This is a genomic window from Spirilliplanes yamanashiensis, from assembly GCF_016863475.1.
Classification (GTDB): Bacteria; Actinomycetota; Actinomycetes; order Mycobacteriales; family Micromonosporaceae; genus Spirilliplanes; species Spirilliplanes yamanashiensis.
This window is the reverse complement of sequence record NZ_BOOY01000006.1, coordinates 55799-111664: the sequence shown is the minus strand read 5'-3', so window position 1 is coordinate 111664 and position 55866 is coordinate 55799. Positions and strand designations below refer to the sequence as shown.

General features: G+C 74.9%; 52 protein-coding genes (2 of these 52 only partly in view). 32 read left to right on the top strand and 20 right to left on the bottom strand.

Features of this window, described 5'->3' with window-relative positions:
• Positions 1 to 855, bottom strand: partial view of a response regulator gene (locus Sya03_RS05955; protein ID WP_203937153.1) — the 5' portion only. It extends 312 nt beyond the left edge of the window; only the first 855 of its 1167 coding nucleotides appear in the window; the start codon lies at positions 853 to 855; its stop codon lies off the left edge, out of view.
• A 123-nt stretch (positions 856 to 978) separates the two neighbouring features.
• On the opposite strand from Sya03_RS05955, the gene Sya03_RS05950 reads away from it, so the two are divergent.
• A complete protein-coding gene (locus Sya03_RS05950; protein WP_203937152.1) occupies positions 979 to 1140 on the top strand; it encodes a hypothetical protein in 162 nt (53 codons plus the stop codon).
• A gap of 30 nt (positions 1141 to 1170) precedes the next feature.
• Here Sya03_RS05950 and Sya03_RS05945 read toward each other — a convergent pair whose 3' ends face one another.
• Positions 1171 to 1947 (bottom strand): class I SAM-dependent methyltransferase, encoded by a 777-nt coding sequence (locus tag Sya03_RS05945; protein WP_239107142.1) that lies wholly within the window; start codon positions 1945 to 1947, stop codon positions 1171 to 1173.
• Positions 1948 to 2037: 90 nt separating this feature from the next.
• Here Sya03_RS05945 and Sya03_RS05940 point away from each other — a divergent pair, with 90 nt between their 5' ends.
• The 5 genes from Sya03_RS05940 (at position 2038) to Sya03_RS05920 (ending at position 8338) form a co-directional block, all read left to right on the top strand.
• Entirely contained in the window at positions 2038 to 2847 is an 810-nt protein-coding gene (locus tag Sya03_RS05940; RefSeq protein ID WP_203937151.1) for an alpha/beta fold hydrolase, read from the top strand.
• Positions 2848 to 2904: 57 nt separating this feature from the next.
• Positions 2905 to 3288, top strand: coding sequence for a hypothetical protein (locus tag Sya03_RS05935; protein WP_203937150.1), 384 nt, complete (start codon positions 2905 to 2907; stop codon positions 3286 to 3288).
• Positions 3289 to 3369: 81 nt separating this feature from the next.
• Positions 3370 to 6171 (top strand): AfsR/SARP family transcriptional regulator, encoded by a 2802-nt coding sequence (locus Sya03_RS05930; RefSeq protein WP_203937149.1) that lies wholly within the window; start codon positions 3370 to 3372, stop codon positions 6169 to 6171.
• A 46-nt stretch (positions 6172 to 6217) separates the two neighbouring features.
• Positions 6218 to 7306 (top strand): class I SAM-dependent methyltransferase, encoded by a 1089-nt coding sequence (locus Sya03_RS05925; protein WP_203937148.1) that lies wholly within the window; start codon positions 6218 to 6220, stop codon positions 7304 to 7306.
• 15 nt (positions 7307 to 7321) lie between these two features.
• Positions 7322 to 8338, top strand: a complete 1017-nt coding sequence (locus tag Sya03_RS05920; RefSeq protein WP_203937147.1) for an aldose epimerase family protein — start codon at positions 7322 to 7324, stop codon at positions 8336 to 8338.
• On the opposite strand, the gene Sya03_RS05915 is transcribed toward Sya03_RS05920, so the two are convergent.
• Positions 8335 to 9198 (bottom strand): NmrA family NAD(P)-binding protein, encoded by an 864-nt coding sequence (locus Sya03_RS05915; RefSeq protein ID WP_203937146.1) that lies wholly within the window; start codon positions 9196 to 9198, stop codon positions 8335 to 8337. The two genes, Sya03_RS05920 and Sya03_RS05915, sit on opposite strands and share 4 nt — an antisense overlap.
• 35 nt (positions 9199 to 9233) lie before the next feature.
• Between Sya03_RS05915 and Sya03_RS05910 the strand changes: the two genes are divergently transcribed.
• The 3 genes from Sya03_RS05910 (at position 9234) to Sya03_RS05900 (ending at position 12014) form a co-directional block, all read left to right on the top strand.
• Positions 9234 to 9743, top strand: coding sequence for an NUDIX hydrolase (locus Sya03_RS05910; RefSeq protein ID WP_203937145.1), 510 nt, complete (start codon positions 9234 to 9236; stop codon positions 9741 to 9743).
• A gap of 150 nt (positions 9744 to 9893) precedes the next feature.
• Positions 9894 to 11015: a M48 family metallopeptidase gene (locus Sya03_RS05905; RefSeq protein ID WP_203937144.1), complete on the top strand. Its 1122-nt coding sequence runs from the start codon at positions 9894 to 9896 to the stop codon at positions 11013 to 11015.
• A gap of 216 nt (positions 11016 to 11231) precedes the next feature.
• Entirely contained in the window at positions 11232 to 12014 is a 783-nt protein-coding gene (locus tag Sya03_RS05900) for a DUF6082 family protein (RefSeq protein ID WP_203937143.1), read from the top strand.
• Positions 12015 to 12021: 7 nt separating this feature from the next.
• Here the strand turns inward: Sya03_RS05900 and Sya03_RS30800 are convergent, their stop codons facing one another.
• Entirely contained in the window at positions 12022 to 12321 is a 300-nt protein-coding gene (locus tag Sya03_RS30800; RefSeq protein ID WP_239107141.1) for a hypothetical protein, read from the bottom strand.
• A gap of 153 nt (positions 12322 to 12474) precedes the next feature.
• Here Sya03_RS30800 and Sya03_RS30795 point away from each other — a divergent pair, with 153 nt between their 5' ends.
• Together Sya03_RS30795 and Sya03_RS05885 are read left to right on the top strand one after the other, a co-directional pair.
• Positions 12475 to 12657, top strand: a complete 183-nt coding sequence (locus Sya03_RS30795; protein WP_239107140.1) for a YiaA/YiaB family inner membrane protein — start codon at positions 12475 to 12477, stop codon at positions 12655 to 12657.
• A 128-nt stretch (positions 12658 to 12785) separates the two neighbouring features.
• The gene (locus Sya03_RS05885; RefSeq protein ID WP_239107139.1) at positions 12786 to 13952 is read left to right on the top strand and encodes a geranylgeranyl reductase family protein; all 1167 of its coding nucleotides are present in this window, start codon (positions 12786 to 12788) and stop codon (positions 13950 to 13952) included.
• Between the two features lie 7 nt (positions 13953 to 13959).
• Here the strand turns inward: Sya03_RS05885 and Sya03_RS05880 are convergent, their stop codons facing one another.
• Genes Sya03_RS05880 through Sya03_RS05870 form a run of 3 tightly spaced genes read right to left on the bottom strand, consistent with a single transcriptional unit; the run spans position 13960 to position 18333 of the window.
• Positions 13960 to 14253 (bottom strand): STAS domain-containing protein, encoded by a 294-nt coding sequence (locus Sya03_RS05880; protein WP_203937142.1) that lies wholly within the window; start codon positions 14251 to 14253, stop codon positions 13960 to 13962.
• Positions 14243 to 14494, bottom strand: a complete 252-nt coding sequence (locus Sya03_RS05875; RefSeq protein ID WP_239107158.1) for an ATP-binding protein — start codon at positions 14492 to 14494, stop codon at positions 14243 to 14245. The genes Sya03_RS05880 and Sya03_RS05875 overlap by 11 nt, the downstream gene beginning before the upstream one ends.
• Positions 14449 to 18333, bottom strand: a complete 3885-nt coding sequence (locus tag Sya03_RS05870; RefSeq protein ID WP_203937141.1) for a SpoIIE family protein phosphatase — start codon at positions 18331 to 18333, stop codon at positions 14449 to 14451. Before Sya03_RS05870 ends, Sya03_RS05875 begins: the two co-directional genes overlap by 46 nt.
• A 104-nt stretch (positions 18334 to 18437) precedes the next feature.
• On the opposite strand from Sya03_RS05870, the gene Sya03_RS05865 reads away from it, so the two are divergent.
• A complete protein-coding gene (locus Sya03_RS05865) occupies positions 18438 to 19457 on the top strand; it encodes a DNA topoisomerase IB (protein ID WP_203937140.1) in 1020 nt (339 codons plus the stop codon).
• Here Sya03_RS05865 and Sya03_RS05860 read toward each other — a convergent pair.
• Positions 19454 to 20197, bottom strand: a complete 744-nt coding sequence (locus Sya03_RS05860; protein WP_203937139.1) for a glycoside hydrolase family 16 protein — start codon at positions 20195 to 20197, stop codon at positions 19454 to 19456. The genes Sya03_RS05865 and Sya03_RS05860 overlap by 4 nt on opposite strands.
• Before the next feature lie 116 nt (positions 20198 to 20313).
• Here Sya03_RS05860 and Sya03_RS05855 point away from each other — a divergent pair, with 116 nt between their 5' ends.
• The 3 genes from Sya03_RS05855 (at position 20314) to Sya03_RS05845 (ending at position 23027) form a co-directional block, all read left to right on the top strand.
• Complete coding sequence (locus Sya03_RS05855) at positions 20314 to 21441, top strand: glycoside hydrolase family 6 protein (protein ID WP_203937138.1); 1128 nt, start codon at positions 20314 to 20316, stop codon at positions 21439 to 21441.
• An 82-nt stretch (positions 21442 to 21523) separates the two neighbouring features.
• On the top strand, positions 21524 to 22153 hold the full coding sequence (locus Sya03_RS05850) for a hypothetical protein (RefSeq protein WP_203937137.1): 630 nt from the start codon (positions 21524 to 21526) through the stop codon (positions 22151 to 22153).
• A 40-nt stretch (positions 22154 to 22193) separates the two neighbouring features.
• Positions 22194 to 23027: an alpha/beta hydrolase-fold protein gene (locus Sya03_RS05845; protein WP_203937136.1), complete on the top strand. Its 834-nt coding sequence runs from the start codon at positions 22194 to 22196 to the stop codon at positions 23025 to 23027.
• A 6-nt stretch (positions 23028 to 23033) separates the two neighbouring features.
• Here Sya03_RS05845 and Sya03_RS05840 read toward each other — a convergent pair whose 3' ends face one another.
• From Sya03_RS05840 to Sya03_RS05830, 3 genes are read right to left on the bottom strand one after another with little or no spacing between them, the layout of a single operon-like run.
• Positions 23034 to 23774 (bottom strand): succinate dehydrogenase/fumarate reductase iron-sulfur subunit, encoded by a 741-nt coding sequence (locus Sya03_RS05840; protein WP_203937135.1) that lies wholly within the window; start codon positions 23772 to 23774, stop codon positions 23034 to 23036.
• Positions 23774 to 25705, bottom strand: a complete 1932-nt coding sequence (locus tag Sya03_RS05835; protein ID WP_203937134.1) for a fumarate reductase/succinate dehydrogenase flavoprotein subunit — start codon at positions 25703 to 25705, stop codon at positions 23774 to 23776. The genes Sya03_RS05840 and Sya03_RS05835 overlap by 1 nt, the downstream gene beginning before the upstream one ends.
• Positions 25705 to 26355, bottom strand: a complete 651-nt coding sequence (locus Sya03_RS05830) for a succinate dehydrogenase cytochrome b subunit (RefSeq protein WP_275411432.1) — start codon at positions 26353 to 26355, stop codon at positions 25705 to 25707. The genes Sya03_RS05835 and Sya03_RS05830 overlap by 1 nt, the downstream gene beginning before the upstream one ends.
• Before the next feature lie 148 nt (positions 26356 to 26503).
• Here Sya03_RS05830 and Sya03_RS05825 point away from each other — a divergent pair, with 148 nt between their 5' ends.
• The 5 genes from Sya03_RS05825 to Sya03_RS05805 all read left to right on the top strand — a co-directional run bounded on the left by Sya03_RS05825 (position 26504) and on the right by Sya03_RS05805 (position 33105).
• Positions 26504 to 27445, top strand: a complete 942-nt coding sequence (locus Sya03_RS05825) for a LysR family transcriptional regulator (RefSeq protein ID WP_203937132.1) — start codon at positions 26504 to 26506, stop codon at positions 27443 to 27445.
• 267 nt (positions 27446 to 27712) lie between these two features.
• Positions 27713 to 29260: a multiple monosaccharide ABC transporter ATP-binding protein gene (gene mmsA, locus Sya03_RS05820; protein WP_203937131.1), complete on the top strand. Its 1548-nt coding sequence runs from the start codon at positions 27713 to 27715 to the stop codon at positions 29258 to 29260.
• Positions 29257 to 30555 (top strand): multiple monosaccharide ABC transporter permease, encoded by a 1299-nt coding sequence (mmsB, locus tag Sya03_RS05815; RefSeq protein WP_203937130.1) that lies wholly within the window; start codon positions 29257 to 29259, stop codon positions 30553 to 30555. The genes mmsA and mmsB overlap by 4 nt, the downstream gene beginning before the upstream one ends.
• 66 nt (positions 30556 to 30621) lie before the next feature.
• Positions 30622 to 31740, top strand: coding sequence for a substrate-binding domain-containing protein (locus Sya03_RS05810; protein ID WP_203937129.1), 1119 nt, complete (start codon positions 30622 to 30624; stop codon positions 31738 to 31740).
• A gap of 87 nt (positions 31741 to 31827) precedes the next feature.
• Positions 31828 to 33105, top strand: a complete 1278-nt coding sequence (locus tag Sya03_RS05805; RefSeq protein ID WP_203937128.1) for an ROK family protein — start codon at positions 31828 to 31830, stop codon at positions 33103 to 33105.
• A 6-nt stretch (positions 33106 to 33111) separates the two neighbouring features.
• Here the strand turns inward: Sya03_RS05805 and Sya03_RS05800 are convergent, their stop codons facing one another.
• The gene (locus Sya03_RS05800; protein ID WP_203937127.1) at positions 33112 to 35727 is read right to left on the bottom strand and encodes a LamG-like jellyroll fold domain-containing protein; all 2616 of its coding nucleotides are present in this window, start codon (positions 35725 to 35727) and stop codon (positions 33112 to 33114) included.
• Between the two features lie 169 nt (positions 35728 to 35896).
• On the opposite strand from Sya03_RS05800, the gene Sya03_RS05795 reads away from it, so the two are divergent.
• On the top strand, positions 35897 to 39295 hold the full coding sequence (locus Sya03_RS05795; RefSeq protein WP_203937126.1) for a LamG domain-containing protein: 3399 nt from the start codon (positions 35897 to 35899) through the stop codon (positions 39293 to 39295).
• 15 nt (positions 39296 to 39310) lie between these two features.
• Here Sya03_RS05795 and Sya03_RS05790 read toward each other — a convergent pair whose 3' ends face one another.
• Positions 39311 to 40207, bottom strand: a complete 897-nt coding sequence (locus Sya03_RS05790) for a M15 family metallopeptidase (RefSeq protein ID WP_203937125.1) — start codon at positions 40205 to 40207, stop codon at positions 39311 to 39313.
• Between the two features lie 312 nt (positions 40208 to 40519).
• Here Sya03_RS05790 and Sya03_RS05785 point away from each other — a divergent pair, with 312 nt between their 5' ends.
• Positions 40520 to 41806, top strand: coding sequence for a hypothetical protein (locus Sya03_RS05785; RefSeq protein WP_203937124.1), 1287 nt, complete (start codon positions 40520 to 40522; stop codon positions 41804 to 41806).
• Between the two features lie 42 nt (positions 41807 to 41848).
• On the opposite strand, the gene Sya03_RS05780 is transcribed toward Sya03_RS05785, so the two are convergent.
• Positions 41849 to 44332 carry a LamG-like jellyroll fold domain-containing protein gene (locus Sya03_RS05780; protein ID WP_203937123.1) on the bottom strand — a complete coding sequence of 828 codons (2484 nt, stop codon included), beginning with the start codon at positions 44330 to 44332 and terminating at the stop codon, positions 41849 to 41851.
• A gap of 164 nt (positions 44333 to 44496) precedes the next feature.
• On the opposite strand from Sya03_RS05780, the gene Sya03_RS05775 reads away from it, so the two are divergent.
• The 6 genes from Sya03_RS05775 (at position 44497) to Sya03_RS05750 (ending at position 48516) form a co-directional block, all read left to right on the top strand.
• Entirely contained in the window at positions 44497 to 44985 is a 489-nt protein-coding gene (locus Sya03_RS05775) for a hypothetical protein (protein WP_203937122.1), read from the top strand.
• A gap of 133 nt (positions 44986 to 45118) precedes the next feature.
• Entirely contained in the window at positions 45119 to 45451 is a 333-nt protein-coding gene (locus tag Sya03_RS05770) for an STAS domain-containing protein (RefSeq protein WP_203937121.1), read from the top strand.
• 36 nt (positions 45452 to 45487) lie between these two features.
• Entirely contained in the window at positions 45488 to 46888 is a 1401-nt protein-coding gene (locus Sya03_RS31470) for a CobW family GTP-binding protein (RefSeq protein WP_275411431.1), read from the top strand.
• A 47-nt stretch (positions 46889 to 46935) separates the two neighbouring features.
• Entirely contained in the window at positions 46936 to 47535 is a 600-nt protein-coding gene (locus tag Sya03_RS05760; protein WP_203937120.1) for a hypothetical protein, read from the top strand.
• Positions 47532 to 47852, top strand: a complete 321-nt coding sequence (locus Sya03_RS05755) for a DUF2087 domain-containing protein (protein WP_203937234.1) — start codon at positions 47532 to 47534, stop codon at positions 47850 to 47852. Before Sya03_RS05760 ends, Sya03_RS05755 begins: the two co-directional genes overlap by 4 nt.
• A 94-nt stretch (positions 47853 to 47946) precedes the next feature.
• A complete protein-coding gene (locus Sya03_RS05750) occupies positions 47947 to 48516 on the top strand; it encodes an Rv1352/Rv1906c domain-containing protein (protein ID WP_203937119.1) in 570 nt (189 codons plus the stop codon).
• 15 nt (positions 48517 to 48531) lie between these two features.
• On the opposite strand, the gene Sya03_RS05745 is transcribed toward Sya03_RS05750, so the two are convergent.
• The 3 genes from Sya03_RS05745 to Sya03_RS05735 all read right to left on the bottom strand — a co-directional run bounded on the left by Sya03_RS05745 (position 48532) and on the right by Sya03_RS05735 (position 50247).
• The gene (locus Sya03_RS05745; RefSeq protein WP_203937118.1) at positions 48532 to 49248 is read right to left on the bottom strand and encodes a glycosyltransferase family 2 protein; all 717 of its coding nucleotides are present in this window, start codon (positions 49246 to 49248) and stop codon (positions 48532 to 48534) included.
• Between the two features lie 9 nt (positions 49249 to 49257).
• On the bottom strand, positions 49258 to 49890 hold the full coding sequence (locus Sya03_RS05740; protein ID WP_203937117.1) for an ElyC/SanA/YdcF family protein: 633 nt from the start codon (positions 49888 to 49890) through the stop codon (positions 49258 to 49260).
• Positions 49891 to 49986: 96 nt separating this feature from the next.
• The gene (locus tag Sya03_RS05735; RefSeq protein WP_203937116.1) at positions 49987 to 50247 is read right to left on the bottom strand and encodes a hypothetical protein; all 261 of its coding nucleotides are present in this window, start codon (positions 50245 to 50247) and stop codon (positions 49987 to 49989) included.
• A gap of 124 nt (positions 50248 to 50371) precedes the next feature.
• Between Sya03_RS05735 and Sya03_RS05730 the strand changes: the two genes are divergently transcribed.
• From Sya03_RS05730 to Sya03_RS05720, 3 genes are all read left to right on the top strand, one after another.
• Positions 50372 to 50707, top strand: a complete 336-nt coding sequence (locus tag Sya03_RS05730) for an effector-associated constant component EACC1 (RefSeq protein WP_203937115.1) — start codon at positions 50372 to 50374, stop codon at positions 50705 to 50707.
• On the top strand, positions 50707 to 51966 hold the full coding sequence (locus tag Sya03_RS05725) for a caspase family protein (RefSeq protein ID WP_203937114.1): 1260 nt from the start codon (positions 50707 to 50709) through the stop codon (positions 51964 to 51966). Before Sya03_RS05730 ends, Sya03_RS05725 begins: the two co-directional genes overlap by 1 nt.
• 90 nt (positions 51967 to 52056) lie before the next feature.
• Entirely contained in the window at positions 52057 to 52680 is a 624-nt protein-coding gene (locus tag Sya03_RS05720) for a hypothetical protein (RefSeq protein WP_203937113.1), read from the top strand.
• A gap of 16 nt (positions 52681 to 52696) precedes the next feature.
• Here the strand turns inward: Sya03_RS05720 and Sya03_RS05715 are convergent, their stop codons facing one another.
• The 3 genes from Sya03_RS05715 to Sya03_RS05705 form a co-directional block, all read right to left on the bottom strand.
• Positions 52697 to 53500, bottom strand: a complete 804-nt coding sequence (locus tag Sya03_RS05715) for a hypothetical protein (protein WP_203937112.1) — start codon at positions 53498 to 53500, stop codon at positions 52697 to 52699.
• Positions 53497 to 54417, bottom strand: coding sequence for an ABC transporter ATP-binding protein (locus Sya03_RS05710; RefSeq protein ID WP_203937111.1), 921 nt, complete (start codon positions 54415 to 54417; stop codon positions 53497 to 53499). The genes Sya03_RS05715 and Sya03_RS05710 overlap by 4 nt, the downstream gene beginning before the upstream one ends.
• A 75-nt stretch (positions 54418 to 54492) precedes the next feature.
• Positions 54493 to 55584: an NAD(P)/FAD-dependent oxidoreductase gene (locus Sya03_RS05705; protein WP_203937110.1), complete on the bottom strand. Its 1092-nt coding sequence runs from the start codon at positions 55582 to 55584 to the stop codon at positions 54493 to 54495.
• Between the two features lie 200 nt (positions 55585 to 55784).
• On the opposite strand from Sya03_RS05705, the gene Sya03_RS05700 reads away from it, so the two are divergent.
• On the top strand, positions 55785 to 55866 hold the 5' portion of the coding sequence (locus Sya03_RS05700) for a S8 family serine peptidase (RefSeq protein ID WP_203937109.1). Its footprint extends 1430 nt past the window's final position; only the first 82 of its 1512 coding nucleotides appear in the window; it begins with the start codon at positions 55785 to 55787; its stop codon lies beyond the right edge, outside the window.

Here is a 55866-nt window from a genome sequence, read left to right as displayed (position 1 = left end):
CGTCTCCACGTCCACGGCCGCGCGCAGCACGTCCACGCCGACGGCGACCCGCGGCGCCGCCCCGTGCGGGGCCCGCCCGGAGCCGAGCCCGCGGACGATGGCGAGCACGTCCTCCAGCATCGGCACGTCGCCCAGCAGCCGCACCGCGACGCCCGGCATGCCGTCGATCATGCGCTGCTCGTCGCCGGTGAGCGGCAGCCCCCGGTCGAGCTTCTGCAGCAGGCCCTGCGGCAGCGTCACCGTGCCGAGCTGCGACGCCATCGCGGCGACCTCGATCTCCCACGCGTCGCCCAGGCCCAGCTCGGCGACGACCGCGGCGACCAGGCCGCGGATGCGACCGGCCCGGGCGAACGCCTGCGGGCTGGCCAGCTCCAGGCAGCCGAAGATCGCCTGCAGGCTGGCCTTCAGCGTCTTGTCGAGCACCTCGCGCTGGACGACCGCCTGCTGGTGCCGCTCGACGGCCTGACGCACGATGCTGCGCAGCTGGGCGGTCGGCGACGGCTTGCGGACGAACCGGAACACCTGGCCGTCGTTGATGGCGGCGATCGCGGCGGCCACGTCGGCCTGGGCGGTGTGCAGCACCCGGACGGTGTCCGGCCAGCGCAGGCTCATCTCGCCGAGCAGCTCGATGCCGTCCATGTGCGGCATCCGCATGTCGCAGACGACCGCGGCGAACGGGCCCTCGCGCTCCAGCACCCGCAGCGCGTCGACGCCGTCGACGGCGGGCACGGTGCGGAACTCGCGCAGCTGGTGCGCCAGCGTCTCCAGCACCTCCGGCTCGTCGTCCACGACGAGCACGGCGGGCGCGTCCGGGGCGGGGCCGCCGGCCCGGCGGAACAGTTCGTTGTCAGCCATCGCCCCCCTGTTCGACGGCGGACGCCGCCCGCTGAGGGCACCCGGCAAGCGGGCTGCAAGCGGGCGGCAAGGGCCGGGGCGCAGTGTCGGACCGTCCGCACCACCCGACCCAGGAGGCACCCCATGCACCCCATCCTCGTCCAGGAGCAGCTCCGGCTGCGGCACGACGACCTGCTGCGCGAGGCCGCGGCGTACCGGGCCGGCGTCCACGCGGGCGCGCCCGCCGGCCGGCACCGGCGCCCGCGCCGCGCGGCCCGGACCCCGAGACCCGGGCGCGGCAGCTGACGCGCGGGGTGCGCCCGGCTCTGGACCGGCTCAGGACGGGCGCACCCCGCGCACCACCCACGCCCGGGCGGTCAGGGCGATCGAGCCGTCCGCCGCCACCGGCAGCCGGGCCGCCACCCGGTCGCGCAGGGCGGCCCGGCCGGCCGGGCTCAGCCCCGCCACGTAGGCGGGCGCCGGGCCCTGGCCGCCGAGGAACGGCCGCCAGTAGTCGGCCACGTCCGCGAACGGCGTCGGCGCCACGATCTCGCCGGTGGTGACGCCGGTCAGGCCCGCCCCCGTGAACAGCGCGTGCAGCGGCTCCGGGCGGCACAGCGGGAACCGGCGCACCTCGTCGCGGTCGGCGACGCCCGGGTCCAGCTCGACCGCCGCCGCCCAGAAGTGCGCCAGCATCTGCATCCCGCCGGCGTAGTCCCACAGGTACGCGGCGACCGTGCCGCCCGGCGCGACCACCCGGGCCAGCTCGGCCGCGGCCCGCTCGGGCTCCGGCACGAAGTTCAGCGCCAGCCCGCTGACCACCGCGTCGAACCGGGCGGCCGGGAACGGCAGGGCGCGCGCGTCGGCCGCCACCCGCAGCGCGCGGGCGTCGGCGTCGCGCAGGAAGGCCGCCGACGGGTCCACGCCGGCCACCCGGCCGGGCCGGGCGAGCCCGAGCACCGCCGCGGTGAGCGCGCCGGTGCCGCACCCCACGTCCAGCCACGCCGCGCCCGGCGGCACCCGCAGACCCCGCACGAACGGCGCCGCGACCACCCGGCTCCAGCGCCCGATGTACGCCTCGTAGGCGGCGCCCCGCGCCCACATCTCCACCATGGTGGTGACGCTACGGCCCGCGGCGCGTTAGCCCGCCGCCCGCCCGGGCATCGCAGTGTCCTCACCGTCGTCGACCGGGGAGGCGATCTCATGCAGGGGCGGGTGCCGGTGCGCGCCGGGGAGCTGCACTACGCGGACGCCGGCTCCGGGCCGCCCGTGGTGCTGCTGCACGGCGGGCTGCTCGACCTGACGATGTGGGACGAGCTGGCCGAGGAGCTGGCCCCCGCGTACCGGGTGATCCGCTACGACGCCCGGTCGCAGGGCCGGTCCAGCACCGCCACCGGCGACTACCGCCACGACGACGACCTCGCCGACCTGCTCGCCGCGCTCGGGGTGCGCCGGGCCGCGCTCGTCGGGCTGTCGCTGGGCGCGCGGATCGCCCTGGACCTGGCGGTGCGCCGGCCCGGTCTGGTGTGGGCGCTGGTGGCGTCGGCGCCGGGCATCAGCGGGATGGAGTTCCGCGACCCGTACATCGCGCGGTGCTCGCGCCGGCAGGCCGCGGCGGCCGCGGCCGGCGACGCCGACGGGTTCGTGGAGGCCTTCCTGCGCGCCTGGGTGGACGGGCCGCGGCGGGCGCCCCACGAGGTCGCCCCGGCGGTGCGGGACCGCTGCCGGGCGATGGCGGCGGCGAACGTCGCCCGGCACGCGGGCGCGACCGGGCAGTGGCTGCAGCGGCACGCCATCGACAAGCTGGAGGCCGTGCGGGCGCCCACCCTGGCGATCGCCGGCGACGCGGACTCCCCCGACATCCTCGGCGCCGCCACGCTCGTCGGCGCCGAGGTGCCGGGCGCGCGCCGCCTGGAGCTGCCCGGCGCCGGGCACATGCTCAACCTGGAGGCGCCGGCGGCGTTCCGCGACGCGGTCCTCGACCACCTGGACCGGGCCGCCGGCCGGGCCTGAGTTGCAGTTCCCGGCTTCGGCCGCTGACCGCCCGATCCGCGTTCTAGCGTGACTCCCATGACCGAAGACACCTGGGCGCCGCTCGCGCTGACCACCAACGTCTCCCTGCCGCCGGACGCCGACCCGGGCGAGGTCGCGCAGGCCCTGGCCGACGCCCTCCCCGACACGTCGTGGGAGATGTGGGCCGAGATCGCCGCCATCGAGGAGGCGCAGCAGACCATCGTGCCGGCGCCGACGACGTACGTCGCGCAGCTGCACGTGGGCCGCAGCCTCCAGCACCCCGACGTCGAGTCGCTCGTGTCGATCATCGCCCGGTCCTGGGAGGACCAGATGCACGACATGTTCGGCGACGACGCGATGATCGGCGTCGTCGAGGCCATGGCCGTCGAGGACGCCCCTGAGATGGCGGGCGCGGGCATCCGGCGCACCTCCGGCCACTGACGGGACACCGGCGCCGGCGCGCGCCGGCGCCCACCGAAAACGCGATAGGTTCCGCCCACGGCGATCGACGACAATGACGCCGTGGGCGAAACCGTCGAGGTGGGGCTGCTCGGACCCGTCGAACTGCGCCGGTCCGGCGCCGCCGTGCCGCTGACCGGCGTGCCGCAGCGCGTCGTCCTGGCCCGGCTCGCGCTCGCCCGCGGCCGGGTCGTGCCGGTCGCCGACCTCGTCGACGCCCTGTGGGGCGACGACCCGCCGGACAACGCCGTCGGCAACCTGCACAGCTACGTGTCCCGCCTGCGGCGCGCCGCCGGGCCGGACGCGATCCGCCGCGAGCCCGCCGGGTACCGGCTCGACCTGCCCGCCGACGCCGTCGACGTGGCCCGCGCCGAGGAGCTGGCCGCCGCCGCCCGCGAGCAGGAGCCGGCCGCCGCCGCCCGCACCCTCGGCGCCGCCCTGGCGCTGTGGCGCGGGGCGCCGCTGGCCGACGTGGCCGACCGGCTCACCTTCGCGCCCGACGTCGCCCGCCTCACCGAGTGGCGGGCGCAGCTGAGCGAGGAGTGCCACGAGGCGCGCCTGGCCGCCGGCGACGCCGCCGGGGTGCTGCCCGAGCTGGAGGAGGCGGCCGCCGCGGCGCCGCTGCGCGAGGCCCCGCACCTGCTGCTCATGCGCGCCCTGCACGGCACCGGCCGCACCGCGCAGGCGCTGGCGGTCGCGCGGGCGTACCGGGAGCGGGTCGTCGAGGGCCACGGCGTCGACCCCGGGCCCGCGTTCGAGGACCTGCACCGGCGCATCCTGGCCGACGACGCCTCGCTGCGGCCCGCCCGCACCGCGCACCGGCGCACTCCGGCCAACCGGTTCGTCGGCCGCGCCGCCGAGCTGGCCGCCCTGCGCGACGCCGTGCGGGCCGGCCCGGTGGTGACCGTCGTGGGGCCGGGCGGGGTCGGCAAGACCCGGCTGACCTGGGAGCTGCTCGACGAGCAGGCCGCCGCCGGCGGCGAGCCCGCCCTCGTCGTGGAGCTGGCCGAACTGTCGGTGCCCGGGGACGTGGCCGTCGCCGTCGCCGCCGCGCTGGGCCTGCGGGCCGCGCCGCGCGGCGGGGCGGCCGCCGTGACCGAGCGCCTCGGCACCGACGACGCCCTGCTCGTGCTGGACAACTGCGAGCACCTGCTGGACGCGGTCGCCGACCTGGTCGCCGCCGTCCTCGCCCGGTGCCCGCGGGTGCGGGTGCTGTGCACGTCCCGGCAGCCGCTGGGGGTGCCCGGCGAGCGGGTGCTGCGCCTGGGCCCGCTGCCCGAGGCCGAGCGCGTCGAGCTGTTCTGCGACCGGGCCGCGCTGCTGCGCGCCGACTTCGCCGCCACCGACCCGGTTCTCGGCCTGGCCGGCGACGTCTGCCGCCTGCTCGACGGTCTGCCGCTCGCCGTCGAGCTGGCGGCCCGCCGGGAGGCCGTGTTCGGGCTGCCGCAGCTGCGCGACCGGCTGTCCGCCGGGCTGGCCGTGCTCGACCCGGCGCGCGGCGGCACCCGCACCAACGCGGTGTCGGCCACCGTCGAGTGGTCGTACCGGCTGCTGGACCCGGCGGCGCAGGCGCTGCTGGACCGGCTCGCGGTCTGCCGGGGCGGCTTCGGCCTGGACGGGCTCGCCCACCTGGCCGACGACGGCGACGGCGCCGCCCTGCTCGCCGAGCTGGTGGACGCGTCGCTGGTGCTGCGCGACCCGCGGGCCGACCCGCCGCGCTACCGGCTGCTGGAGACCGTGCGCCACGTCGGGCTGGCGCACCTCGGCGCCGCCGGCGAGGAGGCCGCCCGGGAGGCGCACGCGGGGTGGCTGCTCGCCCACGTCACCGGCCTGGTCGAGCACAAGGTGCGGCGCGACGCCGACGTCAGCGCCGCCCTGCGCCGCGAGATGGCCAACCTGCAGGAGGCGCTGGGCTGGCTGACCGCGGCCGGCCGGCGGGCGGAGACGGCGCGGCTCGCCGCCCTGACGGCTGTCCTGGTCGGCGACGACCCGCACCCCGGGCTGGTGGCCCAGCTGCGCCGCCTGCCCGAGCCCGCCGGGCCGGGCGAGACGGAGGGGCTGCTGGCGCTCGCCGCCGGCGCCGGGCACTTCATCGGCGGCGGCATGGCCGAGGCCGACCGGCTGCTCACCGTCGCGCTCGACACCCTGGCCGACGACCACCCGCTGCGCTGGGCGGTGCTGCTCAACCGCTGCTCCAACGCCATGTTCACCGGCCGCGTCGAGGCCGTGCAGGCCGACGGCCGGGCCGTGGCGGAGCTGCGGCGGGCGCCGTCGTGGGCCGCCGCGATGGGGGTGTGCTGCGCGGCGCTGACGGACGCCTACGCCGGGCGGCCCGACGCCGCGCAGGCGTGGCTGACCCGGTACGCCCCGCAGATCGCCGCCGCCGAGCACGTCGACGGCTTCGTGCCGTTCACCCGGGCCGAGCTGGCGGCCGCCACCGACCCGGCGCGGGCCCTCGCCGAGTACGACCGGGCGCTGGCCGACAGCGCGCGCATCGGGCAGACGTACTTCCAGATCATCACCGGCATCGGCCGGGCCGCCGTGCTGATCCGGCTCGGCCGGCACCCGGAGGCCGTGGCGGCCTGCCGCGAGCTGATCGCCGGGCTGCGCCGCACCGGCATGACCGCGCAGACGTGGACCACCCTGCGGCTGACCGCCGAGCTGCTCGGCGGCCTCGGCGATGCGGGCGCCGCGGCGGCCGTGCTGGCGGCGGGCGAGGCCGACCCGCTGGCCCCGGCCGTGTACGGCCCCGACGCCGAGCGGCACGCCCGGCTGCGCGCCGCCGCGCTCGTGCCCGCCGACGCCCCGGCCGGGCTGGCGCAGACCGTCGCGTACGCGCTTGCCGCCCTCGACCGGCACGGGTAAGCGGCGGGCAAGGGACCGGCAAGCGGCCGGGCGCACCGTCGTGGGCATGACGAACACCACCGCAGTGCAGAACCCGATCGACGAGGCCCGCGTGGAGGCCTTCGCCGGTCAGCTGATCACCGACCTCGCCGGTGCCGCCACGACGCTGATGACCGTCCTCGGCGACCGGCTCGGGCTGTTCGCCGCGATGACCGGCGCCGGCCCGCTCACCCCCGAGGCCCTGTCCTGGGGCACCGGCCTCAACCCGCGCCTGGTCACCGAGTGGCTGGCCGCGCAGACCGTCAACGGCCACGTCGTGCACGACCCGGCCCGCGGCACCTACGAGCTGCCCATGGAGCACGCCCTGGCGCTGTCCGTGGTGGACTCGCCGGCCTACGTGGTGGGCGCGGCGGAGATCATCACCGGGCAGTTCCAGACGCTCGACCGGCTGGAGCGCGCGTTCCGCGGCGACGGCGGCGTCGAGTACGGCGACTACCCGGCCGGGCTGTTCCACGGCATCGAGCGGTTCTTCCGCACCGCCTACGTCAACGAGCTGGCCAAGACCTGGTTCCCCGCCGTGCCCGGCCTGGTCGGCAAGCTGGAGGCGGGCGCCCGCGTCGCCGACGTCGGCTGCGGCCACGGCGTCGCCACCCGGCTCGTCGGCGAGCTGTGGCCGGCGTCCACGGTGGTCGGCTTCGACCGGCACGAGGCGTCCGTGGCGGTCGCCCGGGCCAAGGCCGTCGAGGCGGGCGCGGGCGGCAACGTGTCGTTCCGCGTCGCCGACGCCACCGCGTTCGGGCCCGGGCCGTTCGACGTGGTCGTCTTCTTCGACGCCCTGCACGACCTCGGCGACCCGCCGGCGGCGCTGCGCCGGGCGTACGAGACGCTCACCCCCGGCGGCATCGTCGTCGCCGTCGAGCCCGGCTCGACCGACAACCTCACCGACGGCATCGGCGACCCCGTCGCCCGCCTCAACTGGGCGGCCTCCACCGCCCTGTGCACGCCGGGCTCGCTGAGCCAGCCCGGCGCGTACGGCCTCGGCACCCAGGGCGGCCCCGCCAAGCGGATCGACCTGCTGACCGCGGCCGGCTTCACCGACGCCCGGCTCGCCGCCGACACCGGGTTCAACCTCGTCCTGACGGCCGTCAAGGCGTAGGCGACAATCGATCGCATGACCATCACCCGGGAAGACCTGGGCACGACGGCCGCGGGCGCCGTCGAGCGGTACACGCTCGACGACGGCCGCGGCCTCGCCGTGCGCGTGCTCACCTACGGGGCGATCGTGCAGTCGCTCACCGTCGGCGACGGCACCGACGTCGTGCTCGGCTTCGACACCGCCGACGAGTACGCCGCCAACCCCGGCCCGTACTTCGGCGCGGTCGTCGGCCGGTACGCCAACCGCATCGCCCGCGGCCGGTTCACCCTCGACGGCACCCCGTACGAGGTGCCCGTCAACAACGGCCCGAACAGCCTGCACGGCGGCGAGACCGGCTTCGACAAGGCGGTGTGGACGGCCACCACGGACGGCGACACCCTCGAACTGCGCCACGTCAGCCCCGACGGCGACCAGGGCTACCCCGGCGAGCTGACGGCCACGGTCCGCTACACCGTCGCCGGCGGCGCCGTGCGCATCGACTACCACGCCGTCACCACCGCCCCGACGGTGTGCAACCTGACCAACCACACGTACTTCAACCTGGCCGGCGGCGGGTCGATCATGGACCACACGCTGCGGCTGGCCGCGTCGGCGTTCACGCCCGTCGACGACACGGCCATCCCCACCGGCGAGCTCGCGCCCGTGGCCGGCACGCCGTTCGACTTCCGCGCGGCCACCGCCGTCGGCGCGCGCATCCGCACCGGCACCACCCAGGTGCTGCGCGGCCAGGGCTACGACCACAACTGGGTGCTCGACGGCACCGGCCTGCGCCCCGTCGCCTGGGTGACCGACCCGGCCAGCGGCCGCTCCCTGACCGTGCACACCACCGAGCCGGGCGTGCAGTTCTACTCCGGCAACTTCCTCGACGGCACGTTCGCCGGCAAGGGCGGCCGGGTGTACCGGCAGGGCGACGGCCTGGCCCTGGAGACCCAGCACTTCCCCGACTCCCCGAACCACCCGCGGTTCCCGTCCACGGTGCTGCGCCCCGGCGAGGAGTACCGCTCCACGACGGTGTGGGAGTTCGGCGTCTAGCGCAGGTTCGCGTACGCCCACGCCGCCAGCGTCGTCGGCGTGGTCGTCAGCGCGGTGCGCGGCTGCTCCGGCACGAAGCCGTCGCGCAGCCCCCGCGTCATGGCGGTGACGGCGTCGGCGGCGCCCGCCGGAAATCCGGCGGCGATCATGCCCGCGCGGGCCTCCTCGTCGCTGATCCGGCGCACCGCCACCGGCCGGCCCAGCACGCCCGTCAGCACCTCGGCGACCTCGTGCCAGGTCAGGTCGGCCGGGCCGTGCACGGCCTGCACCACCCGCCCGGACCAGCCGGCCGCGAGCAGCCGGGCCGCGGCGACGTCGCCGATGTCGCGCGGGTCCACCCACGGCGCCGGGGCGGCCGGGTCGGCGGCGGTCACCAGCTCGCCCGCGGCGATGCCCGGCGCGTCCAGCAGCAGGTTCGTGAAGAAGTAGCCGCAGCGCAGGTGCAGCACCGCCGCGCCGGTCGCGTCGAGGCTCGCCTCGATGTCGCCGAGGGCGTCGACGATGCCGGCGCCGTTCCGCAGCTCCGCGCCGACGCTGCTCTGGAACACGACGTGCCCGATGCCGTTGGCGCGCACCGCCGCGGCCGCCGAGCGGCCCAGCGCCCGCATCGGCGCGGCCGGGTCGTCCGCCGTCAGGTCCTCGGGGGCCACCAGGAACAGCACGTCCGCGCCCGCCGTCGCCGCGCGCACGTAGTCCGGGTCGGCCAGGTCGCCCTCGCGCACGTCGGCCAGCTCACGGGTGGTGTCGTCCAGCCGGCCCGCGTCGCGCAGCAGCAGCCGGGGGCGCACCCCGGCCTGCAGCAGCAGCCGGGTGACACGGGAGCCGACGTGGCCGGTGGGGGTCGTGACGGCGATCTCCATGCCCGACATGTCTACCAGGTCGCTACGGTGCCACCATGCCCGTCTCGCCCTACGTCGCGAACCTGCGCGCCCACGTCGGCCACGACCTGCTGCTCCTGCCCGGCGTCAGCGGGGTCGTGCGCGACGACGCCGGCCGGGTGCTGCTCGCCCGCCGCACCGACAACGGCCAGTGGTCCGTGCCCGCCGGCGCGATCGACCCCGGCGAGCAGCCGGCCGACGCCGTCGTCCGCGAGGTGTACGAGGAGACGGGCGTGCACGTGGCCGTCGAGGGCGTCGGCGGCGTCGCCACCCACCGCGTCGAGTACCCGAACGGCGACGTGTGCGAGTACCTGAACGTGTGGTTCCGCTGCCGGCCCGTCGGCGGGGCGCCCCGCGCCGACGGCGACGAGACCCTCGCGGCCGGCTGGTTCGCCCCCGGCGAGCTGCCCGAGCTGACCGAGTGGTCGCGGCTGCGCATCGCCACCACCCTCGCGCCGGACGCGCCGGCGTGGCACGCCGCGCCCGGCGCCGGCCATCCGGCCCTGCTCGACCCCACGGCCCTCTGACCGGCTCAGGGTCATCCCCCTCTGCCGAAAGTCGCAGTCCCTAGGGGCCGAATCCTCTCCGCAGCCGATGTGCGGGCTTGCGCGGGCGGCGAACAATCGCATCTGTCGCCGGCCGTCCCGGCGATCGACGGATTCGGGGAAGAGGCGACGATGACGATCGAGGACGAGAACCGGCCGGCCCGCCGGCGGGTCACGCTGACCGGGATCAGCTCCCGGGCCTGGGAGCACCCCGCCGACCGCGGCGCGCTGACCGCCCTGCGGGAGCTGCGCGGCTTCGACGACCTGGTGAAGGCGTTCTTCGGCATGTGGAACGAGCGGGGGTTCCGCCTGTCGTACCTGGCCGGCGCCATCCGCGTCGACCACCGGCAGTACCCGCGGGTGTACCAGCGCTGGGCCGAGGCCGGCCAGACCCTCGACGTGGCCGAGCTGCCCGAGCTGTTCGTCACCCAGAACCCCATGATCACCGGCTCGGCGATCGGCATGGACCGCCCGTTCGTGGTGGTCAGCACCGGCGCCGTCGAGAAGCTCGACGACGACGAGCTGCGCGTGCTGCTCGGCCACGAACTCGGCCACGTCCGCAGCGGCCACGCCGTCTACAAGACGATCATGACGATCCTCACCCGCTGGGTGCAGAACGTCAGCTGGCTGCCCATCGGCGCCATCGCCCTGCGCGCCATCATCGCCGCCATGTACGAGTGGTGGCGCAAGGCCGAGCTGTCCGCCGACCGCGCCGGCCTGCTCGCCGGCCAGGACCCGGCGGCCTCGCTGCGCCTGCTCATGAAGATCGCCGGCGGCGGCGACCTCACCCAGATCGACACGGCCGCCTTCCTGGAGCAGGCCGCCGAGTACCGCGGCGGCGGCGACCTGCGCGACAGCATCCACAAGATCGGCATGACGGCGTGGAGCAGCCACCCCGTCCCGGTGGCCCGCGCCGCCGAGCTCCAGCAGTGGGTCGACTCCGGCGCCTACGCCGCGATCGTCGCCGGCGACTACCCCCGCCGCGACGACGACCGCGACGCCCGCGTCACCGACGACATCAAGGCGGCCGCCTCGTCGTACCGCGAGGCCTTCGAGAACAGCCAGGACCCCCTGGTCAGCCTCGTGCGCCGGGTCACCGGCGGCGCCGCCGACCTCGGCGGATGGGCCGGCACCCAGGCCGGCAAGGCCCGCGCCTGGGCCAGCACGGCGGGCGAGGCGGCGGCCCGCGCGGCCCGCGGCCAGCAGCCGCCGCCCCCGCCCCCGCCGGCCGACGAGAACCCCTCGCACAACTGACCGACAGTGATACGCGAACGGCGGGAGTTCTTACTCCCGCCGTTTCGCATCATCTAGTACCGCCCCGCCGGTCCGAGTGCATAATGGCAAGTGGCCATGTGGCGCACGGAGCGCTGGCACTTCACTTTGCGCCAATTCACTCATCCGCCGGACATAGCCCAAGCACAAAAGCGTGCCGCACAATCAGATTCACGCCCAGTTGAAAGGGCTCGGATCATGAGCGGCGACCCCACCCCCGGCACCCGTTCTGCCTCGCCTGCCAGGCATGCCCTTCTGTGGGCCAGCGCGGCGGCGCTCCTCGTTGTGGCCGTCGCGATCACCGGAGTTGCGCTCGTAGCCGCTGTCGGGAGCCGGGGTGATGATGCCAGCTGGACACGCTGGAGTCAGGTCGGAGAGGCGTTCGGTGCAGTCAACTCGGCCGTAGCCGGGATGGCACTCGCCGCTGTGGTCATCACCTTCCTGACCCAGTACCGAGAATTGCGCGCTCAACGGGAAGAACTCGTCCTGCAAAGACGCACGCTGGAGAAGGCGGAGTCCGCGTTGCGGCGAAGCGCTGAGGTGGATCTCCGCAATCTGCACGTCGATCTGATACGCATGGCCATCGATGATCCCGTTCTCGCCGCGACCTGGCCGAAGCACCCTGGAATGGACGCCCAGACCCAACGGCAGCACCTCTACGTCAACTTGATTCTCCAAAACGCCTGGCTTCATCACACACTTGGCCTGTCGACGAAGGCGGAATTGCAGAACAGTCTGCGCCACCTCTTTACGAGCCCGGCTGTCCGCGAGTACTGGGCCGCCACCGCCCCTTCACGCGCAAATACCTATGTGGCTGGAAGCGAGGAAGCCACTTTGGCAGCAGCAGCGGACGAGATTTTCCGTGAGTACGAGGCGGTGCTACTGAGCGCGGACGACCGATCGCACCCCACTGCGGGCGGCGGACGTCCGGCCCGACGCCATCGGGAAGCCGGCCATGGCCAGGACTTGACCGCGGCCTGACGCCGGCTCAAGCGTCAGGAATGTCACCCTTCGCCGACAGCAACGTCTGCCTGGAGATCACGACAATGCGTTCGTATGCCGCCAGCCCGGCGTCTGAGGGGAGCGTGGACCTCAATTCGAGCGTGCGGTCGGTGCCGATGACGGCGAAGTTGCCGTCCTCCAGTTCGAAGATGTCCGGGCAGGTGCAGTCCGTCACGCTGCCACGGGACGAAGGCGGCACGCCGAGTCGCCTCGTGATGGGCGTGGAGGGCAGCGGCCCGCCAGCGAGCTGCGCGGACGCGGGCGAAACGGTCACGTCATCAGGCACGCGCGCATTTGTACCGCTCCCCGCGCTGCGGCTCCGGCAGGCTCGCCGGAGGCTAGTCCGGAGGCCTGCGTACGGGTTCGACGAGCATCGGGTCGGCGGCTCGGGTACGCGGGCTCAGTCGCGCACCCGCCGCCGCACGCCAGAGTCTGCGCCGTGGACAACGCCACGCATGCGCGCACCACGACCGCCTTGCACCTCCGGGCCGTCGCCTCGTTCGCCGTCTCGGTGACCGCCGTCGGCATCGCCGTCGCCTACCTGCCCGTGTCCGGCTGGATCCGCGCGTTCCCCGCCCTGGGCCTGCTGTACGTCGTCACGTCGTCGTTCACGCTGGCCTAGTGCGTGCGCGACCGCCAGGACAAGGGCGGCGTGGTGCGCGGCGTCGACCAGGCGCAGATGGAGAAGCTGCTCGCCGACCACGACCCGTTCGAGGCGGCGGTCTGAGCGGCCGCACTAGGTTGGCCCCCGTGGAGGACGAGATCTGGGATGTGGCCGTCGTCGGGGCCGGGCCGGCGGGGCTGGCGGCGGCGAGCCGGGCGGCGGCCGCCGGGGCGCGGACCGTGGTGCTGGAGCGGGGGCGGCACCCGCGGTACAAGACGTGCGGCGGCGGGCTGATCGGGGTGTCCCGGGCGGCCGCCGCCGGGCTCGGCGTGGACCTGGGCGCGGTCGCGCGCGACACCGTGGACGCCGTCACGTTCACCCGCGACGGGCGGTCGGAGTTCACCCGGCGCGCCGGGGCGCCGATCCTCGCCATGGTGCGCCGCGACGAGTTCGACGACGCGCTGCGCGGCCTGGCCGAGCGGGCCGGGGCGGTGCTGCGCCAGGACACCGCGGTGCGCGGGGTGGAGCAGGACGCGGACGCCGCGACGGCGCGGCTGGCGGACGGGTCGCGGGTGCGGGCCCGGGTGCTGGTGGGCGCGGACGGCTCGGCCGGGGTGACGGCGCGGGCGGTCGGGGTGGCGTGCGAGCAGGTCGACCTGGGGCTCGAGGTGGAGCTGCCGGTCGGGGCGCAGCTGCAACAGCGGTGGCGGGGCCGGGTGCTGCTCGACTGGGGACCGATCCCCGGCTCGTACGGCTGGGTGTTCCCGAAGGGCGACCGGCTGACGGTCGGGGTCATCGCGGCGCGGGGGCAGGGGGCGGCGACGCGGGCCTACCTGACGGCGTTCGTGGAGCGGCTGGGCCTGGCCGGCATCGAGCCGGTGGAGGACTCGGGGCACCTGACGCGGTGCCGGGCGCCGGGGTCGCCGGTGCGGTCGGGGCGGCTGCTGGTGGCCGGCGACGCGGCGGGGCTGCTGGAGCCGTGGACGCGCGAGGGCATCAGTTTCGCGCTGCGGTCCGGGGCCGCCGCGGGCGACGCCGCCGCCGCGGCCGCCACGGCGGGCGACCCGGCGCTGCTGGCCGGGTACGAGGCCGAGCTGGCCCGCGAGCTGCTGCCGGAGATGGCGGCGGGGGCGCGGCTGCTGGAGGCGTTCGCGGCCAGCCCGCGGGCGCTGCACCTGGCGTTCGCGTCGCGGCCGGGCTGGCGGGCGTTCGCCCGGTTCTGCGCCGGTGACCTGACGCTGGCGCGGGTGTGGCGGCGCCGGCCGGTGCGGCTGCTGGTGGCGGCGGTCGCCGCGCGGGGGCGCCGCCGCTGAGCGCGGGTCAGTCCGGGCCGTGCACCGTCGCGGCGGTGGTCAGGCCGGTGATCTCCAGGACCCGGGTGATGACGGAGCCGGGCACGGCGACGATCTCCAGCCCGCCCGGCACCTGGGCGAACAGGGCGGCGACGCCGGCGCTGTCGAGGAACCGGGTGGCGGTCAGGTCGGCGACGACGGGCCGGGCGCCGGCGGCCGCGCCGGCGAGCGCGTCCCGCAGCCGCGGGGCGGTCTCCATGTCCACGTCGCCGGTGACGACGACCCGGCCGGGTGTCACCTCGACGGAGAAGTCAGGCGTCATCGGCGAGCTCCTTCACCAGCCGGACCGTGGTGCCTCCGGGACCGGAGCGCACCTCCGTCTCGTCCATCAACGCCTCCATCATCAGCCGGCCGCGCCCGCGGCCGGGCAGGCCGGGCGGCTGGTCGGCGGGCGGCTGGATCCACGCGCCGGTGTCGCGCACGACGGCCTCCAGGCGGGACCCGCGCCGGGTGAGGGTCAGCTCGACCCGGCCCGCCGGGTCGAAACGGTAGCCGTGCTCGATGGCGTTCGCGCAGGCCTCCCCACGGCGATGAGCACCGCCTCGGCGTCGTCGTCGGCCACGCCGGCCGCCGCGAGCCACGCCAGGGCCGCGCGGCGCAGGCTCTTCAGCTCACCGGGGACGGCGGGGATGGCGCGGGTGAACGGTGCAGCCGGTTCCTCGTGCCGGTACGCGAGCAGCGCCAGGTCGTCGTCGTGGCCGTGGCCGCCGAGGGTGTCGCCCACGACGCCGTCGACGAGGGCGGCCGGCGGGCGGTCCCGGTGCGCGGCGACGGCCGCGGCCGCCCGGGCGATGCCGTGGTCGATCATCTCGCCGCGCCGCTCGACCAGGCCGTCGGTGTAGAGCAGCAGACTGGAGCCGCCGCGCAGCCGGACGGTCGCCTCGGGCCGGCCCGGCACGGTGATCGTCGCCAGCGGCACGGAGCGGGCGTCGTCGAGCAGGTCGCGGGCGCCGTCGGCGTGCACCACGATGCCGGGCGGGTGCCCGGCGGCGGAGTACCGCACGTCACCGGTGTGCCGGTCGACGATGGCGCAGAACACGGTGGTGGCGCTCGCGCCGGGGATGCGCCTGGCGAAGCCGTCGAGCGCGTCCAGCACCTCGCCCGGGCCCTTGGCCTGCAGCAGCAGGGCACGGCAGGCGCTGCGCAGCTGGCCCATCACCGCCGCGGCGGGCAGGCCCCGGCCGACGCAGTCGCCGACGACGACGGCCACGCAGCCGCCGTCGGAGCCGGGCAGCTCGACGACGTCGTACCAGTCGCCGCCGACCTCCAGCGGCTGCACGGCGGGCTCGTAGCGGGCCGCGAAGCCGGGCGGCAGCTCGGCGGGCCCGAGGATCGACCGCTGGAGGGTGAGCGCGACGGTGCGCTGCAGGTCGGCCGCCTTGGCCCGCTGCAGCGCGTGCGAGACGGTGCCGCACATGGTCAGGAACTGCGCCCGGTCGGCGGGCCCGACGACCCGCGGCGGGTCGAACTCCAGCCACACGGCGGCGCGCGGCACGCCGGAGTCGACGACGGCGCCCAGGCCGCGGACCGGGCCGCCCGGCTCCTCCTGCGCGTACACGTCGTGCCCGCCCGGGCCCTCCAGCAACCCGGCCAGGTCGCCGGCGTACGGCTCGGCGCCCGCCAGCACGACCGGCCCGGCCGGGCCGTGGGCCACGACGGCGGCCCGCCGCGCGCCCAGCGCCCGGCCCAGCTCGGCCAGCCCGGCCGCGTACACGCCGCTGACGTCGGCGGCCTCGGCGAGGCTGGTGGACAGCCGGGTCAGCGCGTCTTGCCGCTCGGCGGCCCGCAGCTCGTCGGTGATGTCGCGCAGGGTCGCCACGTACGTGCGGCGGCCCGTCACCTCGTCAGGGATGGAGCTGTACACGGCCTCGACGTGCAGCGCGTGGCCGTCGGCGCGGCGCAGCGGGAAGCGGACGCGGCCGCTGGCGCCGGACAGCACCTGCCGCATGGCGGCCTCGGCGTGCTCCCAGCCCTGCGGGTCGGTGACCGGGTCGGGCCAGAACGGGTACGGCGGGCGCGCCGGCAGCGGCATGTCGGAGCCGACCAGCCGGCGGAACGCGTCGTTGGCCTCGATGAGCACGCCGGCGCCGTCGACGACGCAGAACGCCTCCTGCAGCGCGTCGGTGATCGCCACCCGCCACGCCGACTCGCGGGTGCGGTGCCGGGACAGCTCCAGGTTGGCCCGCACCCGGGCGAGCAGCTCGGCGGACGAGAACGGCTTGGTCAGGTAGTCGTCGGCGCCGCCGTCGAGGCCCTCCAGCGCGGCCTCCTCACCGGCCCGGCCGCTCAGCATGACGACGGGCACCAGCGCGGTGCGCGGGTCGGCCCGCAGCGCCTTGAGCAGCTCGAACCCGTCGACCTCGGGCATCATGACGTCGGTGAGCACCAGGTCGGGCCGCAGCGTCTCCAGCCGGCGCAGCGCCGCCCGGCCGTCCGGCTCGGTCAGCACCGTGTAGTGCGGCGCGAGCAGCCCGGCCAGGAACGCGCGCAGGTCGGCGTTGTCCTCCACGACCAGCACGGTGGGCGCCCCCGGCAGGTGGCCCCCGGGCCGCGGGGGCGCCTCGTCGGGCAGCCAGCGCAGCGACTCGGCGACGTAGCGGTCCACCGAGGACGGCTCCGCGTCGGCCGCCGGGCCGTCGGCGGGGTCGCCGTACGGCAGCCGCACGGTGAACGTCGAGCCCTCGTCGGGCGCCGAGCGCACCCCGACCGTGCCGCCGTGCAGGCCGGCCAGCTCGCTGATCAGCGCCAGGCCGATGCCGGCGCCCTCGTGCGAGCGGGCGGCGGCGCCGCGCACCCGGTGGAAGCGCTGGAACAGCAGCGGCTGCTCCTCCTCGGCGACGCCCGTGCCGGTGTCCTCGACGGCGAGCAGCGCGGCGTCGCCGTCGTCGCGCAGGGTCAGCCGGACCCGGCCGGTGAGGGTGTACTTGAGGGCGTTGGAGAGCAGGTTGGCGACGATCTTCTCCCACATGTCGCGGTCGACGTGGGCGGGGCGCGGCAGCGTCGGCGCGTCCACGTCGAAGGCGAGCCCGGCCCGGCTCATCCCGTACGCGAAGGACTCGGCCACGGTGCGGGTCAGCGCGGCCAGGTCGGTGGGCTGCCGCTCGGGGCGCAGCCGGCCGCCCTCGATGCGCACCACGTCGAGCAGGTTGTCGACGAGCCGGCGCAGCCGGCCGGCGTTGCGGCGGACCATCTCCAGCCGGTCGCGGTGCGCGACGGGCAGCGCCGGGTCGGCGAGCGTCTCCTCGACCGGCCCGGCGATCAGGGTGAGCGGGGTGCGCAGCTCGTGGCTGAGGTTGGCGAAGAACCGGGTCTTGGCCTCGTCGATGTCGGCGAGCGCGGCCGCCCGGTCCCGCTCGGCGGCGTAGGCCAGCGCGTCGGTCAGCGCCGTCGACACCCGGTCGGCGACCAGCTCGACGAAGACCCGGTACTGCTCGTCCAGGTCGAGGTACGGGTTGATCCCCGCGACGAGCACGCCGAGCGGCCGGTCGTCGCCGGTGACCCGCAGCGGCACCGCCACGGCGGAGACCACCGGCGCGGGGCCCAGCGGGCTGCCGCCGAACGAGCCGCCGGCCGCGGCGGTCAGCCGCTCGGGGCGCCCGGTCTCGGCGACCCGCCACACCTCGGGCGCGCCCGCGGTGGCGGTCACGGGCTCCGCCAGGGGGCTGCCGGGGGCGAGCCCGATCGACGCGACCGGTTCCAGCCGGTCCGCGGCGCCCGGCGCCCGCCCGCGCAGGTACGCCGCGACCACGGGCAGGTCGGCGCTGCTGCCGGCGAGGGAGCGCACCGCCGCGCGGCAGGCGTCGGCCACGGTGTCGGCGGCCGCGATGGACACGGTGCCGAGGACGCGCAGTGCCTCCATCCGCCGGTCGGCGAGCCGCTCGTCGGTCACCTCGGACGTCGCCACGAAGATCCCGGCGATCGAGCCGTCGGCGCCGCGGACCGGGCTGTAGGAGAACGTCCAGTACGTCTCCTCCAGGTAGCCGTGCCGGACGAGCAGGAGCAGCTGGTCGCGGGCGTAGGTGGCGGTGCCGGCCAGGGCGCTCTCGGCCTGCGGGCCGATGGCGTGCCAGATCTCCGCCCAGCAGTCGACCGCCCGCTGCCCGACCGCCGCCGGGTACTTGTCGCCGAGGAAGGCACGGTAGGGCTCGTTGAAGATCTGCACCAGGTCGGGGCCCCACCACAGCAGCATGGGGATCTCCGACGGCAGCACCGTCCGGATCGCCGCCCGCAGCTCCTCCGGCCAGCCCTCGACCGGCCCCAGCGGCGTCGCCGACCAGTCGGTCGCCCGCAGCGCGGCCCGGGTCTCGCCCGGGCCGGCGAACAGCGCTTCCACATCCCCCACCCGACCATGAAAACACCGGTGCCCCGGGGGCTGTCGAATCGACGCAAGATCGTGGTACCCGCACGGGGCAGGACTAGTTCGGCGGGGGCGGGGTAGTCGGCGCCGTGCGCCTGCGACGAAGTGACCCGAGCGCGCCGGGCTGGAGCCGGCGGCGCCGCGGCAAGGGGTTCAGCTACACCGACGAGACCGGCGCGCCGCTGACCCGCCCGGAGGACCTGGAGCGCTGCCGCGCCCTGGTCATCCCGCCCGCCTGGCGGGACGTGTGGATCTGCCCGGACGCGCGCGGCCACATCCAGGCCGTCGGCACCGACGCGGCCGGCCGGCGCCAGTACCGCTACCACGACGTGTGGCGGGCCAAGCGCGACGCGGCCAAGTTCGACCACGTCCTGGAGGTCGGCGAGGCGCTGCCCAAGGTGCGCGCCGTCGTCACCGAGCACCTGGGGCAGCGCGGCCTCACCCGGGACCGGGTGCTGGCCGCCGCGGTGCGCCTGCTCGACGTGGGTTGCTTCCGCATCGGCGGCGAGGAGTACGCCTCGGGCGACGACGCCACGTTCGGCCTGGCCACGCTGCGCCGCGAGCACGTCGCCCTGCCGCGCGGCACGGTGCGCTTCTGCTACCCGGCCAAGGGCGGCATCCAGCGCACCCTGGACGTGCGCGACGACGGGGTGCGCTCGGTGGTGCGGGCGCTGCTCGACCGCACCGACTCGCCGGAGCTGCTGGCGTACAAGGCGGGCGACGGCTACTGCGACGTCAAGAGCGCCGACATCAACGCGTACCTGCGCGAGGTCAGCGGCATCGACATCTCGGCGAAGGACTTCCGCACCTGGAACGGCACCGTGCTGGCCGCCGTGTGCCTGGCCGCCGAGGCGCTGGAGGGCGGCCGGCGGACCCGGACGGCCCAGCGGCGGGCCGTGGGCCGGGCCATGAAGGAGGTGTCCGAGTACCTCGGCAACACCCCGACGGTGGCGCGGGCGTCGTACGTGGACCCGCGCGTGATCGACCTGTTCGGCTCGGGCACCACGATCGCGCCGACGTTGGAGGAGCTGGGCGGCCCGCCCGAGCCGGCCGACGCGGCGGCGCAGGAGGCCGTCGAGGCGGCGGTGCTGGACCTGCTGCGCGCCTAGAGCGCGTACCCCCGCACGTGCGACACCACCAGGGCGGGCACGTGGCCGGCGGGGCCGGGCCTGTCGGGGAAGTCGAACACGCCCAGCACCAGCTGCACCGGGTAGTCGGGGGCCTGGCCGACCTCGCGCACCACCGCGCCGTCCACCGAGAACGTCAGCGACCCCGGGCGCCAGTCCACGGCGTAGGTGTGGAACTCGGCGACGTCGATGGGCAGCGGCTCGGCGGACCACTGCTCGGTCAGGGCCGGGTCGCGGAAGCGGTGCAGGCCGATGCCGACGTCCGCCGAGCCGGGGCGCACGGCGTCGCCGAACACCTCCATGACGCAGATCTCGGCCGACTGCTCCGGCGTCTCCTCGACGCCGGGCAGCCAGAACGCCACCATCGAGCGCGGGCTGATCTCGCCGCGCAGCCGCGCCTCCACGTGCCCGTAGCGCGGGGTGTAGCCGCGGAAGGCGGGTGTGCTCTCCCGGACGGTGAGGCCCTCGCGGAACGGCTGCTGGCCGTCCAGGTGCGCCGTCTGCACACAGGACGCCCGCAGCGGGCCGTCGTGCGTGTCCGCGCACCACAGGCCCTGCTCCGGCGGGATGGACAGCCGCAGCTCGCCGCCGCCGGCCGTCCACGTCGCCGCCGCGGCCGCGCGCGAGCTCCAGTGCGGCAGGTACGCCGGGAACCACACGGCCGGGTCGAGGCCGTCGCCGGTGAACCGCTCGTCGAGGTCGGATGCCGGTCCGGTGCTCATGGCGCCCAGCGTGCCACGCCGGCCGGACCCGCCGCGACCGCAAGATCATCGAAACTTAAGCAAGTAATCAGGACCGCCTTGATGACCCCGCCGCGCCGGGCCGGTGAGATGGACCGGTGCCCCGCCACCCCCTCCGTGCCGCCGCCGTCCTGTTCGCCCTCGCGCCGGTCACCGCCGCCTGCGCCGGATCCGGCGCCGCGCCGGCCGCCGCGCCGGCGGACCGGGTCCCGGTCGCCGTGACCTCGCCCGCGGCGCCCGCGCCGTCCGCGCCGGCCGCCTCGTCCGCCCCGGTCCTGATCCCGCCCGCCGCCGCGACGCGCCCGGCCACGGCCCGGCCGTCCCGGCCGCCCGCCCGGGACACCGATCCGCTCGCGGCGACCAGCGGCTTCTTCGTGGACCCGAACTCGGAGGCCGCGAAGTGGGTCCGCGCCAACGCCGGCGACCCGCGCGCGGCGAAGATCCGGGAGAACATCGCCACGCGGCCGGTCGCCAAGTGGTTCGGCGAGTGGTTCACCGACGTCGGCGCGTCGGTCGACAGGTACGTCGACGCCGCCGCGGCCGCCGGGAAGCTGCCGGTGCTGGTCGCGTACACGCTGCCCGGGCGCGACGCCTGCGGGGAGCACTCCGCCGGCGGGCAGAAGTCGCCCGCCGAGTACCGGGCGTGGATCTCCGCGTTCGCCCGCGCCGTCGGCGACCGGCCCGCCGTGGTGATCCTGGAGCCGGACTCCCTCGGCGACGTCGAGTGCCTGTCCGCCGCGCAGGTGGCCGAGCGCAACGGGCTGCTGCGGCACGCCATCGCCGAGCTGCGCGACCGGGCGCCCCGCGCGCGGACCTACCTGGACGCGGGCAACGTCAACTGGGGCGCCCCGGCGGCGATGGCGCAGCGGCTGCACGACGCGGGCGTGCGCGACATCCGCGGGTTCGCGCTCAACGTGTCGAACTTCCACCCGACCGCCGCGACCGTGGCGCACGCCGAGAAGATCAACGCGCAGCTGAAGCTCAAGGGCTACACCGCCGGGTTCGTCGTGGACACCAGCCGCAACGGCAACGGCCACGCCGGCAGCTGGTGCAACCCGCCGAAGCGCAAGCTCGGCACGCCGCCGCAGCGCGGCACCACCGGCGAGGACTACCGGCTGTGGGTCAAGACGCCCGGCATCTCGGACGGTCCCTGCGGCACGGCGCCCGGCCTGGCGTCCGGCACGTACAGCCCCGACCTGGCGGTGCGGCTGATCGACGGCAGCTGAGCGGGGGCGCGTCCCACGTGCGGGCGGATCGGGCGCGGAATCGCGCCGGGGCGCCGCTCCGATGTGCTCTCATGGGCGCGACATGACCCGACACCGGTTGCCGCGCCGCTCACTGCGCGCCTCGCTGACGACCGCCGTGGCCGGGCTGCTGGTCGTAGCAGCGCTACTGCCGGTGGCCGGCGCCACGGCGGCGGCCGCGTGGGCGTACCCGCCCGCCCGCGACCTGCCCCCGGACACGCTGCGCCGGATCGCCCTGGGCGCCGCCGTGGCGGCCGTGCTGGCTGTCGTGCTGCTGACTCTGCTGGCCCGCCTGCTCGTCGGCCGCGTGCTGCGCCCGATCGACGAGATCGCGGCCGGTGCGGCGGTGGCCGCCGGGCAGGGCGCCGGCCTGGTCGACGCGCGCACCGAGCTGAGCCGGCTGGCCGCCGCCGTCGACGACCTGACCGCGCGGGCGGCGGCCGCCCTCGGGGCCCGCGACGTCGCCGAGCACCGGCTGCACGTGCTCGCCGCCCAGGAGCTGCGCGAGCCGCTGGCCGCCATCCGCGGTTACCTGCAGCTCGTCCGCGTCGGCGTGGTCGACCTGCGGGAGCGCCCGGACCTGATGGACCGGCTGGAGCAGGAGACGAACCGGCTGGCCTCGGCCCTGGCCGGGCTCGACCCGCACCCGCACCCGGACGTGCTCGCGTCGATCCGTGAGACGCGGGCGGGCTGAGCGCGCACACCGCGGGGCGTCGTCGTACGTTGATGCAGACATGAGACGACGCACCTTCCTCGCGGGGATCGCGGCGGCCGCCACGGCGGGCTGCTCCGGCGCCGGCCCGGCCCCCGGCGTCCTGGCCCCGCCGGCACAGCCCGGTGTGGAGCGGCTGGAGCCGCGCCGGTCGGCGGCCCGCGGCCGCGACGTCGACCTGTGGACGGCGGTGCCGCGCGGCTGGGGCACCGGTCGCGGCCTGCCCGTCTGCCTGGTGCTGCACGGCGCGTCCAAGGCGCCCCGCGACTTCCCGGCGCTCGGCCTGGCCGGCTTCCTCACCGACTCCGCGCAGCGCGGCGCGCCGCCGTTCGTGCTGGCCGGGGCGTCCGGCGACCGGCTGGGCTGGCGGCCGGCAGGCGGCGGCGACGACCCGCAGGCGATGCTGCGCCGCGACCTGCTCGAATGGTGCGACGATCGGGACTTCGACACCGGCCGGGTCGCCGCGCTGGGCTGGTCGATGGGCGGGGCGGGCGCGCTGCTGCTGGCCGAGACGTTCCCGTCGTTCCTGCGCGGGGTGGCGGCCCTGTCCCCCGCCGTCAGCCCCGGCGACGACGTGTTCGCCGGCGCCGGGCGGCTGGTCGGCACGCCGGTCGGCCTGTGGTGCGGCACCGGCGACGACCTGATCGACGACGTGCGGGCGCTGGAGACGGCCCTGCCCGCGCCGAAGGCCGCCGGGTCGTACGGCCCCGGCGGCCACGACTTCGGCTTCTACGCCACGGTGCTGCCGGCCGTGCTGGACTTCGTCGGCGCGGCGCTGGGCCCGTCCCCGGGGGTGCCCGGGCCCAGCGGCGCCCCGTCGGCGGCCCCGTCGGGCGCGCCGCCCACGGGGTCCTGAGAGGCGCTAGGCGAGCAGGTTGGCCCGGTAGTCGGCGTTGAGCCGGCCGATGAGGCTCAGCGGGATGCCCTTCGGGCAGACGGCGGTGCACTCGCCGGCGTTGGTGCAGCCGCCGAAGCCTTCCGCGTCCTGCGCCTCGATCATCTCGACGACCCGGGTGCCGCGCTCGGGCTGGCCCTGCGGCAGCAGCCCGAGGTGCGCCACCTTGGCGGCGGTGAACAGCATCGACGAGCCGTTCGGGCAGGCCGCCACGCAGGCGCCGCAGCCGATGCAGGTGGCCGCCTCGAACGCGGCGTCCGCGTCGGCCTTGGGCACCGGGGTCGCGTGGGCGTCGGGCGCGGCGCCGGTGGGGGCGGTGATGTAGCCGCCGGCCTGGATCACCCGGTCGAACGCGCTGCGGTCGACCACCAGGTCCTTCACGACCGGGAACGCGGCCGCCCGCCACGGCTCGATGTCGATCGTGTCGCCGTCGGCGAAGTGCCGCATGTGCAGCTGGCACGTCGTGGTGGCCCGCTCGGGGCCGTGCGCGACGCCGTTGATCATCATGCCGCACATGCCGCAGATGCCCTCGCGGCAGTCGTGGTCGAACGCGATCGGGTCGTCGCCGTCGAGGATGAGCTTCTCGTTGAGGACGTCGAGCATCTCCAGGAAGGAGGCGTCCGGTGAGATGCCGGTGACCTGGTAGGTGACCATCCGGCCCTTGTCGCCGGCGCCCTTCTGGCGCCAGACCCGCAGCTTCAGATCCATTACTTGTAGCTCCGCTGAGTCGGGTGGACGTACTCGAACGTCAGGTCCTCGCGATGCAGGGTCGGCGTCTCGCCGAACTCCCACGCGGCGACGTAGCTGAACTCGTCGTCGTGGCGCAGCGCCTCGCCGTCGGGGGTCTGGCTCTCCGCGCGGAAGTGCCCGCCCGCCGACTCGGCCCGGTGCAGGGCGTCGATGCACATCAGCTCGCCCAGCTCGAAGAAGTCGGCGACGCGGCCGGCCTTCTCCAGGTTCTGGTTGAGCTCCGCGCCGGTGCCGGGCACCTTGACCCGCTGCCAGAACTCCTCGCGCAGGCCGCGGATCAGCCCGATCGCCTTGACCAGGCCCTCGGAGGTGCGCTCCATGCCGCAGTACTCCCACATGATGTGGCCGAGCTCGCGGTGGAACGAGTCCACGGTGCGGTCGCCGTCGACGGCGAGCAGCCGCGCGATGCGGTCCTCCACCTGGGCCCGGGCGGCGACCACCTCCGGGTGCCCGGCGTCGACCGGCTCGTACGGGCCGTTCGCCAGGTAGTTGCCGAGGGTGTTCGGCAGCACGAAGTAGCCGTCGGCGAGGCCCTGCATGAGCGCGCTGGCGCCGAGCCGGTTGGCGCCGTGGTCGCTGAAGTTCGCCTCGCCCACCACGAACAGGCCGGGGATGGTGGACTGCAGGTCGTAGTCGACCCAGAGCCCGCCCATCGTGTAGTGCACGGCGGGGTAGATGCGCATCGGCTCGGCGTACGGGTCCTCGCCGGTGATGCGCTGGTACATCTCGAACAGGTTGCCGTACTTGGCCTCGACGGCGTCGCGGCCGAGGCGCTCGATGGCGTCGGCGAAGTCGAGGTAGACGCCGAGCCCGCCGGGGCCCACGCCGCGGCCCTCGTCGCAGACGTTCTTCGCGGCCCGGGAGGCGATGTCGCGGGGCACGAGGTTGCCGAACGACGGGTAGATCCGCTCGAGGTAGTAGTCGCGCTCGTTCTCGGGGATCTCGCCGGCCGGCCGGTTGTCGCCCGCCGCGCGGGGCACCCAGACCCGGCCGTCGTTGCGCAGCGACTCGCTCATCAGGGTGAGCTTGCTCTGGTGCTCGCCGGACTGCGGGATGCACGTCGGGTGGATCTGCGTGTAGCAGGGGTTGGCGAACAGCGCGCCCTTGCGGTGCGCCCGCCAGGTCGCCGTGACGTTGCAGCCCTTGGCGTTGGTGGACAGGAAGAACACGTTGCCGTACCCGCCGGAGGCCAGCACGACGGCGTCGGCCATGTCCGTGCTGATCTCGCCGGTGACCAGGTCGCGCACGACGATGCCGCGGGCCCGGCCGTCGACCACGACGAGTTCGAGCATCTCGTGCCGGGCGAACATCGCGATGTTGCCGAGGGCGATCTGCCGCTCCATCGCCTGGTACGCGCCGAGCAGCAGCTGCTGGCCCGTCTGGCCGCGGGCGTAGAACGTGCGCGACACCTGGGTGCCGCCGAAGCTGCGGTTGTCGAGCAGGCCGCCGTACTCGCGGGCGAACGGCACGCCCTGGGCGACGCACTGGTCGATGATGTTCGCGCTGACCTCGGCGAGCCGGTACACGTTGGACTCGCGGGCGCGGAAGTCGCCGCCCTTGACGGTGTCGTAGAACAGCCGGTAGACGCTGTCGCCGTCGTTGCGGTAGTTCTTCGCGGCGTTGATGCCGCCCTGCGCGGCGATGGAGTGCGCCCGCCGGGGGCTGTCCTGGTAGCAGTAGGACCGGACCCGGTAACCCGCCTCGGCGAGGGTGGCGGCGGCGGAACCGCCGGCCAGGCCGGTGCCGACCACGATGACGGTGAGCTTGCGGCGGTTGGCCGGGTTGACCAGCTTGGCCGTGAACTTGCGGCGCTCCCAGCGGGTCTCGATCGGCCCGTCGGGGGCGGCGGTGTCGGCGATCGGGTCGCCCTCGGTCCAGAACGGGGTCATCACTTCACCAGCCCGGTGGTCACGGCGAACGGCACGGAGAGGTACCCGGCGACGAGCACGACGGACAGCACCAGCGCGGCCGCCTTGACCAGCCGTTCGCCGGCGACGGTGCGCTGGCCGAGGGTGCGGGCGGCGCTCCACAGCCCGTGCCGCAGGTGCAGGCCGACCGCCACGACGGCGACGACGTAGAACAGCGTCACGTACCAGCGCTCGGGCGCGAAGTCGGCGACGACGTTGGCGTACGGGTGCTGCTTGTCGCCGATCGGGTTGAGGTGCCCGGTGGTCAGGTCGAGGATGTGGTAGATCACGAACAGCACGACGATGACGCCGCCCCAGCGCATGGTGCGCGCGGCGTAGCTGCCCTGCACCCGGGGCCGGTGGGCGTAGCGCACGGGCCGGGCCCGGCGGGCGCGCCGGGCGAGGATCGTGGCGGCGGCGATGTGCCCGGCCACGGCGGCGAGCAGGCCGAGGCGCTGGATCCACAGGAACCAGGTCTCGGGCAGCAGCGGCGTGCCGAGGTCGCGCAGCCAGTGTGCGTAGTGGTCGAACGACTCGGCGCCCACGAAGATCTTGAGGTTGCCGGCCATGTGCGCGAAGAGGAACGCCACCAGCAGCAGGCCGGTGACCGCCATCAGGAGCTTGAGGGCCACGGTGGACCGGGTCCTGCTCCGCCGCTTCGGGACCTTGGCCCCTGGCGCCTTGGGCCGCGCCGTTGTATTCACCGCCACGCCTCGAACGGTAGGAAGCGGTGCACCATGCGTCCAATGCATGGATCTTCTACTACGATAGACGTAGTCTATGGACGTGCAGTTGCAACAGCTTCGATACTTCCTGTCCGTCGCGTCCACCCGGCATTTCACCCGAGCGGCGGAGGAATCGGGCGTCAGCCAGCCGACCCTGAGTAAGCAGATTCACATGCTCGAGACGACCCTCGGGGCGCCGCTGTTCGACCGCGCCCGCGGCAACGTCACCCTCACCGCCGCCGGCGAGACCCTGCTGCCGCTCGCCCGGCGGATGGTCGCCGACGCCGAGGCCGCCCGCGACGCGGTGCAGGAGATCGTCGGGCTGCGCCGGGGCCGGGTCCGGCTCGGCGCCACCCCGAGCCTGTGCACCTCGCTCGTGCCCGCGGTGCTGCGCACCTTCCACACCGCGTACCCGGACATCGAGCTGCACGTCGACGAGGGCGGCTCGCAGGACCTGGTGGCCGACCTCGTCGCGCACGACCTCGACCTGGCGCTCATCGTGCAGCCCGAGGGGGGCATCGACCTGTCGCTGCGGGCCGCGCCGATCCTCACCGAGAGCCTGGTGCTCGCCTCGCTGGCCGCCGCGCCGCCACCGACGGCGGCGGACACCCTGGACCTGGCCGAGCTGCGCGACACCCCGCTGATCATGTTCCGCAACGGCTACGACCTGCGCGACGCCACCCTGGAGGCGTGCCGCCGGGCCGGCTTCGAGCCCCGGTACGCCGTCGAGGGCGGCGAGCTGGACGCCGTGCTGGCGTTCGTCGAGGCGGGGCTGGGCGTCGCGCTGGTGCCGAGCATGGCGCTGACCAACCGCCCGCTGCTGCGCTCGACGCCGCTCGGCCCGCCCGGCATGCGCCGCACGATCTCCCTCGCCCAGCGGCGCCACTCGCCCCTGCCGCACGCCGCCCGGGCGCTGCGCGCCACCCTGCTCGTTCACATCGTCGACGGGGACCTGCCGGCCGGCGTCCAGCCGCTCGCGCGCGGCGGCGCGGGCTGACCCGGTACCGGTACCGGCGGGTCACGAAATCGCCACGTTCTCGGTCGTTTGTCGGTGCCAGGGGTCACATACGCACCAGGATGTGTAACGGCACGATCGGGACGCGAGGTGTCGTCGGCGCGCGACCGGATCGTAACCAAGACGTGGCCGACCGGGATCTTGCGAAACAGTTTCGACTTACAATAAGTTGCATCTGGCAACAAACGCCTGGTAGTCGACGACGACCCTTCCCCGGAGGCGCCCCATGCTGTTGGTGACGTGGTGCCGATGAGCGCCGCACCGGTTCTGCTAGAAATGCGCTCGATCACCAAGGAGTTCCCCGGCGTCAAGGCGCTGTCGGACGTCAACCTGGTGGTCAAGGCCGGCGAGATCCACGCGATCTGCGGCGAGAACGGCGCCGGCAAGTCGACGCTGATGAAGGTGCTCAGCGGCGTCTATCCCCACGGCACCTACGACGGCTCGATCGTCTACCAGGGCCAGGAGGTCCGGTTCAGCGACATCCGGGCCAGCGAGCACGCCGGCATCGTCATCATCCACCAGGAACTCGCGCTGGTGCCCGGCATGTCGATCACCGAGAACATCTTCCTCGGCAACGAGCCGCGGCGGAACGGCGCGATCGACTGGAAGGCCGCCAACCGGCAGGCCCTCGACCTGATGGCGCGGGTCGGCCTCTCCGAGGACCCGGACACGCTCATCAAGGACATCGGCGTCGGCAAGCAGCAGCTCGTCGAGATCGCCAAGGCGTTCGCCAAGGACGTCAAGCTGCTCATCCTCGACGAGCCGACCGCCGCGCTCAACGAGAACGACTCGCAGCACCTGCTCGACCTGCTCCGCGGCTTCAAGGAGCGCGGCATCACCTCGATCATGATCTCGCACAAGCTGAACGAGATCGAGGCCATCGCCGACTCCATCACGATCCTGCGCGACGGCAAGACGATCGAGACCCTCGACGTCACCGCCGGCGGCGTCGACGAGGACCGCATCGTGCGCGGCATGGTCGGCCGCGAGCTGGAGAGCCGCTTCCCCGACCACACCCCGAAGATCGGCGAGACGTTCTTCGAGGTCAAGAACTGGTGGGTCCGGCACCCGATCTCCGCCGAGCGGATGGTCTGCAAGGGCTCCAACTTCCACGTCCGCCGCGGCGAGATCGTCGGCTTCGCCGGCCTCATGGGCGCCGGGCGCACCGAGCTCGCGATGAGCGTCTTCGGCCGCTCCTACGGCGTGTTCCTCGGCGGCGAGATCTACAAGGACGGCAAGAGGATCGAGCTGAAGTCGGTGGCCGACGCCATCGACCACGGCCTGGCGTACGTCAGCGAGGACCGCAAGGCGATCGGCCTCAACCTGCTCGACGACATCAAGACCTCGATGGTGGCGGCGAAGCTGTCCAAGGTCAGCACGAACGGCGTCATCGACTCGGTCAAGGAGTACAAGGCCGCCGAGGGCTACCGCAAGAGCCTGCGGGTCAAGGCCCCGACCGTGGACGAGGGCGTCACCAAGCTGTCGGGCGGCAACCAGCAGAAGGTCGTCCTGGCGAAGTGGATGTTCACCGACCCGGACCTGCTGATCCTCGACGAGCCGACCCGCGGCATCGACGTGGGCGCGAAGTACGAGATCTACGGCATCATCCAGCGGCTCGCCGAACAGGGCAAAGGCGTCATCGTCATCAGCTCGGAACTGCCGGAGCTGATCGGCCTGTGCGACCGCATCTACACGGTGTTCGAAGGACAGATCACCGGTGACATCCCCCGGTCGGAAGCGGACCCGGAGAACCTCATGAAGCAGATGACCTCGACGAAGAAGTTGGCCGCGCGATGAGCCGTTTCAAGGACCTCCAGAAGAACCTGTTCGGGGGCACGACCTCGAACGCCCGCCAGTTCGGCATGATCTTCACGCTCGTGGGCATCGTGCTGCTGTTCCAGATCTGGACGAACGGGCTGACGCTCAGCTCGACGAACCTGATCATCATGGTTCAGCAGTACTCCTACATCCTGATCCTGGCCATCGGCATGCTGATGGTGATCGTCGCCGGCCACATCGACCTGTCGGTCGGCTCGATCGCCGCGTTCGTCGGCATCATCGTCGCCAAGGTGATGGCCGACTACGACCTGCCGTGGCCGCTGGCGATCCTCGTCGGCCTGGCGATCGGCGTGATCGTGGGCGCCTGGCAGGGCTTCTGGGTCGCGTACGTCGGCGTGCCGGCGTTCATCGTCACCCTGGCCGGCATGCTGCTGTTCCGCGGCGGCAACCAGTACATCGGCAACGCCGACACGGTGCCGGTGCCGCAGGGCTTCCGGCAGATCGGCGCGGGCTTCCTGCCCGAGGTCGGCCCGGCCACCGGGTACAACAACCTGACCCTGCTGCTCGGCCTCGCCGCCTGCGTCGCCGTCGTGCTGCGCGAGCTGAAGCTGCGCAAGACCCGCACCGAGATGGACGCCGAGAACGCCCCGATGTGGGTCTCCGCCATCCGGGTCGGCATCCTGGTCGCCGCCATCATCTTCGTGACGCTGCGCTTCGCGGGCGGCCGGATCGGCACCAGCTTCCCGATCTCCGGCATCATCCTCGCGGTCCTGGTGCTGGCGTACTCGTTCATCACCCGCAACACCGCGGGCGGCCGGCACATCTACGCGGTCGGCGGCAACGCCCGCGCCGCGGAGCTGTCCGGCGTCAAGCTCCAGCGGGTCAACTTCATGGTCATGATGAACATGTCAATCCTGGCGGCGCTGGCCGGCATGATCTTCGTGGCCCGCTCCGCGGCCTCCGGCCCGCAGGACGGCCTCAGCTGGGAGCTGGACGCCATCGCGGCCTGCTTCATCGGCGGCGCGGCCGTCTCGGGCGGCCTGGGCACGATCTCCGGCGCCATCGTCGGCGGTCTGGTCATGGCGGTCCTGAACAACGGCCTGCAGCTCAAGGGCGTCGGTTCCGACATGGTCCAGATCATCAAGGGCCTCGTGCTGCTGCTCGCGGTCGCCCTCGACGTCTACAACAAGGCGCAGGGCCGGTTCTCGATCATCGGCACCCTGACCCGGTCGTTCCGGGGCGGCGGCACGCCCGCCTCCCCCGAGCCGACCCAGCAGTCGGGCCGTGAGCCCGTCAAGACTCCGGTGGCCTGACCGGTCATCGCCGAGGGGGCGGAACACGTCCGCCCCGCTCCACCTCGAAGAAGGGCAAAAAGCACAATGCGTAATTTCCTCGCCAGGGGTGTCGCGGTCGGCGCGGTCGCTCTGCTGGCACTCGGCACGGCCGCCTGCGGCGGCAGTGAGCGGGAGGGCACCACCGGCTCCGGTGGCGACGCCGCCGCCAAGGGCTTCCCGGCCAACTCGCTGATCGGCGTCGCCCTGCCGTCGAAGACGTCGGAGAACTGGGTCCTCGCCGGTGACCTGTTCACCAACGGGCTCAAGGAGGCCGGTTTCCAGGCCGACGTCCAGTACGCCGGCGCCTCGAGCACCGTCGCGGACCAGCAGGCCCAGATCTCCTCGATGACGACCAAGGGCGCCAAGGTCATCGTCATCGGCGCGACCGACGCCGCGCAGCTCTCGACCCAGGTCGAGGCCGCGCAGGCCGCCGGCGCGAAGATCATCGCGTACGACCGTCTCATCACCAACACGGCGGCGGTCGACTACTACATCGCGTACGACAACTTCAAGGTCGGCCAGCTCCAGGGCCAGGCCCTGCTGGACGGCATGAAGGCCAAGAAGGCCACGGGCCCGTGGACCATCGAGCTGTTCGCCGGTTCGTCCGACGACAACAACTCGAAGGTGTTCTTCGACGGCGCGATGGACGTCCTGAAGAAGGAGATCGACGCCGGTAACGTCGTCGTCGGCTCCGGCCAGACCGACATCAAGCAGGCCAACACCGAGGGCTGGAAGGCCGAGAACGCGCAGCGCCGCATGGACTCGCTGCTCACCTCGACCTACACCGGCAACAAGGCGCCCGACGGCGTGCTCTCGCCGAACGACACCCTGGCCCGCGCCATCATCCAGTCGGTGAAGTCGGCCGGCAAGCCGATCCCGGTCGTCACCGGCCAGGACTCCGAGGTCGAGTCGGTCAAGTCGATCGTCGCCGGCGAGCAGTACTCCACCATCAACAAGGACACCCGCAAGCTGGTCGCCGACACCATCACCATGGTGAAGGCGCTGCAGGCGGGCAACGAGCCGGCCGTCAACGACAAGGAGTCGTACAACAATGGCACCAAGGTCGTCCCGGCTCAGCTGCTCCCGCCGCTGATCGTCACCAAGGCCAACGTGGTCGAGGCGTACGCCAACGACCCGAAGCTCGCCCCGCTGACCAAGGGCTGAGCCGACCGGCTGAGGTAACACCGCTTGCCGTGGGTCCCCGGAGTCACCACTCCGGGGGCCCACGCTCGTTCGGAGAGGACACGTCCCGTGGTCGCCATACCCCGGCAACGGCCACGCCCCGAGCCCGCACCCGCCGCGCCGGCCGTCCCGGCGCCGCCGGTCGCCGAGCCCGCCGCCCCCCTCGCCGCGCCCGCCGCCGCCCCCAGCAAGGAGGAGGTGCGCCGGCACAATCTCGGCGCGCTGCTGCGGCACGTCCACGTGCACGGCGCCACGTCACGCGCCGAACTGACCCACTCGCTGGGCCTCAACCGCAGCACCATCGGCGCGCTCGCCGCCGACCTCGCCGCCGCCGGCCTGGTCAGCGAGCAGAGCCCCGGTGAGACCACCGGCGAGGTCCGCCGCGCCGGCCGCCCCTCCCTCATCGTCCGGCCGCTGCCGGCCCGGGTGTACGCGTACGCCCTCGCCGTCGACGCCGACCGGCTGCGCGCCGCGCGCGTCGGCCTCGGCGGTGTCCTGCTCGACGCCCGCACCACCGAGCGCCCGCCCGGGATGGCGCTGCTCGACGCCGTCGGCCCGCTCGCCGGCCTGGTGCGCGAGCTGACCCCGGGCGTCCCGGCCGGCGCCCGCTGCGTCGGCGGCGGCGTCGCGGTCGCGCACGCCGCCGCCGGGGTCGCCGCCCCCGACGACGCCGTCGAGGCCGCCCTGGCCGACGCGCTCCCCGGCGCCCGGCCGCTGGCGACCGGCGCCACCGCCGACCTGGCGGCGCTCGCCGAGCACGTCCGCGGCGCCGCGACCGGGTGCGCGAACATCGTCTACCTGCACGGCGACACCGCCGGGGCGGGCGGCGGCATCGGCGGCGGCATCATCGCCGGCGGCCGCCGCGTCACCGGCCACGGCGGCCACGGCGGCGAGGCCGGGCACATGGTCGTCCACCCGCGCGGCCTGCCGTGCGCCTGCGGCTCCCGCGGCTGCTGGCAGACCGAGATCGGCGCCGCCGCGCTGCTGCGCGGCACCGGCGCGCCGTCGGCCGGCGCCGTCCTGGAGGCCGCCGCCCGCGGCGACGAGGCGGCCGCCGCCGCGGTGCGCCGGGTCGCCGACTGGCTCGGCTTCGGCGTCGCGAACCTGGTCAACATCGTCAACCCGGAGGCCGTCGTCTTCGGCGGCACGCTGCTCGACGTGTACGCGGCCGCCCCCGACCGGGTCCGCGCCAAGCTCGACGCGATGGCGCTGCCGGTGTGCCGCGAGCACGTCCGGCTACGCCCCGCCGTCCTCGGCGACGACGCCCCGCTGCTGGGCGCCGCCGAGCTGGCCTTCGAGCGCCTGCTGGCCGACCCGCTGGGCGAACCCGTGGCCGGAGTCGCCTGACGGCGCTCAGCCCAGGCCCCGGCCCAGGTTGTGGTGCGACTGCACCGTCGCCGGCGGCAGCACACCGGTGTAGACGGCGACCTCGTCGAGCTGCCCGGCGTACGCCTGCGCGCCGTCGCCCGCCCGGCGGCCGAAGCGCAGCACCGAGCCCGCGTCGCGGGTGCCGGTGGGCCCGGTGGCGGTGCCCTGGGCGGTGCCGTCGACGTAGAGGGCCAGCGCGCCCGTCGTGGTGTCGCGGGTGAAGACGACGTGGTGCCACGCGTTGTCGTTGTAGCCGCCGGTCGCCGACACGATGCTGGTGTCGGCGTTGCCGACGCCCGCGACGACCCGGCCGTCGGCGCGCAGGCTGACGCCCCAGTCGTTGGCCGCCAGCGGCTGGTCGGCGTCGACCAGGGCGGCGCCGTCGAACCAGTGCGGGTAGGTGCCGAGCCCCTGGGCGGACTTGAACCAGAACTCCGCCGTGAAGCTGTCGAGCAGCGGCCGGGCGGCCGAGCTGGAGTCGTTGGCGCCGTCGTAGGAGACCGACCGGTCGGTGTCGCCGCTGAGCGCGCCCGTCAGGCCCAGGTTCGTGTTCACGTGGTGCAGCCCGTCGACCGCGCCGGTGGCGTCGGCCATCGGCGGCGTCACCCGGATCGTGTCGAAGTGCAGCCCGTGCGAGTCGGTGTGGGTGTTGGCCACGACGTTGAAGTTGTCGCCCAGCACGAAGCCCGCCCGCCCGGCCGTGGTGATCTTGCTGGCGGTGCTGTCGTTGTAGGTGATGACCGGATCGCCGTCCCGGAGCACCCGGATGACGGTGCCGGTCATGTCGAGGCTCAGGAACAGCCAGCCGTCGCCGTTGTTGGCCACGCTGATGCCGCCGACCTCGCCGACCTTGGTCCGGGTGCCGTTGACCACCCGGTACAGCCGCAGGTACCCGCCGCCGGCGTCGTGCTCGCGGCGAGCCAGGTAGTACGTGTTCGTGGCGCTGTTGTACCGGCCGACCAGCCCGTGCACGTCGTTGCCGAGCCGGTTGCCGTCGTCGGCCTTCTGGGCGGACAGCGCCTCCACCTTGTAGTCGGCGGTCGGCGGCACCCCGCTGGCGTAGTAGAGGGTGCCGTAGCTGCCGTTGCCGCCCTTGCGGACCCGGCCGTTCAGGGTGATGATCCCGTCGCCGTTGGTGCCGACCTTCGTCCACGTCGCGCCGGTCTCGCCGGGGCGGGTCTGCAGGACGGTCCCGGTCGTGCCGGCCATGTTGTCGGCGACGATCATCGACTCGTTGAGCCGGTAGTAGCGGCCGATGGTCGCCTCGCCGCTCACGGCGGCGGCGTAGGTGGCGTACCGCTTGGCCACCTTGCCGCTGGCGTACGTGGTGGTGTTGCCGAGCCGGTCGGCCACCACGTACTGGTAGGTGTAGCAGCGGCCGGTCGTCGGGGTGGCGTCGCTGAACGGCGAGGCGGGGTTCGTGCCGCCGGTGACCGTCGCGAACGCGCCGAACGCGCCGCAGGTGCTGCCCGTCAGGGTGGCGACGGCCCGCTGCAGCGTGCCGGACGTGCCGTTCACGCCGGCGCCCGCGTCGGTGCCCGCGCTGAAGGTCACCGTGACGGTGGCCGGCGACGCGCCGTCGGCGTGGTCGACTCCCCCGCCGGTGGGGCCGGCGTTGTCGGCGGTGGCGGTGAACGAGGCGGCGGCGGAGACGAGCCCGGCCGCGTTGGTGGCGGTGACGGGCTTCGTGCCGGGCGCGGCGGGGTTCGCCGAGGACCACGCGTACGCCTGGGAGGCGGCCGTGCCCGGGGTGGTCCAGCCGGTGCCGAGGTTCGGCATCGCGTACGAGGTGACGCCGGACTGCGCGTCGGCGGCGCTCGCCGTCACGGTGAACGAGCCCGACGCCTGACCGCCCCGGTACCAGACGGTGCTGCCGCTGCCGCTCCAGTACGCGTTGGTGAGCGCGGAGAACGACAGGGCCGGGGTGGACGGCGCGGTGGTGTCGATGTTGACGGTGCGGGCGGCGACGGCGGAGGCGTTGCCGGCCACGTCGACGGCGTAGTACCGGACGGTCCGGGTGCTGGCGACGTTGATCGGCGCGGCGTACGTGGCGACCGTGCCGGACGAGGTGGGGTCGGAGCCGTCGGTCGTGTAGTAGATCCGGTGCACGCCGGTGCCCGTGCCGTCGTCACCGGCCAGCGTCACCTGCACGGGGCTGGTGCTGTTCCAGCCATTGCCGTTCGCGGCGGGCGACAGCGTCGCCGACACGGTGGGCGCGACGGTGTCCACGGTGATGGCGACGGACGCCTGCGAGCCGTTGGCGCCGATGACGTGCACCGTGTGCGGGCCGTCGGCCGCCGACGGCACCGACAGCGACGTGATCGCCGCGGCCCCGCCGGACCCGACGGCGGACGGCGAGCCGGTCAGCGCGGTGGCGGCGTCCAGCCGGTACGTGACCGCCTCGTCGGCCGTGAAACCGGACAGCGAGCCCGTGACCACCACCGGGAACGGCCCCTTGAACACGGTCTGGGACAGCGCGACGGCGGGGACGTTCGCCGACCAGGTGTTGCCGGGGTTGCGCGTGGCGCCCGAGAAGGCGCTCCACGTCGAGCCGAGGGTCAGCGCCGTGCCGGCCAGCGCCAGGGCAGGCAGGGACGCCACGACGGCGCGCCTGAGCGCCGGCTTGCGCCACGGAACCCCCACGGTGCGCCCGATCGGCAGCGATCCGCCGGACCGGAGGGTAACCGGCCGCCGGCATCGCTCAACCCGGCGCCGCCCCTGCCGATCACGTCAGCTCGTGGGATCGGATGGCGGGAGACGGCGGGCGCGCGTGCTCGCGCGCGCCCTGCGCAGCCGCCCCTGGCTCGTGGTGCCGGTCGTGGTGCTCGCCCTGCTCGCCGGCTTCCCGGCGGCGTACGGCGCCTTCTCCGGCTCCACCGACGGCACGGCCACGTGGGGCACCGCCGCCTCCTTCCCGACGTACCCGCAGCACGTCGCCGCCGACGGCGCCCGGTTCCACCACCGGTCCGACGAGACGGGCGCGTTCCGGGCGGACTCCGCCGCGGCGGACTCCTCGGGCAACAACCGGCCGGGCGTCTACGGCGCGCCCACGGACGGCCCCTCCACCTGGTACCGGTTCGACGACGGCAGCGGCACCACCGCGGCGGACTCGTCGGGGTCGGTCAACCCCGGCACGCTGGCCAACGGGCCGGCGTGGGCGGGCGGGCACCTCGGCACCGGCGGGCTGTCCTTCGACGGCGCCGACGACGTCGCCACCGGCGCGGCGGGCGCCGTGGACACCGGCTCGTCGTTCACCGTCGCCGCGTGGGTGAACCCCACCACGGCAGGCGCGCACCATGCCGTGCTCAGCCAGGACGGGAACGCGATCAGCGGGTTCTTCCTCAAGAACGACTCGAGCGGGCGATGGGAGTTCACCACCTACGACACCGACGACATCCTCGCCGGCCGGGTGCGGGTCCAGGCGCCCGCGCAGACGCTCGTCAACCGGTGGACCCACCTGGCGGCCGTGTACAACGACCCGACCGGCGAGATCCGCCTGTACGTCGACGGGGCGTCCGTGGGCCGCGCCTGGCGGGGCGGCGACTGGAGCGCCACCGGGCCGTTGGTCGTGGGCGCCGCCCGCTGGGGTGCGGGCACCCGCACCGACCACTTCGCCGGCCAGATCGACGACGTCCGCGCCTACCGGCGGGCGCTGAACGACACCGAGGTCGCCGGGCTCGCCGCGCAGCCGTCGACGTGGTGGAACTTCGACCCCGTCAGCAACACCCAGCCGGACCACTCCGGCAGCGGCAACCCCGGTTCCCTCCAGGGCACCGCGACCTTCACCGCCGGTGGCGTGACCATGAGCGGGGACGACCACGGCGTCGGCGTCCGTCCCGGCGCGCACACCGACCGCAGCTTCACGGTGGCGGCGTCCGTGCTGCCCACCGCGAGCACCGGCGTCCTCGCCGTGGCCAGCCAGCCCGGCGCGGCGGCCAGCGCCTTCAGCCTCACCTCGAACGCCGGCGCCTGGCAGTTCGGCCTCACCGGTGCGGACACCTCGTCCCCGGCGACCGCCGTGGCGACCGGGACGACGCCGGCGACCGCCAACGTGACCGCGCACGTGGCCGGGGTCTACTCGGACGAGGCCGACGAGATCCGCATCTACGTCGACGGGCGGCTGGAGGACGTCACGACCGCCACCGCCGACTGGGACGCGCCGGGACCGCTGAACGTCGGCCGGCTGCTGTCCGGCGGGTCGTACTCGGGCCTGTTCCAGGGGCGGATCAACGACCTGAAGGTCTACCCGCGGGCGCTCGCCTCCGACGACGTCCACGACCTGGCGAACGCCCCCGTGGCCCGCTACGACTTCGAGCAGGACAGCACCGCCGTCGCGTACGACGGCAGCGGCAACGGCCACACCCTCACCCGGCCCTCCGGGACCACCACGTGGTGGCCGTCGGCGCAGCGCGGCGGCGCGATGAACTTCAGCACCGACGGCTACCTGCGGTCGAGCGGCCCCGTGCTGGACACCAGTACCTCCTACAGCGTGTCGGCGTGGGTGTACCTCACCTCGAACGCCGCCTGGAACCGGACCGCGGTCAGCCAGGACGGCGCCAACACCAGCGCCTTCACCCTGCGCTACAACAACTGGGACAGCGGCAACGCGTGGGCGTTCCAGCTCCAGCCGAGCGACAGCACCGCCGGGCCGAGCACCGCGGTCTCGGGCGCCGGCTCGGCCACAATGAACCGGTGGACGCACCTGGCCGGTGTCTACGACGACGGCGCCGACCAGATCCGCCTGTACGTCAACGGCGCCCTCGCCGCCACCGCCGCGGCGACCGCCGACTTCGCCGCCACCGGTTCGCTGAACCTCGGCTCGTCGCTGTACGACGGCCTGCGGGGCGACTTCTGGCCGGGCCACCTCGACGGCGTGGCCGTCTACCAGGAGGTGCTCACCGCCGCGGACGTGGCAGCCCTGCACGGCCAGGCGCCGGTCCTGCGCTGGGACGTCAACGAGGGCACCGGCACGAACCTCGGCGACCGCAGCGGCAACAACAACAACGGCACCATGGCCAACGGGGCCACCTGGGCGGCGGGCCGGGACAGCAACGCCGTGTCGTTCGACGGGGTCGACGACCAGGTCACCACCGTGGCCGCGCCCGTCCGCACGGACACCGGCTTCAGCGTCTCGCTGTGGGCCTATCCGGCGAGCACCAGCGCCACCCGGATCGCCGCGAGCCAGAACGGCACGTACGGCTACGCCTACGCCCTCGGCATCGCCGGCGGCAAGTGGGTCTTCAGCATGTCGGCGGGCGACAGCTCGTCGCCGACCGTGATCTCCGCGACGTCCGCCGCGACGCCGGTGGTGAGCACCTGGACGCACCTCACGGCGGTCTACGACGACACGGAGGACCGCATCCGGCTCTACGTCAACGGCGTCCTCGACGGCGGCAACACGGTCACCACCGACTGGCACGCCGCCGGCCCCATGGTGCTCGGCTGGGCGCGGGCGGCCGGTGCGAGCACCCACCGCTTCCAGGGCCGCGTCGACGAGGTGTACGCCTTCCGGCGGCCGCTCAACGACATCGAGGCCGGGGCGCTGTCCGGCCTGTACGCCACCCGCCCGCTACCGCACCGGCCGCACACGCCGGGCATGACGGCCCGCTTCACCGGCGCGCTCCAGGGGGCTCAGCAGGGTCAGCAGGGCAGCACGGCCGTGGCGTTCAACGGCTTCGGCAACGCCTACAACCCGGTCGCGTCCACCAACCCGGCACCGTTCACCGTCGAGGCGTGGTTCCGGACCGCCGCGAAGGCCGGCGGTGCGATCTTCGGCTTCTCGGTGAACCCGGCCGGCACCGGCGGGCAGCGCGACCGGCTGCTCTACGTGGACAGCGGCGGCCGGATCACCCTCGGCGTCTACCCGGGCATCGCCCGGACCATCCGGTCGCCCGGCGCCTACACCGACGGGGCGTGGCACCACGTGGCGGCGAGCGTGGGGCCGGCCGGGATGAAGCTGCACGTCGACGGCGCCCTGGTGGTGTCCGACCCGGCGGTCACGGCCGCGGAGAACTTCACCGGCTACTGGCGCTGGGGCGGCGCCGACCTGGGCGGGTGGCCGGACCGGCCCGCGAGCGACTACTTCGTCGGCGCCCTCGACGAGGTGGCCGTGTACCCCACCCAGCTCACCGACCAGCAGGTCGCCCGCCACCACGCCGCCAACCACTGACGGGCGGCGGCCGGCCTACCTGTCCTCGACGGCGAAGTGCATGTAGTCCTTCATCGTGCGCCAGCGGCCGCCCCACGGGAACCCGTTGCCGGTGAACACGGGCACCGCCCCGGCGGCGTGCACCATGCCGATGCCGTAGCGGGACCGGCCGACGTACCCCCGGCCCGTCGACGGGGTGACCACCCCGCGCTTGATCATCGGGTTCTGCACCGGGTTGAGGTCGATGGCGGTGCCGTAGGCGTGCTGCGACCAGACGTTCGACCCGGACACCCGGCGGCACTCCCAGCCGGAGGTGATCGCGCTGTAGTCCGTGCCGCCGGGCAGGTTGACCGACGCGGGCGCCATGGCCTGGACGCGGAACCGGCGCTGGTAGAGCTCGCGGAAGATGCGCTGGGTCCGGGTCACGTGCAGGCGGTGCATGATGATGCTGCCGATGCGGCGGTTGCCGGCGAAGTCGACGTAGAACACCCAGACGCGGCGCAGGCTGACCGGCCAGATGGGGCAGCGCAGGGCCGGGTTCCAGTTGACCATCTGCGGGGTGACCCGCTCGACGCGGGTGCGGAACGCCGGCAGCGGGCCGCCCGGCTGCCGGTTCAGCCGCAGCACGTCGTCGACGTGCACGGTGTACGGCCGGCGCAGGCCGTTCCAGGCGGCGATCACCTTCCAGCCGACGCCGTAGACCTTGGCGACGGAGCGCAGCGTCTGGCCGGGGCGCACGACGTGGTACGGCGGCCGGACCGGCGCGTTGCGGGCCACCGCGAGAGTGGGCGCGGCGGCCACGGGCGGCGGCGCGGCCGCGGCGGGCGGCGGCGCGGCGGCGGCCGGGGTGGCCGCCGGGACGGCCGCGACCGGCACGGCCAGCAGGGCGGCCGTGAGGGCGGCCGGGAGACGGGTGGGGCGAGGGATGCGCATGGGATCCGACAATACGGAAATAGGGTCCTAACCGGGCGCGTTCCGCGCGATCAGGCGAGGTCGGTGCGGCAGCGCCGCGTCGTGCGGGCCGCACGCCGGCGCGGGCGGCGGGACGGCCGCGGGACACTCTCGGGCGCCCGCGGCGGCCCCGTCGTGCGCACCCCCCGGCCGCACGCCGACCCCAACATGTCCGCCGGGCGGACGGGGTGTCAAATGCGGCCCGGGCGTTTGCGCCGCCCCGTCCCGGGTGTCCGAAAAGACGAGGGCCGGTGGGGCGGCCGGCGGCATCGCCGGTCGTCCATAATGCTCCGCGTGAACGGGGACATGGGGCAGTACGGGCCGGTCGTCGAGGTGGAGCCGCACGAGGCCGCCGGCGGCGCACTCAAGTCGATCATGGTGCAGAACGTCGGGCAGGTGTCGGTCGTCGTGCCGCCGGGCACGCCCGACGGCACGTTCCTCCAGGTGCCGGTGCCGGGCCACGCGGTGCCCGTGACGGTCCAGGTCCGCCTGCGGCGCCCGGGCGCGGTCCCGCCGCCGGCCCCGTACGGCCCGCCCGGACCGCAGCAGGCGTACGGCCCCCCGCCGCCGCAGTACGGCCCGCCCGGGCCGCAGCAGCAGCAGCAGTACGGCCCGCCGGGCCCGCCGCCGTTCGGCCCGCCGCAGCCGTACCCGGCGTTCGGCCCGCAGGCGGCCCCGAAGAAGGGCCGCAAGCAGCAGTTCATCGCGCTCGGCGTCGCCGGCGCGCTGGTCGCGCTGTGCTGCGGCGGCGTCGCCGTCTTCGGCCGCGACGACGACAAGACCACCACGGTGGACGGCGTCGAGCGGGTCTCCGCGGGCGACTACCAGCAGCTGCTGAAGCAGTCCGACGCCGCGCTGACGCCGGCGTTCGCGGCGATCGGCCAGGCCGGCGCCACCGAGCTGACCGCGGCGGCGAGCCTGCTGGAGACCGAGTCCGCCAAGCTGCGCGCCGCCGAGCCGCCCGCCCCGGCGGAGCTGCCGCACAAGCGCCTCGTCGAGGGCCTGGAGGACCTGTCGGTCACCGTCGCCAAGGCGGGGTCCGACAAGCCGGCCTGCCCCGCCGGCCCGCCCGGCGCCACGGTGCTCGGCTCGGACGAGGCGACGACGGTCCGCGACGCCGCCAAGGCGCTCGCCGCGGCCGACGCCACCTGGACGTTCGGCGCGTTCCTGCCCGCCGCGCCGAAGGAGACCAACCGGCGGCTGGCCAACGGCGCGTTCGTCAAGAAGACGTCCGGCGGCCGGGGCGAGTTGACCGTCAACAACGGACCCGACGACACCACCGTCAGCCTGGTGCCGAAGGGCTCGAAGACGCCCGCGTTCACCGTCTACCTGCGCGCCAACGGCAAGACCACGGTGCGCAAGATCAAGGACGGCACGTACACGGTGTACACCGCGTCCGGCAAGGACTGGAACGCGGCGAAGAAGGGCTTCACCCGGGACTGCTCGTTCAGCAAGTTCGACGACACCCTGGAGTACGAGACCAGCGACTTCACGTACAGCACGTGGGAGCTGACGCTGTCGAAGAGCTTCGCGGGCAACGCCAGCAGCAGCGAGGTCGACCCGGGGGCGTTCCCGAACTGACGTGCGGCGCCGCCGTCCCGTGCGGACGGCGGCGCCCCACCGTCAGCGGCCGCTGTCGAACAGCTGCCGGATCTCGGCCGCGCTCAGCGCCCGGTCGTACAGGTGCACCTCGTCGACGGTGCCGTCGAGGTAGTCGACCGGCCCGCCGTTGTACCGGCCGCGGCCGACGACCGTGGTGCCGGTCGGCTCGGTGAACGGCTGGCAGGCGCTCAGCGTCGCCGCCCGCTCCCCGTCGACGTACAGCCGCAGCTCGCTGTTCGCCGCGTCGCGCACCCCGGTCACGTGGTACCAGCGGCCGACCTCCGGCTTCTCCGGCGCCAGCGCCCGCACCCCGGCGAAGCTCATCGCGAAGCGCTGGTCGGCGCCGGAGTACTGCAGGAAGAAGTCGCTGGTCTGCGGCCCGTCCTGGCTGACGATGGTCTGGAACGCGCCGTCGGCCCTGTCCAGCTTCACCCACGCCGACGCGGTGTAGTCGGCGGCGGTGTCCAGCACCGGCCGGCCCGCCTCGAGCGCCTGGCCGTCGCCGCTGAGCACCACGCCCTGCCCCACCCGGCCCTCGCCGAACGTCGCGCCGCCCACGTTCGTCAGGTCGGCGTCGCCGGCGGCGTCGTCGAGCGAGCCGTCCAGCGGGTAGTGGGCCACACCCGTCAGGCCGGGGGTGCCCGGCGTCGGCTGCGGCGCGTTGCCCGCCGAGCCGTCCACCGTGCGGATGATCTCGGTGTTGATGGCGCGCACCTGCGCCTCGTTCATCTTGCTGACCTGCCGGTCGTACGTGTAGAAGCCGTTGAGTTCGCCCTCCACGTCGGTGATCTGGGTGTAGATCGCGCCGCTGATGCCGCAGACGGTGCCGGCGGTGATGACGTCGCGCTGGTTCTCGACGTAGCGGCGGGTGAGGGTGGCCTTGTCGGGCGTCATCTCGTACGCGAACCCGTCGCCGAACCACATGTGGTTGGACGTCTTGAGGCCGAAGCCGCCGTGCTCGCCGTCCATCGCCACCCGCGTGTCCGACGGCATCGGCGCGGCCGGGCCCACGTACTGGTGATGGTCGAGGACGTCGCCGCGGCCGGCGTCACCGAGGGAGTTGCAGCAGTTGACGCCGCTGTGGGCGTTGACGAGCCGGGTCGGGTCGCGCCGCTTCACCTCGTCGGCGATGCGGCCGGTCTCCTCGCGGTCCCACTCGCCCCAGCCCTCGTTGAACGGCACCCAGCCGACGATGGACGTCCAGCTGTCGTGCTCGGCCAGCATCTCCCACAGCTCGGCCTTGAACTGCTCGCGCCACGGCTCGGGGATCCGGTCGGTCTTGGACGACGGCATGTCCTGCCACACCATCAGGCCGAGCCGGTCGGCGTGGTAGTACCAGCGGTCCGGCTCCACCTTGATGTGCTTGCGCACCGTGTTGAAGCCGAGCACCTTGTGCTGCTCCAGGTCGAAGCGCAGCGCGGCGTCGGTCGGGGCGGTGTTCAGCCCGTCGGGCCAGAACCCCTGGTCCAGGGTGGACAGGTGGAACAGGATCGTGCCGTTGAGGGCGAGCCGCAGCTTGCCGTCGGCGCCCTTCTTCGTGCCGATCTCCCGCATGCCGAAGTACGAGCCGACGCTGTCGACCTGCCGGTTGCCGTCGAGCAGCACGACCTTCAGGTCGTACAGGTACGGCGAGTCCGGTGACCACAGCTTCGCCTTCGGCACGGGCACCCGCAGCTCGGCGTTCGCCGCGCCGGTGACCCGGCCGACCTCGCGCTGCTGGCGGTCGTACGCGACGGCCCTGACCCGCAGCCCGGCGCCGCCGGCGGCCCGCGCCGTGAGCCGCAGCTGCGACGCGGCCAGGTCGGGGGTGGTCTTGAGCCCCTCGATGTGCGCGGCGGGCACCGGCTCCAGCCAGACGGTGCGCCAGATGCCGGAGCCGCCCTGGTAGAAGATGCCGCGGTCGGACACCCGCCGCTGCTTGCCGATGGGCTGGAACGTGGCGTCGGTGAGGTCCTCGGCCCAGACGATGATCTCCTGCGGCCCGCTCGCGGTCAGCGCGTCGGTGACGTCGGCGCTGAACGCGTCGTAGCCGCCGCGGTGGCTGGCCACCTCGGTGCCGTTGACCCACACCTTGGCGTCGTAGTCGACCGCCCCGAAGTGCAGCTTGACCCGCTGGCCGGCCCAGCCGGCGGGCACGGTGAACGTGCGCCGGTAGTACATGCGCTCGCCGGTGCCCTGGATGCCCGACAGGGCCGACTCGGGCGGGTACGGCACGAGGATGCGCCGGTCGAGGGCCCGGCCGACGGGCGGCGCCTCGCCGGCCTTCGCCCAGGCGAACTCCCAGACGCCGTTGAGGTTGCGCCACCGCTCGCGGGTGAGCTGCGGGCGCGGGTACTCGGGCAGGGCGTTCGCGGGCGACACCTGGGCGGTCCACGGCGTGGCCAGCGGCGGGACACCGGGCCGCCACTGCGGCTCGGCCGCGCGGGCGGGCGGCGCCGCGGTGAGGGTGAGCAGCACCGCCGCCGCGGCGGCCAGCAGCCGTCTCCCGGCCTTCTTCCTCGTCATGCGCACGAGCCCCTTTCCGAGTGCATTGAGGACGATCGATAGCGAACACATTGCAACAACATTGCGCACGTAACGTCAAGGTTCTTGGTCGTTCCCACACGACCGATCGCCGGGTCTGCGCGGCGGGACAGCGCGGCCGCCCGATTCGTGCGACCGTCGGCGACGTGAAGACCAACGCGACCATGCGGACCCTGCTCGCCGCCGCCCGCCCGGCCCCGCCGGGCTTCCCCCCGGACGTCCAGGACACCCTCGACGCGGGCTGGACGATCGGCCCGAACGGCGCCCTGCTGCTCGCCGCCCACTGGCGCCGCGACCGCCACGACATCCCCGCCGACGCCCTCGGCGAGGGCGAACACGAGGTCAACGACGTGTTCGTCTCCCTGCGCGACCTCGCCCCCGGCAGCCCCGAGTTCCTGCCCCGCGCGGCGGCCCGCTGCGTCGCCTTCGCCGACCAGATGCTCACCGGCTCCCACGGCCTGCCCGGCTCCACCGGCCTGCTGGCCACCGTGTCGGTGTCCACCGACGCCGACGACGAGGACTTCGCCATCCAGGGCGGCACGGTCCGCTTCTTCACCCGCCGCGGCACCCACCCCGACTGGTACGAGGACCTGGAGGCGTTCCCGCACGAGGCCCTGGCGGTGCTCCCGGGCTGAGGCGGGTCCATCGTGGTGGCCGCCGGCCGGGGGCGGCCCGGCGCGGGATAGATCGTCCGGCTTCGTCCCCGATGAATCGACGCGTTCATCACTCGATCGTTTAACGGACACACCGGCGAGGTAGACCGGAGTTGTGGATCACGAGGGATTCGGACTGACGTCAGACATCACCGACGCCGGAGACGGCCGGATCCTGAACCTGCGCCTCACCGGGGCCGTCGACATGGACGCGTGCGCCAAGCTGACGGACAAACTGGTCGACGCCATCCGCCTCACCGACGCCCCGCGCGTCGTCGTGGACCTCGAGGGCACCGAGTTCATCGACTCCCACTGCATCGGCATGCTGGTCGCCGGCTTCGACGCCGCCCGCCTGTCGGGGCGCGGCTTCGCACTGACCCGGGCCCGCGGCGTGGTCCGCCGCGTCCTGGAGGTGAGCGGCCTGATGACCCTCCTCGGCCGCGACTGACTTGCTAATGGAAATCATTTCCAACAAGACGGGGCCATGCGCAGCCCCGCCCGCACCCCGCCCACCGTCGACCGCCGCAGCCCCGTCACGGTCCTCGCCGGGTTCTCCCCCGCCGCCACCGAGGCGGTCGCCCGCATCCTGCTGGTCGCGGACCCCAGCCTCACCCTGATCGCCTACCACCCGGCGGTGGACGCCCGGACCACCCCGCGGCAGCGCCCGGCTCCCACCCCGGCCACGCCGCGGCCGACCGACTCCCGGCTCGCCGCCACGGCCGGGTCCCCCGCCGACCCGACGACCGCGCCGACCGGCTCCACGCCCGGACCCGCCACCGGACCCGCCGGAGCGGCTGCCGCCCGGCCCGGAAGCACCCCCACCGCCGCCCGCGTGCTGCGGCGGGTCGTGCAGCGGGCCGGGCGCACCCTCGCCGACGAGGCGCTGAACGGCGACTGCGTCCCCTGCGCCCTCCGCGCCGACCTCCCCGCCACCCTCACCCACCTGGCAAGGCAGCACCCCGGCGGCGGAATCGTCGTGGTGTTGCCGTCCGTCGTGGAGCCGGAGACGGTGGCCGCCGCGTGCGCCGGGTGTGCCGCCGGCGGTGACCTGCGGTTCGACTCGTACGTGACCGTGGTGGAGGCGGAGGTCGTCCTCGACGATCTCACCAGCTCCGACGACCTGTGCCATCGTGACCTGCCCGCCACCGACCGCGACCACCGGTCCGTGGCGGCCGTCGTCGCGGGTCAGATCGAGTTCGCCGACACCATCGTCACGTGGGGCAGCCCGGACGGGGATCCGCCGGCCGCGGCCCGGCTCCGCGCGCTGCTCAGCCATCTGGCGCCCTGGGCGGTGCAGGTGCGGGTCGGGGACTCGCCGCTGATCGACTGTGCCGCGCTGGCGCACCGGGTGCTCGGGTCGGGGCGGCACGATCCGGCGGCGCCGGCGATGGTGAACCGGGCGCTGGAGGGGTTCCCGATCGGGGTGGACGCGCCGGACGACGAGCACGGGGTGCGGTCGGTGGTGTTCGGGGCGCGGCGGCCGTTCCATCCGGGGCGGTTGCACGATGCGCTCGGGGACCTGGCCGGGGAGGCGTTGCGGGGGCGGGGGCAGTTGTGGCTCGCCAGCCAGCCGGACGCGGTCGTGGGGTGGGACTCGGCGGGTGGCGGGGTGAGCCTCGGGTCGCTGGGGCGGTGGCTGGCGGCCCGGCCGGGCGGCGGGTGGGCGGACGTGAGCGCGTACCGGCGGATCGCCGCCGATCTGGCCTGGGACCCCTACTACGGCGACCGGCGGACGGCGCTGGCCTTCATCGGGGTCGGCCTGGACGCGGCGGCGGTGACGGCGACGCTGGAGTCGTGCCTGCTCACGGACGCGGAGCTGGCCGACGGGTGGGAGCGGTGGGCGGGGCTGCCGGACCCGTTCGCCGGGTGCTTTCCGCTGGACTGAGCCGCGCCCGGCGGGTGCGGGGGGCGCGGGTCGCGTATAACGGGCGGATGCGGAGCGAGGAGCTGGTGGGGGCGCTCGACGGCCTGCCGGGCGTCGAGGTGTCGGTGAACGGCGACGGCACGGTGACGGTGGACGTGCCGGCGATCGGCGACAGCGCGCGGCTCGACCCGGCCGACGTGCTCAACTGCAGCCACGTCGCGTCGCCGACCGGCGCGCCCGCCGTCCACCTGGGGGTGCGCCGCGGGCACGAGCAGCTGCCGCTGGTCGTCACCGTGGGTGACGTGGTGTTCATGCCGTCGTACGCGGCGGACATGCTGGTGTCCGGGGCGGACGTGCGGGTGCCCGGCGCGCCCGACATGGTGGCGTACTCGGAGATGCACCGCGACGTGCGCGCCCTCGGCCGGGCCCTCGACGAGCCGGAGGCGGAGTTCGACCCGGAGATGCTGGCGGCGACGCTGCTGGTGCACCGGTGCTTCCTGGCCGGCGCGATGCGGGTCGGCCTGTGGCCGGTGCGGGTCGCCGCCTGGTGGGAGTACGCGTGGGCGCGGGTCGGCGCGCAGCTGCCGCTGGGCGAGTTCCGCGCCGACCCGGCGTTCGACCGCCTGCTGGCCGACGTCGCCGCGGCGCGGCAGGGGGCCGGGACGTGACCGGCGGCGACGACCTGCGGCCGTTCGTGCACGACGGGCGGCTGCGGTCGCTGCCGGCGCGGCAGGCCCGCCGGCGCGCGGTGCTGGAGCACGTCGCGGCGTCGTTCGAGCCCGGCGCCGTGTACCCCGAACGGGTGGTGAACGAGGTGCTGGCGGCCTGGTGCGACGGCGGCGAGGCGGACCACGTGGCGGTGCGCCGGTACCTCGTGGACGGTGGGCTTCTCGCGCGCTCGGGCGGCCTCTACGCCCGCGACGCCGCACTCCTGCCCGGCCCCGACGCGGCCCAGCGCCACGTGCGCGCGATGGGGCTCGACTGACGCGCACAAACTGACCGTTGCGGGAGCTTGTGATCCAGAGCACACTTCACCGCGTGGCGTCATCGACGACCCCCACCCGCGACGAGGACCAGCCATGACCTCCCAGCCGCCGACCGTCCCCGGCAGGCCCGGCCATCCCCACCATCCCCACCATGCCCACCGGCTGCCGCCCGGCGCCGACCGGTCCGGCACCGAGTCGTGGCGCCCGCACGCCACCGCCGGCGACCCGGACTGGCACCCGCAGCACGCGGCGCCCGACCCGCGCCCCCGGGTGCCGCGCCCCGTGCTGCTCGCCGCCGCCGCGACCGGCGTGGCACTGATCGCCGTCGGCGTCGCCCTGCTCAGCGACGGCGGCACGAGCCCCGGCGGCGGTGGTGGCGCCGGCGACGCGGCCGCCGCGACCCCGCCCGCTCCCCCGTCGACGAACGCGGCCGTCCCGGCCGACCCCACCGTCGCCGGGCCGGGCATCTGGCGCGTCGGCGAGCAGATCGAGCCGGGCACATACCGGGTGGTCGCCGAGGCCGCCCGGGACTGCTACTGGGCGCGCCTGCACGCCGACGGCCTGCTGATCGACAACGGGCTGGGCGGCGGCCGGCCGACCGTGACGCTGGAGGCAGGCGAGCAGTTCCAGACCTCGGGCTGCCCCGACTTCAAGAAGCAGTGACGGCCGGGGCGTCCCCTACCGGGACGCGCCGCGGCCCGCGGGCGCCAGCAGCGCCGACGCGGCGAAGCGCAGCAGCGGCCGGTACACCCGGGCCGAGTCGCTGAGCGAGCTGAAGTTCGAGGTCTCGTTGTCGCCGTGGTACGTGGTGGCGACGGCCGTCTCGTCGATCGGGTGGCCGTCGCGGGCGGCGTGCAGCAGGACGTTCATCTCGTACTCGAAGCGCTCGCCCGGCACGGTCTGCAACCAGCCCAGCAGGTCCGCCGGGTACGCCCGCAGGCCCGTCTGCGTGTCGGCGACGCCGCGGCCGGTGGCGGCGTGGAACAGCAGGCGGGTGACGGTGTTGCCGAAGCGGCTGCGCCACGGCACCCCGTCGCCGTCGAAGCGGCGCACGCCCAGCACCAGGCGCCCGGTGCGGTGGGCCTGGGCGCCGACGCGCAGGATGTCGCCGACGCCGTGCTGGCCGTCGGCGTCCGCCGACACCACGTCCTGGCCCGGGTACGCCTCGGCGGCGTGCCGGAAGCCGGTCTTGAGGGCGATGCCCTTGCCCCGGTTGACGGGGTGGCGCACGACGTCGCAGCCGCGGTCGGCGGCGTCGGCGAGGATCTGCGCCGCGGCCGGGCCGCTGCCGTCGTCGACGACGACCACGGGGGTGCCGGGAGCGTCGGCGCGCAGGGCGTCGACGAGCGTGAGCAGGTGCGGCCCCGGTCGGAACGCGGGCAGGAGCACGATCATGCGGGTGTGTTACCCGCGCAGGCGCCGCGCCATCCCCGTCAACCGGGTGACCGTCCTCTCCCGACGACGCAGCGCGGCGGCGTCGCGCACGCCGACGAAGCACAGCCGCGCCGCCAGGTACACGGCCCACTCGGCGCGGCGCCGGCCGCCGCCCGGCACGGGGACGTCGGTCAGGGCGGCGCCCCGCAGGCCGAGGACCTTGCCGGCGAGGAACCGCACCCGGGGCAGGTGCCACGGGTGGGTGACCAGGCCGAGCGGCCGGCCGGGGGCGAACTCGTACCCGGTGAGCAGGCCCTCCTCGGCGACGTGCAGCAGGTTCTCCAGGGTGCTGCGCGACCGGGTCTCGGCCCGCAGCTCGGCGACGGCCCCCAGCCCGGCGGCCAGCGCGGCCCGCACCATGAGGTCGCCCTCGCAGGAGCCGTCGGGCGGCTGCACGGCCCCCTCGGCCGCCTCGGCCCAGCCGCCGGTGAAGATCACCCGGGGGATGCGGCCGCCGGCCCGGTACTCGTCGCGGCGGCCCAGCACGTAGTCGACGGCGGCGTGCACGCGCTCGGCGCTGCCGGCCGTGAGCGACCAGCGGCCCCCGGCGAGCTGGACGCCGCGCCCGAACACCACCAGCACCCCGGCACCGTCACCACCCACCGGCCCATCATGCCCGCCGCCCGCGCCCGGCCGGGCGGCTACGGTGGCCCGATGCCGGACCTGGAGCGCCTCGCCGGGCGCCACGCCGCCCCAGCGTCAGTCGCCGGTCAGCTCGGCCAGCACGTCGGCGGCGTCGCGGTTGCCCGCGGCGGCCAGGCGGCGCAGCTCGTCCAGGTCGCCCGCCTCGCCCGCGGCCTGCACCAGCTCGTCGGCGGCGTCGCGGCTGCCGGCGGCGGCCAGGCGGCGCAGCTCGGCGAGGTCGCCGCGCTCCCCCGCCAGCTGGACGAGCTCGCCGACGGCGTCGTGGTCGCCGGCCGCGGCCCGGGCGCGCAGGTCCGCGTACTCCTGATCGGTCATGTCGATGGTCCTTCCACGGCGGGGACGTCCGGCGCCAGTGTGGGCGCGGCGGCGGGCCCGCGCCAGGGTTGATCGGACCGGTACTGTTGTCGATGGGTCACCGGTCGATCACGCGGAGGTCGCTGTGCGGGTGCGGATCGCCACGGCGGACGGCGTCGAGGGCAATGCGCTGTACAGCTGGCTGCGCGGCGACCCGGCGCTCGTGCGGGACGCCGACGTGTCGGCGCCGGAGCCGGCGGCGGGCGAGATGGGCGCCATGGAGGTCGTCGACGTGGTGCTCACCCACGGCGCCGCCCTGGGCGGCCTGGCCGTCTCGGTCGCCACCTGGCTGGGCACGCGCACCCGGCGGTCCACGATCACGATCACCCGCGCGGACGGGGCGACGCTGACCGTCTCCGACGCCGACGAGGTGAGCCCCGGGCTCATCGAGGACTTCCTGAACGGCGACGACCGCGGCTGATGGGTTCCCGCGCCGTCCTCATCGGAGTGTCGGGGTACCGGCGCATGCCGCCGCTGCCGGCCGTCGCGGCGAACCTCCGCGACCTGGCCGGGCTGCTCACCGACCCGGACGTCGGCGGGCTGCCGGCCGAGAACTGCGTCGTCGTGCCGGACCCGGAGGACGGCACGGGCCTGCTGGTGCCGGTGCACGAGGCCGCCCGCGCCGCGACCGACCTGCTCGTCGTCTACTTCGCCGGGCACGGCCTGCTGGACGAGTCCGGCGAGCTGTACCTGGCGCTGCCGGACGGCAGCCGCGACCGGCTGCCGTCGGCGGTGCGGTTCGCCGAGCTGCGCCGCGAGGTCGTGCGCACCGCGGCGCGCTGCCGGGCGAAGCTCGTGGTGCTGGACTGCTGCTACAGCGGCCGGGCGATGGCCGGGTTCATGGGCGCCACGGGACGACTCGCCGACCAGGCGGCGGTCGAGGGCGCGTACCTGATGACGGCCACGGCCGAGACGGTGGCGGCGCTGGCGCCGGTGGGGGCCCGGCACACCGCGTTCACCGGGGCGCTGATCGAGACGCTGCGCGACGGGGTGCCCGGCGCGCCGGCCGTGCTCGACACGGAGACGGTGTTCGAGGCGGTGGAGTCCCGGCTGCGGGCCCGCGCCCAGCCGCTCCCGCAGCGGCGCAGCCGGGCGGCGGGCCACCGCATCCCGGTGGCCCGCAACCGCGCGGCGGACGCGCCGCCGGAGGATGTGCCGGCGCCGCTCGCCGACCGGCCGCGCCGCATCGGCCCGCGGGCGCTGGCAGCGGCGGGTGTGGCGGTGTTCGTGGCGGCGGCGGTCCTGACCGGCCTGGCGCTGGCCGACGACGGCGACGCCGCCGGCGGTCCGCGGCCCGCCACCGGTTCCGGCCCCGCGACCACGTCCCCTCCGCCGCCGGTCGTCCCGGAGCCGACGCCGCAGCGCGACAACCTCACGGTCAACCTGTTCGACCGGGGCGGAACGCCGGACCGCGTCGTCCAGATCGAGCTGACGGAGGTGGGGTCGGCCATCAGGTTCTTCGTCGTCACGCCCGAGGGCGTCTGCGCCGTCGCCGGCCTCGACGGTGACTCCACCGTGATCCGCAGGCCCGGTGGCCGCTGGGTCCGGATCATCATCCTGCCGGCCCGCCCCGCGGTCGATCCGCCGGGCGACGGCGACTTCACGATCCCGGTCGACTTCCAGATCGAGCGCGGCACCGGCACCCCGCCGGTCGGCAACAAGCCCTGCACGTCGCGCTGATCCATCGATGTTCTTGACTATCGTCCCCGCGCACCGACAGACTTTTAACAAGGTTTACCGATGCCCGGCGACGAGAGTGAGCATGCGCCCATGAAGAAGCTGACGTCCGCGGTCGGAATCGCCCTCGCAAGCCTGGCCGCCGGCTTCGTCGTGGCGCCCGGCGTCGCGAACGCCCACCCGCACCACCCGCCGCGCCCCCTGCGCGAGTGCGCCACCCCCTCCGTCGACCGCCTCCAGCAGTGGATCGCCAGCGGCGAGGGCGCCACCGAGCCGGCCACCGGCAGCCTGCTGGTCCCGGTGCGCGGCAAGCACCGCTACGCGGCCAAGGTGAACTTCCTCAACCCCGAGTGGCACGTGGTCGTCGTCTGGCTCGCCAACCAGTTCGAGGCGCAGGTCGACCTGTCGCGCTCCGCCGGGTTCTGGCTCACCTACAGCGCCACCGAGGACGTCTACCTGCAGCTGCGCCCGGCGTCGCACTGGAGCGGCGGCGACAAGTGGCTCACCCTGGTCCCGGCCACGGGCGGCCGGACAGTGACCAGGTTCTTCAGCTTCCGGCCCGACCGGTGGACGACCCTGCCCGAGCTGGGCGCCCCGGCGTACTCGTTCGCCTCCGCGCTGGCCGAGGCCCGCGGCTTCGTCTTCGTCGGCAAGACGGAGAACCGGCTCGTGTTCCGGGGCCTGCGCTTCGACGGTTACGTCCCGCCCTGCCTGTGACCGCGTCCCGCGGGGTTCACCGGTTGGCGTCGTCGCGCACCAGGCGTGCCCAGCCGAGCGCGACGGCGCCCACCGCCCAGGCGGCGAGCACCACCGACGACGAGGTGGTCGTCATGCCCGGCACCTCGCCGAGCAGCAGGTGCGCCGCGCCGGTGCCGGGCAGGACGAGGGCCAGCTCGGTCATCCACTCGTAGCCGAACTGCGGCAGCAGCAGCGGGAGCAGCAGCATCAGCAGGAAGACGGTGACGAGCCCGCCCGCGGCGTTGCGCAGCAGGAAGCCGAGCCCCACGGCGAGCGCGGCGCCCGCGGCGAGGACGACCGCGACGGTGCCGAGCACGTCGAGGCCCTCGTCCACCGGCAGGCGCAGCAGCGGCCGGGCGGCGGTGAAGGCGGCGACGGCGGACCCGGCCGCCAGCAGCACGCCGGCGACGGTGGCGGTCCCGACGGTCACCAGCGCGCGGGCCACGAACAGGACGGTGCGGCGCGGCGTCCACTGCAGAGCGGGCACGATGCCGCCGGTGGCGTAGTCGGAGGTGACGGCGAGCAGCACGAGCGCCAGCAGCGCGAACTGCGCGGGCATGGCGCTGATCCGCGACACCGCCCAGGCCGGGTCGCCCTGCGGCGGATCGGCGTCGCCGGCCGCCTCCAGCCCGGCGATGGTGCCGATGCCGAGCATGACGACGGCCGCGGCGGCCAGGAACCACCAGGTGGCCTTGACCGTCCACAGCCGCGTCCACTCGGCGGCGCAGGCGCGGGCGAGCACGCGCCCGGTGGAGGTGTCGCGGGTGGACGTGCCGGGGGCGGCGGTCAGGGTCGTCATCGGGTCTCCTCCGGCCGTCCGCCGTGGTATTCGACGTGGTCGCTGGTCAGGGCGATGTAGGCGTGTTCCAGCGACTGCTGGACCTCGGTCAGGTGGTGCACCGGCACCTGCAGGGCGTGGGCGAGGTCGCCGACCTGCTCCGCGGTGGTGTCGTCCACCTGCAACTCGTTGTCGTCGACGCGCTGGGCGGTGAAGCCCTTCGCCTGCAGGCCGGCCAGCAGCGGGCCGGACTCGGACGTGCGCACCCGCACCTGCAGGTTGCCCAGCCCGCGCAGGATCTCGTCGGTGGTGGCGTCGGCGATGAGCCGGCCGCGGCCGATGACGACCAGCCGGTCGGCGGTCTGCTGCATCTCGCTGAGCAGGTGGCTGGAGACCAGCACGGTGCGGCCCTCGTCGGCGAGCCGGCGCAGCAGCCCGCGGATCCAGCGGACGCCGTCGAGGTCGAGGCCGTTGATGGGCTCGTCGAAGACGAGGATGCGCGGGTCGGCGAGCAGGGCGGCCGCGATGCCGAGGCGCTGGCGCATGCCCAGCGAGTAGCCCTTGATCCGGCGGCCGGCGGCGCTGCCGAGCCCGGCCAGCTCGATGGCCTGCTCGACGCGGCGCTCGGGGATGCCGTTGGTGCGGGCGGCGACCCGCAGGTGGTTGCGGCCGCTGCGGCCGGGGTGCACGGAGCCCGGGTCGAGCAGCGCGCCGACCTCGCGCAGCGGCTCGGCGAGCGCGGCGAACGGCCGCCCGTTGACGAGCGCCGTGCCGGACGTGGGCCGGTCGAGCCCGAGCATCATCCGCATGGTCGTGGACTTGCCGGCGCCGTTGGGGCCGAGGAACCCGGTGACCTTGCCGGGCTGGACGTCGAAGCTCAGGTCGTCGACGGCGAGCACGTCGCCGTAGCGTTTCGTCAGCCCGCGGACCTCGATCATCGGTGTTCCCTCGCTCGTCGGACGGTTCGGTGACTGATCGACTATCAATCGTTTGCTATCGAAAGTCAATAACCGTCAGGCCTGCGCCGTCCGCCAGGTGAGCCGCGAGTCCGGGAACGAGCCGTCGCCGAACAGCACCCGGGCGGCCGCCGCGCGGCCCGGCGGGGTGCGCAGCGCCGCGAAGGCGGCCTCGGCGGCCGCCGGCGACCGCACCCCCGACAGGGCGTGCCGCAGCAGCAGCCGGGTCCGGAAGCGCGCCCGCAGCGCCGCCCCGTCGTAGTGCCGCAGCACCGCCGCGTCCCCGCTGCGCAGGTAGTCCCCCGCCACCGCGGCCGCCAGCTCCGACAGCCGCAGGCACGGGTCGAGGCCGCCCGCCGTCAGCGGCGACACCGCGCCGGCCGCGTCGCCGACCAGCAGCCCCTGCGGGCAGGCCAGCCGCCGCAGCACCCCGCCGACCGGGATCGGCCCGCCCCGGCGGCGCACCGGGCCGGTCGCCGCCGGCAACCCCGGGAAGCCGTCGGCGAACGTGCGCACCAGCCGCGGCAGCGGGCCCGCCAGCCGGTCCGCCCGCCCGGCCAGCCCGACGTGCGCGTGCCGCCCGTCGTCGACCGCCCAGGCCAGGTAGCCCGGCGCCAGCCGGGGGTCCACCACGCAGTGGAACGTCGGCGGCGACCCGCCCGCGGCGATCGGGTACACCTCCTCGGCGCCCACGATGAGGTGCCGGTTGACGTCCAGCCCGAGCCGCCGCGCCACCGTCGACCGGGCGCCGTCCGCCCCCACCGTGAACCGGGCGGCCACCCCCGCCACCGGGTACGCCACGCCGAGCCGCACCCGCGCGCCCGCCTCCCGCGCCCGGGCCAGCGCGTGGGCGTAGACGCCGGCCATGTCGGCCACCCGGAACTCGTCGCGGGCGCTGACCAGCTCGACCGGCCGGCGCATCGACGGCGGGTACAGCACGACCCGGCGGATCGCCGGCCCCAGGTGTGCGGCGGGCAGCGCGAAGTCCTCCAGGGTGCGCCGGACGAAGATGCCGGTGGTGCGGATCCCCGCGTCCAGGGTGCTGCGGCGGTCGACGACCAGCACGTCGTGGCCCTGCCCGGCCAGCAGCCGCGCGGTGTGCAACCCGGCCAGCCCGGCCCCGACGACCAGCACGTCCACGATCTCCATGGCCGCCGACCGTAGCCCCGCCCGGCCCGCCCGGCGGCCGCCGTCACAACACCTTCACGCACTCTCCCCAGGCCGCCACCACCCTGGCCGTCCGGCCGATGGGGCCTCCCCCGCGCCGCCGAATCCGGCCCGGAGTGGTCGCGGACCCGGACCGCCCGCCGATGGTCGGCTCACTGCGAGTCCCGCGATGGAGGCACCCGATGTTCCTGGCACACCGCAAGCGCGCACTGGCGACGGCCGTCGCCGCCGCCTCCGCCGTGGTCGGCGGCCTGCTGTCGGCCC

What these genes read in the sequence shown, in the direction of transcription:
- Sya03_RS05915 (WP_203937146.1), bottom strand. Translation starts at nt 9,198, where the DNA reads ATGGAGATCGCCGTCACGACCCCCACCGGCCACGTCGGCTCCCGTGTC.
- Sya03_RS05845 (WP_203937136.1), top strand. Translation starts at nt 22,194, where the DNA reads ATGAGACGACGCACCTTCCTCGCGGGGATCGCGGCGGCCGCCACGGCG.
- Sya03_RS05720 (WP_203937113.1), top strand. Translation starts at nt 52,057, where the DNA reads ATGAAGAAGCTGACGTCCGCGGTCGGAATCGCCCTCGCAAGCCTGGCC.
- Sya03_RS31470 (WP_275411431.1), top strand. Translation starts at nt 45,488, where the DNA reads ATGCGCAGCCCCGCCCGCACCCCGCCCACCGTCGACCGCCGCAGCCCC.
- Sya03_RS05735 (WP_203937116.1), bottom strand. Translation starts at nt 50,247, where the DNA reads ATGACCGATCAGGAGTACGCGGACCTGCGCGCCCGGGCCGCGGCCGGC.
- Sya03_RS05860 (WP_203937139.1), bottom strand. Translation starts at nt 20,197, where the DNA reads ATGAGCACCGGACCGGCATCCGACCTCGACGAGCGGTTCACCGGCGAC.
- mmsA (WP_203937131.1), top strand. Translation starts at nt 27,713, where the DNA reads ATGAGCGCCGCACCGGTTCTGCTAGAAATGCGCTCGATCACCAAGGAG.
- Sya03_RS05825 (WP_203937132.1), top strand. Translation starts at nt 26,504, where the DNA reads ATGGACGTGCAGTTGCAACAGCTTCGATACTTCCTGTCCGTCGCGTCC.
- Sya03_RS05935 (WP_203937150.1), top strand. Translation starts at nt 2,905, where the DNA reads ATGACCGAAGACACCTGGGCGCCGCTCGCGCTGACCACCAACGTCTCC.
- Sya03_RS05905 (WP_203937144.1), top strand. Translation starts at nt 9,894, where the DNA reads ATGACGATCGAGGACGAGAACCGGCCGGCCCGCCGGCGGGTCACGCTG.
- mmsB (WP_203937130.1), top strand. Translation starts at nt 29,257, where the DNA reads ATGAGCCGTTTCAAGGACCTCCAGAAGAACCTGTTCGGGGGCACGACC.
- Sya03_RS05710 (WP_203937111.1), bottom strand. Translation starts at nt 54,417, where the DNA reads ATGATCGAGGTCCGCGGGCTGACGAAACGCTACGGCGACGTGCTCGCC.
- Sya03_RS05835 (WP_203937134.1), bottom strand. Translation starts at nt 25,705, where the DNA reads ATGACCCCGTTCTGGACCGAGGGCGACCCGATCGCCGACACCGCCGCC.
- Sya03_RS05750 (WP_203937119.1), top strand. Translation starts at nt 47,947, where the DNA reads ATGACCTCCCAGCCGCCGACCGTCCCCGGCAGGCCCGGCCATCCCCAC.
- Sya03_RS05745 (WP_203937118.1), bottom strand. Translation starts at nt 49,248, where the DNA reads ATGATCGTGCTCCTGCCCGCGTTCCGACCGGGGCCGCACCTGCTCACG.
- Sya03_RS05850 (WP_203937137.1), top strand. Translation starts at nt 21,524, where the DNA reads ATGACCCGACACCGGTTGCCGCGCCGCTCACTGCGCGCCTCGCTGACG.
- Sya03_RS05790 (WP_203937125.1), bottom strand. Translation starts at nt 40,207, where the DNA reads ATGCGCATCCCTCGCCCCACCCGTCTCCCGGCCGCCCTCACGGCCGCC.
- Sya03_RS05705 (WP_203937110.1), bottom strand. Translation starts at nt 55,584, where the DNA reads ATGGAGATCGTGGACGTGCTGGTCGTCGGGGCCGGGCTGGCCGGGTTG.
- Sya03_RS05900 (WP_203937143.1), top strand. Translation starts at nt 11,232, where the DNA reads ATGAGCGGCGACCCCACCCCCGGCACCCGTTCTGCCTCGCCTGCCAGG.
- Sya03_RS05925 (WP_203937148.1), top strand. Translation starts at nt 6,218, where the DNA reads ATGACGAACACCACCGCAGTGCAGAACCCGATCGACGAGGCCCGCGTG.
- Sya03_RS05950 (WP_203937152.1), top strand. Translation starts at nt 979, where the DNA reads ATGCACCCCATCCTCGTCCAGGAGCAGCTCCGGCTGCGGCACGACGAC.
- Sya03_RS05760 (WP_203937120.1), top strand. Translation starts at nt 46,936, where the DNA reads ATGCGGAGCGAGGAGCTGGTGGGGGCGCTCGACGGCCTGCCGGGCGTC.
- Sya03_RS05910 (WP_203937145.1), top strand. Translation starts at nt 9,234, where the DNA reads ATGCCCGTCTCGCCCTACGTCGCGAACCTGCGCGCCCACGTCGGCCAC.
- Sya03_RS05920 (WP_203937147.1), top strand. Translation starts at nt 7,322, where the DNA reads ATGACCATCACCCGGGAAGACCTGGGCACGACGGCCGCGGGCGCCGTC.
- Sya03_RS05945 (WP_239107142.1), bottom strand. Translation starts at nt 1,947, where the DNA reads ATGGTGGAGATGTGGGCGCGGGGCGCCGCCTACGAGGCGTACATCGGG.
- Sya03_RS05840 (WP_203937135.1), bottom strand. Translation starts at nt 23,774, where the DNA reads ATGGATCTGAAGCTGCGGGTCTGGCGCCAGAAGGGCGCCGGCGACAAG.
- Sya03_RS05725 (WP_203937114.1), top strand. Translation starts at nt 50,707, where the DNA reads ATGGGTTCCCGCGCCGTCCTCATCGGAGTGTCGGGGTACCGGCGCATG.
- Sya03_RS05810 (WP_203937129.1), top strand. Translation starts at nt 30,622, where the DNA reads ATGCGTAATTTCCTCGCCAGGGGTGTCGCGGTCGGCGCGGTCGCTCTG.
- Sya03_RS05940 (WP_203937151.1), top strand. Translation starts at nt 2,038, where the DNA reads ATGCAGGGGCGGGTGCCGGTGCGCGCCGGGGAGCTGCACTACGCGGAC.
- Sya03_RS05780 (WP_203937123.1), bottom strand. Translation starts at nt 44,332, where the DNA reads ATGACGAGGAAGAAGGCCGGGAGACGGCTGCTGGCCGCCGCGGCGGCG.
- Sya03_RS05880 (WP_203937142.1), bottom strand. Translation starts at nt 14,253, where the DNA reads ATGACGCCTGACTTCTCCGTCGAGGTGACACCCGGCCGGGTCGTCGTC.
- Sya03_RS05715 (WP_203937112.1), bottom strand. Translation starts at nt 53,500, where the DNA reads ATGACGACCCTGACCGCCGCCCCCGGCACGTCCACCCGCGACACCTCC.